The organism is Leifsonia lichenia (assembly GCF_054780215.1).
Window position 1 is genome coordinate 1 of sequence record NZ_BAAGWT010000007.1, and the last position, 54861, is coordinate 54861.

53 protein-coding genes and 1 tRNA gene are annotated in these 54861 nt (G+C 68.6%); 22 read left to right on the forward strand and 32 right to left on the reverse strand.

Annotated elements, in window-relative coordinates:
• Positions 1 to 489 precede the first annotated feature (489 nt).
• The 5 genes from ccsB to ACYVGI_RS12835 are packed head-to-tail and all read right to left on the reverse strand — an operon-like array spanning position 490 to position 5278.
• Positions 490 to 1560 (reverse strand): c-type cytochrome biogenesis protein CcsB, encoded by a 1071-nt coding sequence (gene ccsB, locus ACYVGI_RS12815; protein ID WP_460633002.1) that lies wholly within the window; start codon positions 1558 to 1560, stop codon positions 490 to 492.
• A 9-nt stretch (positions 1561 to 1569) separates the two neighbouring features.
• Positions 1570 to 3195, reverse strand: coding sequence for a cytochrome c biogenesis protein ResB (gene resB / locus ACYVGI_RS12820; protein ID WP_460633003.1), 1626 nt, complete (start codon positions 3193 to 3195; stop codon positions 1570 to 1572).
• Positions 3179 to 3919 carry a cytochrome c biogenesis CcdA family protein gene (locus tag ACYVGI_RS12825; protein ID WP_055896637.1) on the reverse strand — a complete coding sequence of 247 codons (741 nt, stop codon included), beginning with the start codon at positions 3917 to 3919 and terminating at the stop codon, positions 3179 to 3181. Before ACYVGI_RS12825 ends, resB begins: the two co-directional genes overlap by 17 nt.
• 1 nt (position 3920) lies before the next feature.
• On the reverse strand, positions 3921 to 4529 hold the full coding sequence (locus tag ACYVGI_RS12830) for a TlpA family protein disulfide reductase (RefSeq protein WP_460633004.1): 609 nt from the start codon (positions 4527 to 4529) through the stop codon (positions 3921 to 3923).
• Positions 4526 to 5278 (reverse strand): histidine phosphatase family protein, encoded by a 753-nt coding sequence (locus tag ACYVGI_RS12835; protein WP_460633005.1) that lies wholly within the window; start codon positions 5276 to 5278, stop codon positions 4526 to 4528. The genes ACYVGI_RS12830 and ACYVGI_RS12835 overlap by 4 nt, the downstream gene beginning before the upstream one ends.
• A 121-nt stretch (positions 5279 to 5399) precedes the next feature.
• Between ACYVGI_RS12835 and aspS the strand changes: the two genes are divergently transcribed.
• A complete protein-coding gene (gene aspS, locus ACYVGI_RS12840; RefSeq protein WP_460633051.1) occupies positions 5400 to 6713 on the forward strand; it encodes an aspartate--tRNA(Asn) ligase in 1314 nt (437 codons plus the stop codon).
• Here aspS and ACYVGI_RS12845 read toward each other — a convergent pair.
• Positions 6643 to 7395 carry a JAB domain-containing protein gene (locus ACYVGI_RS12845; protein ID WP_460633006.1) on the reverse strand — a complete coding sequence of 251 codons (753 nt, stop codon included), beginning with the start codon at positions 7393 to 7395 and terminating at the stop codon, positions 6643 to 6645. The genes aspS and ACYVGI_RS12845 overlap by 71 nt on opposite strands.
• 176 nt (positions 7396 to 7571) lie before the next feature.
• On the opposite strand from ACYVGI_RS12845, the gene ACYVGI_RS12850 reads away from it, so the two are divergent.
• On the forward strand, positions 7572 to 8759 hold the full coding sequence (locus tag ACYVGI_RS12850) for an acetyl-CoA C-acetyltransferase (protein WP_460633007.1): 1188 nt from the start codon (positions 7572 to 7574) through the stop codon (positions 8757 to 8759).
• Between the two features lie 145 nt (positions 8760 to 8904).
• Here ACYVGI_RS12850 and ACYVGI_RS12855 read toward each other — a convergent pair whose 3' ends face one another.
• The 3 genes from ACYVGI_RS12855 to ACYVGI_RS12865 are packed head-to-tail and all read right to left on the reverse strand — an operon-like array spanning position 8905 to position 12533.
• Entirely contained in the window at positions 8905 to 10035 is a 1131-nt protein-coding gene (locus ACYVGI_RS12855) for a bifunctional 2-methylcitrate synthase/citrate synthase (protein ID WP_460633008.1), read from the reverse strand.
• A gap of 33 nt (positions 10036 to 10068) precedes the next feature.
• Positions 10069 to 10968, reverse strand: a complete 900-nt coding sequence (prpB, locus tag ACYVGI_RS12860; RefSeq protein ID WP_460633009.1) for a methylisocitrate lyase — start codon at positions 10966 to 10968, stop codon at positions 10069 to 10071.
• Positions 10968 to 12533, reverse strand: a complete 1566-nt coding sequence (locus tag ACYVGI_RS12865) for an MmgE/PrpD family protein (protein WP_460633010.1) — start codon at positions 12531 to 12533, stop codon at positions 10968 to 10970. The genes prpB and ACYVGI_RS12865 overlap by 1 nt, the downstream gene beginning before the upstream one ends.
• Before the next feature lie 50 nt (positions 12534 to 12583).
• On the opposite strand from ACYVGI_RS12865, the gene ACYVGI_RS12870 reads away from it, so the two are divergent.
• Positions 12584 to 13222 (forward strand): LysE family translocator, encoded by a 639-nt coding sequence (locus ACYVGI_RS12870; RefSeq protein WP_460633011.1) that lies wholly within the window; start codon positions 12584 to 12586, stop codon positions 13220 to 13222.
• Positions 13223 to 13315: 93 nt separating this feature from the next.
• Here the strand turns inward: ACYVGI_RS12870 and ACYVGI_RS12875 are convergent, their stop codons facing one another.
• Together ACYVGI_RS12875 and ACYVGI_RS12880 are read right to left on the reverse strand one after the other, a co-directional pair.
• Positions 13316 to 13849, reverse strand: coding sequence for a YbhB/YbcL family Raf kinase inhibitor-like protein (locus tag ACYVGI_RS12875; RefSeq protein ID WP_460633012.1), 534 nt, complete (start codon positions 13847 to 13849; stop codon positions 13316 to 13318).
• A 19-nt stretch (positions 13850 to 13868) separates the two neighbouring features.
• A complete protein-coding gene (locus ACYVGI_RS12880; RefSeq protein WP_460633013.1) occupies positions 13869 to 14702 on the reverse strand; it encodes a polyprenol monophosphomannose synthase in 834 nt (277 codons plus the stop codon).
• A gap of 93 nt (positions 14703 to 14795) precedes the next feature.
• Between ACYVGI_RS12880 and trhO the strand changes: the two genes are divergently transcribed.
• On the forward strand, positions 14796 to 15704 hold the full coding sequence (gene trhO, locus ACYVGI_RS12885) for an oxygen-dependent tRNA uridine(34) hydroxylase TrhO (protein WP_460633014.1): 909 nt from the start codon (positions 14796 to 14798) through the stop codon (positions 15702 to 15704).
• Between the two features lie 69 nt (positions 15705 to 15773).
• Positions 15774 to 17354 (forward strand): Na+/H+ antiporter, encoded by a 1581-nt coding sequence (locus ACYVGI_RS12890; protein WP_460633015.1) that lies wholly within the window; start codon positions 15774 to 15776, stop codon positions 17352 to 17354.
• On the opposite strand, the gene ACYVGI_RS12895 is transcribed toward ACYVGI_RS12890, so the two are convergent.
• Positions 17347 to 18786 carry an LssY C-terminal domain-containing protein gene (locus tag ACYVGI_RS12895; RefSeq protein WP_460633016.1) on the reverse strand — a complete coding sequence of 480 codons (1440 nt, stop codon included), beginning with the start codon at positions 18784 to 18786 and terminating at the stop codon, positions 17347 to 17349. The genes ACYVGI_RS12890 and ACYVGI_RS12895 overlap by 8 nt on opposite strands.
• 74 nt (positions 18787 to 18860) lie before the next feature.
• Here ACYVGI_RS12895 and ACYVGI_RS12900 point away from each other — a divergent pair, with 74 nt between their 5' ends.
• The 3 genes from ACYVGI_RS12900 to ACYVGI_RS12910 all read left to right on the forward strand — a co-directional run bounded on the left by ACYVGI_RS12900 (position 18861) and on the right by ACYVGI_RS12910 (position 21204).
• On the forward strand, positions 18861 to 19637 hold the full coding sequence (locus tag ACYVGI_RS12900) for an isocitrate lyase/PEP mutase family protein (RefSeq protein ID WP_460633017.1): 777 nt from the start codon (positions 18861 to 18863) through the stop codon (positions 19635 to 19637).
• A 128-nt stretch (positions 19638 to 19765) separates the two neighbouring features.
• Positions 19766 to 20788 (forward strand): acrylyl-CoA reductase (NADPH), encoded by a 1023-nt coding sequence (gene acuI / locus ACYVGI_RS12905; protein ID WP_460633018.1) that lies wholly within the window; start codon positions 19766 to 19768, stop codon positions 20786 to 20788.
• A 35-nt stretch (positions 20789 to 20823) separates the two neighbouring features.
• Positions 20824 to 21204, forward strand: a complete 381-nt coding sequence (locus ACYVGI_RS12910) for a DUF1304 domain-containing protein (protein ID WP_460633019.1) — start codon at positions 20824 to 20826, stop codon at positions 21202 to 21204.
• Positions 21205 to 21246: 42 nt separating this feature from the next.
• Here ACYVGI_RS12910 and ACYVGI_RS12915 read toward each other — a convergent pair whose 3' ends face one another.
• Positions 21247 to 22467 carry an FAD-dependent oxidoreductase gene (locus tag ACYVGI_RS12915; protein ID WP_460633020.1) on the reverse strand — a complete coding sequence of 407 codons (1221 nt, stop codon included), beginning with the start codon at positions 22465 to 22467 and terminating at the stop codon, positions 21247 to 21249.
• Between the two features lie 24 nt (positions 22468 to 22491).
• Between ACYVGI_RS12915 and ACYVGI_RS12920 the strand changes: the two genes are divergently transcribed.
• Entirely contained in the window at positions 22492 to 22872 is a 381-nt protein-coding gene (locus ACYVGI_RS12920) for a DUF1304 domain-containing protein (protein ID WP_460633021.1), read from the forward strand.
• 265 nt (positions 22873 to 23137) lie between these two features.
• On the opposite strand, the gene ACYVGI_RS12925 is transcribed toward ACYVGI_RS12920, so the two are convergent.
• Complete coding sequence (locus tag ACYVGI_RS12925; RefSeq protein WP_460633022.1) at positions 23138 to 23524, reverse strand: hypothetical protein; 387 nt, start codon at positions 23522 to 23524, stop codon at positions 23138 to 23140.
• Positions 23525 to 23646: 122 nt separating this feature from the next.
• Here ACYVGI_RS12925 and ACYVGI_RS12930 point away from each other — a divergent pair, with 122 nt between their 5' ends.
• The 6 genes from ACYVGI_RS12930 to ACYVGI_RS12955 all read left to right on the forward strand — a co-directional run bounded on the left by ACYVGI_RS12930 (position 23647) and on the right by ACYVGI_RS12955 (position 29514).
• Positions 23647 to 24828, forward strand: coding sequence for an ROK family transcriptional regulator (locus ACYVGI_RS12930; RefSeq protein ID WP_055896680.1), 1182 nt, complete (start codon positions 23647 to 23649; stop codon positions 24826 to 24828).
• A gap of 148 nt (positions 24829 to 24976) precedes the next feature.
• Complete coding sequence (locus ACYVGI_RS12935) at positions 24977 to 26089, forward strand: sugar ABC transporter substrate-binding protein (protein ID WP_460633023.1); 1113 nt, start codon at positions 24977 to 24979, stop codon at positions 26087 to 26089.
• 129 nt (positions 26090 to 26218) lie between these two features.
• The gene (locus ACYVGI_RS12940; RefSeq protein WP_460633052.1) at positions 26219 to 27052 is read left to right on the forward strand and encodes an ATP-binding cassette domain-containing protein; all 834 of its coding nucleotides are present in this window, start codon (positions 26219 to 26221) and stop codon (positions 27050 to 27052) included.
• Entirely contained in the window at positions 27049 to 28299 is a 1251-nt protein-coding gene (locus ACYVGI_RS12945; protein ID WP_460633024.1) for a sugar ABC transporter permease, read from the forward strand. Before ACYVGI_RS12940 ends, ACYVGI_RS12945 begins: the two co-directional genes overlap by 4 nt.
• 101 nt (positions 28300 to 28400) lie before the next feature.
• Entirely contained in the window at positions 28401 to 28637 is a 237-nt protein-coding gene (locus ACYVGI_RS12950; RefSeq protein ID WP_460633025.1) for a hypothetical protein, read from the forward strand.
• Between the two features lie 82 nt (positions 28638 to 28719).
• Positions 28720 to 29514, forward strand: coding sequence for an alpha/beta fold hydrolase (locus ACYVGI_RS12955; protein ID WP_460633026.1), 795 nt, complete (start codon positions 28720 to 28722; stop codon positions 29512 to 29514).
• A 75-nt stretch (positions 29515 to 29589) separates the two neighbouring features.
• Here ACYVGI_RS12955 and hemL read toward each other — a convergent pair whose 3' ends face one another.
• The 11 genes from hemL to hemE form a co-directional block, all read right to left on the reverse strand.
• Positions 29590 to 30930 carry a glutamate-1-semialdehyde 2,1-aminomutase gene (gene hemL, locus ACYVGI_RS12960; RefSeq protein ID WP_460633027.1) on the reverse strand — a complete coding sequence of 447 codons (1341 nt, stop codon included), beginning with the start codon at positions 30928 to 30930 and terminating at the stop codon, positions 29590 to 29592.
• Positions 30927 to 31853 carry a porphobilinogen synthase gene (gene hemB / locus ACYVGI_RS12965; RefSeq protein ID WP_460633028.1) on the reverse strand — a complete coding sequence of 309 codons (927 nt, stop codon included), beginning with the start codon at positions 31851 to 31853 and terminating at the stop codon, positions 30927 to 30929. The genes hemL and hemB overlap by 4 nt, the downstream gene beginning before the upstream one ends.
• 167 nt (positions 31854 to 32020) lie before the next feature.
• Entirely contained in the window at positions 32021 to 32818 is a 798-nt protein-coding gene (locus ACYVGI_RS12970; RefSeq protein ID WP_460633029.1) for a uroporphyrinogen-III synthase, read from the reverse strand.
• Positions 32815 to 33816: a hydroxymethylbilane synthase gene (gene hemC / locus ACYVGI_RS12975; RefSeq protein ID WP_460633030.1), complete on the reverse strand. Its 1002-nt coding sequence runs from the start codon at positions 33814 to 33816 to the stop codon at positions 32815 to 32817. Before hemC ends, ACYVGI_RS12970 begins: the two co-directional genes overlap by 4 nt.
• A complete protein-coding gene (locus ACYVGI_RS12980; RefSeq protein ID WP_460633031.1) occupies positions 33813 to 34994 on the reverse strand; it encodes a ferrochelatase in 1182 nt (393 codons plus the stop codon). The genes hemC and ACYVGI_RS12980 overlap by 4 nt, the downstream gene beginning before the upstream one ends.
• Entirely contained in the window at positions 34991 to 35737 is a 747-nt protein-coding gene (gene hemQ, locus ACYVGI_RS12985; RefSeq protein ID WP_460633032.1) for a hydrogen peroxide-dependent heme synthase, read from the reverse strand. The genes ACYVGI_RS12980 and hemQ overlap by 4 nt, the downstream gene beginning before the upstream one ends.
• A 50-nt stretch (positions 35738 to 35787) precedes the next feature.
• A complete protein-coding gene (locus ACYVGI_RS12990; protein WP_460633033.1) occupies positions 35788 to 36003 on the reverse strand; it encodes a DUF3618 domain-containing protein in 216 nt (71 codons plus the stop codon).
• Positions 35993 to 36403, reverse strand: coding sequence for a phage holin family protein (locus ACYVGI_RS12995; protein WP_460633034.1), 411 nt, complete (start codon positions 36401 to 36403; stop codon positions 35993 to 35995). Before ACYVGI_RS12995 ends, ACYVGI_RS12990 begins: the two co-directional genes overlap by 11 nt.
• Positions 36404 to 36428: 25 nt before the next feature.
• Complete coding sequence (locus tag ACYVGI_RS13000; RefSeq protein ID WP_460633035.1) at positions 36429 to 36755, reverse strand: hypothetical protein; 327 nt, start codon at positions 36753 to 36755, stop codon at positions 36429 to 36431.
• Between the two features lie 15 nt (positions 36756 to 36770).
• A complete protein-coding gene (gene hemG, locus ACYVGI_RS13005; protein ID WP_460633036.1) occupies positions 36771 to 38336 on the reverse strand; it encodes a protoporphyrinogen oxidase in 1566 nt (521 codons plus the stop codon).
• Entirely contained in the window at positions 38333 to 39457 is a 1125-nt protein-coding gene (hemE, locus tag ACYVGI_RS13010) for a uroporphyrinogen decarboxylase (RefSeq protein WP_460633037.1), read from the reverse strand. Before hemE ends, hemG begins: the two co-directional genes overlap by 4 nt.
• A 98-nt stretch (positions 39458 to 39555) precedes the next feature.
• Between hemE and ACYVGI_RS13015 the strand changes: the two genes are divergently transcribed.
• The 4 genes from ACYVGI_RS13015 (at position 39556) to ACYVGI_RS13030 (ending at position 43206) form a co-directional block, all read left to right on the forward strand.
• Entirely contained in the window at positions 39556 to 40857 is a 1302-nt protein-coding gene (locus ACYVGI_RS13015; RefSeq protein WP_460633038.1) for a glutamyl-tRNA reductase, read from the forward strand.
• Between the two features lie 23 nt (positions 40858 to 40880).
• Entirely contained in the window at positions 40881 to 41489 is a 609-nt protein-coding gene (locus tag ACYVGI_RS13020; protein ID WP_460633039.1) for a GNAT family N-acetyltransferase, read from the forward strand.
• A 186-nt stretch (positions 41490 to 41675) separates the two neighbouring features.
• On the forward strand, positions 41676 to 43064 hold the full coding sequence (locus ACYVGI_RS13025) for a glycine--tRNA ligase (RefSeq protein WP_460633040.1): 1389 nt from the start codon (positions 41676 to 41678) through the stop codon (positions 43062 to 43064).
• A 67-nt stretch (positions 43065 to 43131) separates the two neighbouring features.
• Positions 43132 to 43206, forward strand: a tRNA-Gly gene (locus tag ACYVGI_RS13030).
• A gap of 44 nt (positions 43207 to 43250) precedes the next feature.
• Here ACYVGI_RS13030 and ACYVGI_RS13035 read toward each other — a convergent pair.
• The gene (locus tag ACYVGI_RS13035; RefSeq protein ID WP_460633041.1) at positions 43251 to 43895 is read right to left on the reverse strand and encodes a trimeric intracellular cation channel family protein; all 645 of its coding nucleotides are present in this window, start codon (positions 43893 to 43895) and stop codon (positions 43251 to 43253) included.
• 124 nt (positions 43896 to 44019) lie between these two features.
• Here ACYVGI_RS13035 and ACYVGI_RS13040 point away from each other — a divergent pair, with 124 nt between their 5' ends.
• Genes ACYVGI_RS13040 through ACYVGI_RS13050 form a run of 3 tightly spaced genes read left to right on the forward strand, consistent with a single transcriptional unit; the run spans position 44020 to position 48961 of the window.
• Positions 44020 to 45306 carry an alpha/beta hydrolase gene (locus ACYVGI_RS13040; RefSeq protein ID WP_460633042.1) on the forward strand — a complete coding sequence of 429 codons (1287 nt, stop codon included), beginning with the start codon at positions 44020 to 44022 and terminating at the stop codon, positions 45304 to 45306.
• Positions 45307 to 45317: 11 nt separating this feature from the next.
• Positions 45318 to 47879 (forward strand): bifunctional lysylphosphatidylglycerol flippase/synthetase MprF, encoded by a 2562-nt coding sequence (locus ACYVGI_RS13045; protein WP_460633043.1) that lies wholly within the window; start codon positions 45318 to 45320, stop codon positions 47877 to 47879.
• A gap of 20 nt (positions 47880 to 47899) precedes the next feature.
• Entirely contained in the window at positions 47900 to 48961 is a 1062-nt protein-coding gene (locus tag ACYVGI_RS13050; protein WP_460633044.1) for an NAD-dependent epimerase/dehydratase family protein, read from the forward strand.
• A 72-nt stretch (positions 48962 to 49033) separates the two neighbouring features.
• Here the strand turns inward: ACYVGI_RS13050 and ACYVGI_RS13055 are convergent, their stop codons facing one another.
• The 6 genes from ACYVGI_RS13055 to ACYVGI_RS13080 form a co-directional block, all read right to left on the reverse strand.
• Positions 49034 to 49942 (reverse strand): serine hydrolase, encoded by a 909-nt coding sequence (locus ACYVGI_RS13055; RefSeq protein WP_460633045.1) that lies wholly within the window; start codon positions 49940 to 49942, stop codon positions 49034 to 49036.
• Positions 49943 to 50098: 156 nt separating this feature from the next.
• Entirely contained in the window at positions 50099 to 52069 is a 1971-nt protein-coding gene (locus ACYVGI_RS13060) for a M13 family metallopeptidase (protein WP_460633046.1), read from the reverse strand.
• A 9-nt stretch (positions 52070 to 52078) separates the two neighbouring features.
• Positions 52079 to 52486: a hypothetical protein gene (locus ACYVGI_RS13065; protein ID WP_460633047.1), complete on the reverse strand. Its 408-nt coding sequence runs from the start codon at positions 52484 to 52486 to the stop codon at positions 52079 to 52081.
• Positions 52487 to 52674: 188 nt separating this feature from the next.
• Positions 52675 to 53295, reverse strand: a complete 621-nt coding sequence (locus tag ACYVGI_RS13070) for a hypothetical protein (protein ID WP_460633048.1) — start codon at positions 53293 to 53295, stop codon at positions 52675 to 52677.
• Positions 53296 to 53437: 142 nt separating this feature from the next.
• Positions 53438 to 53629 carry an RHS repeat-associated core domain-containing protein gene (locus ACYVGI_RS13075; protein WP_460633049.1) on the reverse strand — a complete coding sequence of 64 codons (192 nt, stop codon included), beginning with the start codon at positions 53627 to 53629 and terminating at the stop codon, positions 53438 to 53440.
• Between the two features lie 418 nt (positions 53630 to 54047).
• Positions 54048 to 54861: RHS repeat-associated core domain-containing protein (locus ACYVGI_RS13080; protein WP_460633050.1), on the reverse strand; the 814-nt coding region annotated here is incomplete at its 5' end.

Sequence of the window (54861 nt, forward strand, 5' to 3'; positions counted from 1 at the left end):
GTTCTCAAGGATCGGACGCTCCCACCATCCCGCATCACACGGTCAAAATGGGGCAACCTGTCAACCTTACCACTTTCAATCTGAATGTCAACTCGGCCGTTTCGCGATCCTCAGCGCATCATGACGATGCAACCGAAACACGCGAACCGAGCAACAAAACCAGCTCGAAGAGTGAGGGTTACCATCCTAAGTCGAATGGGCACACTTGAACAAGTTCAAGCTACCGATAAGTTTAGGAGTTGGTCCCGCTTGAGGCCGGGGAGCAGTTCCGCTCTCCCGCACCTTTGGGGTGACAAGTAAGTACTTTACGGACGTCTCAGCGACGTCGCAAATCGCGCCTGCATCTCGGGCGTGTCGCCTCCTCATCGCCAGGAGAGGGATGTGCGACAGACGAAGAACACCCCGCCGAGCCGCACCGTCACGCGGGAGTGGACGATGCGATCAGCGGGGTGTTCGCGGATGGTGCTTGGGATGCGGCGAGGCCCGGGCCTACAGACCCGAGTAGGCGTGGAGGCCTTTGAAGAACACGTTGACGATGCCGAAGTTGAAGAGGACGGCGGCGAAGCCGATGATGGCGAGCCAGGCAGAACGGGAGCCGCGCCATCCACGGGTCGCGCGGGCGTGGATGTAGCCGGCGTAGATCACCCAGATGATGAACGTCCAGACTTCCTTGGTGTCCCAACCCCAGTACCGCCCCCACGCCTTCTCTGCCCAGATGGCTCCCGCGATCAGGGTGAAGGTCCACGCGATGAAGCCGACGATGTTCACCCGGTACGCGAGGTTCTCGAGGGCGGTCGACGTGGGTAGCGTCGCCAGGAACTTGAACTGCTGGGGCTGGGACTCCGCCACCTGCCGTTCGCGCCTGACCTGCAGCAACTGCAGGCCTGACAGAGCGAAGCCGAGGGCGAAGAACGCCGTGCCCAGCACGGCGACGATGATGTGGATGACCAGCCAGTACGACTGAAGCGCGGGCTGCAGAGGGACGACGGGCACGTAGTACCGCAGGAGCGCGATGCCCTGCAGGACGAGCACAAGGCCCATCACGAAGGTGCCGAGGTACTTGATGTCCCACTTGAGGTTGACCGCCAGGAAGACACCGACGATGACGAGAGTGCCCGTCATCGAGAACTCCCACATGTTCGCCCAGGGCACCCGATCGGCCGCGATGCCGCGGAGGACCGTCGCCACCAGGTGGAAGGCGAAACCGATGATGGTGAGCACGAACGCCCAGCGGATAGACGCCGACGACTCAGAGCCGTAGAGCAGGTCGTCCTCGACCCTGTCGCTGATCCTGGCGGAGAGCCTGCCGAGGGTGGACGTCCCGGCTCGTCCGCCCGACCCGTTCGAACCCTCAGCGGTGATCGTCGCCGTCGTCGACCTGGCTGGAGCTGCGGCCTCGGTTCGACGAGCGACAGCACTCGGCACTGTGGAGGCTTCGACGGCCGTCGCACGTGCTCCTCGCCGCGACAGATCGAGGGCGAACGCGATGAACGCCGCCGCATACATTCCCATGGCCGCGTAGATGAACACGGTCGATAGCTGAGCCAGGGTTTCGGTCACAATGCAAGCCTAAGTGTTTCGGGGGCGGGTGAGGGCGTCGGCGTGATCGTCGGCGATGGATTGCACGGCGGCGGCGAGGTTCGGGTCCTCGCCTCGTGCGAGGCCGGCGTACTCAAGGGTGAGCGAGCCGTCCTCGTTCTCGATGGCTTTCACCCAGAGCCTACGCCGCGGCACGAAGAGCGCCACGAGCAGGCCGGCGAAGATCAGCACGGCGAACGTGAGGACCCAGCCCTGCGCAGGGTCGTGGTGCACATCCAGGGATGCGTAGCGCTTCACGCCGTCGAGGCTGACGGTGCCGAGTCCGTTGGGGAGCTCGACCGTCTCGCCGGGGCGGAGCTGCAATGCCTTGGTCTTGGTCGGCGGACCGGCGAGCTGCTTGAGCGTGTCGGTGTTGAGACTGTAAACGGACTGCGGGACGCCGCTGTCGACTCCGAGGTCGCCGACATAGACGTTGAGGCTGAGCAGCGGGTCGTTCAAGCCGGGGAAGGTGGAGGTGAGGGCGCCCTTGGCCGTGGCGCTGTCTCCGACGGTCGGGTAGAAGAAGCCGATCATCCCGAGTTGCTGCTTGAGGCCGTCCGGGACCTTCACGAAGCCGAGCGAAGTGAGCCGCGCATCCTGAGGGAGGAACGGGATGGTGTCGGTGAAGGCGACCTTGCCGTCCGGGTCGCGCACGGTGATGGTCGGGGCGTAGCCGTTGCCGAGGAGATAGACGTTCGTTCCGCCGATGGCGAGAGGTTCGTTGACCTTGATCGTGGTCGAGCTGGACGTGTCGCCAGGTCCCGTGGTCGTGACGTGCGCCGTGTAATCGAGCGGCTGACCGATGGCATTGTCGTTCTTGGTCTCGTACGCGACGTCCAGTTTGTCGACCCTGATCGAGAACGGCTGCAGCGTGGAGTCGCTGAAGAACCGGCCGGGGTTGAACGAGTTGTACGACGGCAGGCTGTTCACGAAGCTCTGCCCCTCGACCACGACCTTCTGGCCCGTGAAGCCGAAGCCGCCACCGAGACCGATAGCGAGGAGGACGCCGACGAGCGCCGTGTGGAAAACGAGATTGCCCGTCTCGCGGAGGTAGCCGCGCTCGGCCGAGACCGACGTGGACCGCGCATCCTGATAGACGGCGACGCGGTAGCCGGACTTCTTGAGGAGGTCGCGCGCAGCGGCGATCGGCTCAGGGCCGTTCTCGCGCAGGTCGGCCGGGAGCGTGCGCGCCTGGAACCCGGCCATGCGGGTGAGCCGAACGGGCGTCTTCGGCGGCTTGGCCCGCAGCGCGTCGAAATGATGCTTGGTGCGCGGGATGATGCAGCCGATGAGGGAAGCGAAGAGCAGCAGGTAGATCGCGGAGAACCACACCGAGGTGTAGACGTCGAACGCCTGGAGCTTGTCGAGGAACGGCGCGATGTCCGCGTGATCGGTGAAGTACTTGGTGACGCCGTTGGGGTCGGAGCTCCGCTGCGGGACGAGCGATCCTGGAACGGCGGCGATGGCGAGCAGCAGCAGGAGGAACAGCGCTGTGCGCATACTCGTGAGCTGTCGCCAGAACCACCGCAGCCAGCCGACGAAACCGAGCTTGGGCTGCTCGATCTCGGGCTGATGCCGCGGGGGCGCAGAATCGATGTGGTCAGAGGGCCGGCTCAAAACCTTGAATCACCGCCAGGAATTGGGACATGAGCTGGCTCCAGATGCCGGACGCCATGAGGATGCCGATGATGACGAGCAGAACGCCGCCGATGATGTTGATGACACGGATGTGCCGCTTGAGGAATGCGACGGACCCCGCGACCCAGTCGAAGCCAAGGGCGACGAGAAGAAACGGGATGCCGAGGCCGATGCAGTAGAAGAGGCCGAGCAGGGCGCCGCGCCACGGCGAACCGCTGCCGACGCTGAGGGCGCTGATCGCGGCGAGCGTTGGGCCGATGCAGGGCGTCCAGCCAAGACCGAAGACGATGCCGAGCAGCGGCGCTCCGATGAGGCCGGTCGCCGGGCGCCAGGTGGGTTTGATGGTGCGCTGCAAGAACGAGAACTGGCCGATGAAGACGAGGCCCATCGCGATGACGAGGACCCCGAGGATGCGGATGACGACTTCCTGCCACCGGACGAGCCACAGGCCGAGAGCGCCGAACGCGGCACCGTACGCGATGAACACGATCGCGAAGCCGAGGATGAAGAGCGAGACGCCGGTGAGCAGGCGTGAGCGGTCGCGCTTGGCTCCCAGGTCGGTGAATCCTCCGACGTATGCCAGATAGCCGGGCACGAGCGGCAGTACGCACGGCGAGGCGAACGAGACGAGACCGGCGAGGACAGCGACCGGCAGTGCGAAAAGCAACTGCCCGCTGAAGACGATCTCTCCGACTCCGCCCACGTCAGTCGGTCTCGGCGACGGCGTCGGAGATGAGCGAGTTCAGCGTGCTGGCGTCGGGAAGAGCACCGAGGATGCGAGCGGCGACTCTGCCCTTCCTGTCGATGACCAGCGTGGTCGGCGTCGCCTTCGGCGGAACGGTCTTGCTGAACGCGAGCAGCACGGAGCCGGTGTCGCGATCAAGGACGGACGGGTATGTGACGCCCTTGTCCTTCTCGAAGCTCGCCGCGGTGCTCTCGGTGTCGTAGAGGTTCACACCAAGGAAGTCCACGCCCTTGCCCTTGTACTTCTGGTAGAGCGACTCGAGGAACGGTGCCTCGACCCGGCACGGCGGGCATCCCGCGTACCAGAAGTTGACGACGAGCACGTCGCCCGCGTAGTCCTTCGAGGAGACCGCGGTGCCGTCTGCGAGGGTGCCGCTGAAGGCGACGGCTGCTCCGCGGTTGTCCGCGGCGAACTCACTCACCGTGCCGTCGCCCGCGATGTAGTTCTGGCCTGTGCCGGCGCGGTACTGCGCGGCGAGGCCGTCGGAGGACGTGCATCCACTGAGGACCAGTGCGGCGGACGCCGCGACGGCCGCGAGCGGGAGGAGGAAGCGGGACCGGCGGTTCACACGGCCCCCACATCGGTTGCGGTGGAGTTCAGCTCGGCCGCCGGTTCGACGTAGCCGACCTCGATGATGCGCACGACGGGCGCTCCGTTCTCTGGGTGAGCAGATTCGGGATGCGCCTGCTCGGGATGCGCCTGCTCGGACTGCGCCTGCTCGAGGTGGGCGGACGCGGCGGGCTGTTCCTCCGGCTCCACGGTCGCGCGCTCGAACGTGGTGATGCTCGACAGCGCGCAGCGCCGCTTGCGTGGGTCGTGCCAGAAGCGCTCGCCGGCGACGGACAGGTGAGTGACCCAGATCGGGAGCTGATGGCTGACCAGGACCACGTCGCCGGACTCGACGGAGTCGAACGCGTCGTCGATCGCTGCGAGCATCCGCGTCTCGATGCGCGCATACGCTTCGCCCCAGCTCGGCCGGGCAGGGTTGATGAGGAACGGCCAGTTGACGGGCTTCTTCAGCGCCCGCGACATGACAGTGCCCTCGAAGTGGTTGGTCGGCTCGGTGATGCGGTCTTCGATCTGCACGTCCAGCGCGAACGCCGACGCGATCGGCGCTGCGGATTCGCGCGTGCGCTGAAGAGGGGACGCCAGAAGGGCGGAGATCGGGCGTTCGCGCCCGATCAGTTCGTCCGCTGCCGCAGCGGCCATCCTGTGACCGAGTTTGGAGAGGCCGAAGCCCGGCAGCCTGCCGTACAGGATGCCGTCGGGGTTGAACACCTCTCCGTGACGGACGAGGTGAACCTGGCTTGCTACCACCCGACCAGTCTACGGAGGCGTTTCCCTTGAATTCACTGTGCGCTGGCACGGGAGCCCCCTGGACGGGCCGCCCGGCCTGTAGTGGCGGACGGTAGGCTTGTGGCTCGTGACCGCACGAGTATTGATCAAGGACCTTGCCGCATCCCCTGACGGCCCCGTGAGCGTAGCCGGCTGGGTGGAGACGGTGCGCGACCAGAAGAAGGTGCAGTTCGTCGTGCTCCGCGACGAGAGCGGCGCCGTTCAGCTCGTGAATCCGCGCAACGTCGACGCCGACGGCGCGGTGATCGCGGACGAGCCGGCCACCACGATCTCCGGGCTCTCCCAGGGCACGTTCGTGCGCGCCACCGGCGAGCTCAAGCACGACGAGCGCGTGAAGCTCGGCGGCATCGAGATTAAGCTGTCCACCCTCGAGGTGGAGACGCAGGCGATCCCCGAGACGCCGATCGCCGCGGACAGCGGCATCGACAAGCGCATGGACTGGCGCTTCCTCGACCTGCGCGAACCGAAGAACAACCTGATCTTCCGCATCCAGACCACCTTCGAGCACGCGCTGCGTCAGTACTGGATCGACAACGACTTCGTCGAGATCCACACCCCGAAGCTGATGGCCAGCCCGAGCGAATCGCGCGCCGAGCTCTTCGAGGTCGAGTACTTCGACACCACGGCGTACCTCTCGCAGAGCCCGCAGTTCTTCAAGCAGATGGCCCAGTCGGCCGGATTCGGGAAGGTCTTCGAGATCGGCCCGGCGTTCCGCGCCGACCCCAGCTTCACCAGCCGTCACGCCACCGAGTTCACCAGCGTGGACGCCGAGGTGAGCTGGATCGACAGCCACGAAGACGTGATGCAGCTCCACGAGAACCTCATCGTCGCCGGCTTCACCGCGGTGAAGGAGAAGCACGGCGAGCAGATCAAGGAGCTGTTCGACGTGGAGGTGACGGTTCCCAGTACGCCGTTCCCGCGCATCCCGTTGGCGGAGGCGAAGCGGATCGTGGCGGAGCGCGGCTACGAGGTCCCTCGTCACGACGACGACATGGACCCGGAGGGCGAGCGCCAGATCTCGGCGTACGTCAAAGAGACCTACGGACACGAGTTCGTGTTCTTGACGGACTACGCGTCGAGCATCCGGCCGTTCTACCACATGCGACACGAGGGCGACGCCTCGCTCACCAACAGCTACGACCTCATCTTCAACGGCGTCGAGATCTCGACGGGCGCACAGCGCGAGCACCGCATCGAGGTGCTCGAGGAGCAGGCGCGCGACAAGGGCCTCGACCCGGAGGAGCTCGGCTTCTACCTCGACTTCTTCCGCTACGGCGTTCCGCCGCACGGTGGCTTCGGGATGGGCCTCGCCCGTGTGCTCATGCTCATGCTGCACCTGTCGAACCTGCGCGAGACGACCTACCTCTTCCGCGGCCCGACGCGCCTCCTGCCGTAGCGCCGGCCGCGGGCATGGCGGTCCACTGGTCGCCCGCGACCAGGATGTGCCCGAGGAAACGCAGGCCGATGGTGGCCGCCGCCTGGTCAAGACGGCGAGTGAGCATGAGATCGGCGACGCTCGGCTCGAGGGTGCCGCCCGGATGGTTGTGGGCGACGGCGAACGACCGGCCCCCTCTGGTGAGGACGGCCTGCAGGATGTCTGCCGGTTGAACGGAGACGTCGTCGACGCCTCCATCGCGGACGAGAACGAGTTCGAGCGGCCGCGAGGCGCGATCGGCGACCACGACGACGAACCGCTCTCCGTCTCTGTGCAGCAGTTCCGGCCGCACGATGCGTGCGACGGCCTCGTGGTCGACCAGCCTGGTCCAGGACGATGATGCTCCAGCGCGCCGCCAGATCTCGGTGATCGCGACGAGTCGGCCCGCCGTGGCCGGCCCGACTCCCGGCAGGTTCTCGAGCCGAGCGAAGTCCATCGTCGCGAGGCCGGGAAAGCCTGCCGTGCGGCGGAGGATCGAGCGGGACAGGGCGAGCACGCTGCGTCCGGACTGGCCGGAGCCGAGAACCAGGGCGAGCACTTCGTCGTCGGTGAGGGACCCGACGCCGATGCGCCGCATCCGTTCGCGCGGTCTGTCGTGGTGGGGAACATTCGCTAATGACTCCTCGTCATGCTCGTCGGACATGAGCCCAAGCTAGAAGCGCACGATCACCCCGAGGCGCCCCGCACCAAATCTGTGCATAACCGAAGGATGTGGATGACGGCGAGACGTCGGCCCGGCGCGGCGGTGTGACAATGGGAGGGAATCCGGCCACAAGCCGGCCCGCACAGAAGCCACACCACGGCAACGAAGGAGTCGCCATGACCAGTCCGCAGGACGTCGTGATCCTGTCCGCCGCCCGCACACCGCAGGGCAAGATCCTGGGGGCGCTCGCCTCCCAGACAGCGGTGCAATTGGGCGCCGTAGCGCTGCGGAAGGCGCTGGACGAGTCCGGCGTGGGAGCCGACGCCGTGGACGCGGTGATCTTCGGGCAGGTGCTGCAGGCGGGGGCGGGCCAGAACCCCGCGCGACAGACGGCCATCGCAGCCGGTATCGGCTGGAACGTGCCAGCGGTCACGATCAACAAGGTGTGCCTCTCCGGGCTGGCAGCGGTGATAGACGCCGCACGGTTGATCAGGGCCGGGGAGGCGACGGTTGTCGTCGCGGGCGGTCAGGAGTCGATGACGAACGCCCCGCACGTGCTCCCCGGCTCGCGAAAAGGCTGGACGTACGGGTCGATCGAGGCACTCGACTCCGCGGCGCACGACGGGCTGACGGATGCGTTCGACGGAATCTCGATGGGCGCATCCACAGAGGGCTACACCTCGAAGCTCGGACTCACCCGCGAGGCGCAGGACGCGTTCGCCGCGTCGTCGCACCAGCGCGCGGGGGCTGCGGCCGCATCCGGTGTGTTCGACGACGAGATCGCGCCGGTGAGCATCCCGCAGCGGAAGGGCGACCCCGTGGTCGTGAGTGCCGACGAAGGCGTACGGCCGAACTCGACGGCGGAGACGCTGGCCGGGTTGAGGCCGAGCTTCGCGGAGGGCGGCACGCTCACCGCAGGCAACTCCTCGCCGCTGAGCGACGGCGCAGCGGCACTGGTGCTCACCAGCCGTGAGAACGCGGAACGGCTCGGACTGGAGTGGCTGGCGGTTGTCGGTGCGTCCGGTCAGGTGGCCGGCCCGGACAACTCGCTCCACTCGCAGCCGTCGAACGCCATCGCGGCTGCGCTCCGCCGCGCGGAGTGGTCGGTCGACGAGCTGGACTTCGTGGAGATCAACGAGGCGTTCGCCGCGGTCGCGCTGCAGTCGATGGACGACCTGGGCCTGGATGCCGTGCGGGTGAACATCCACGGGGGTGCGATCGCTCTCGGACACCCGATCGGCGCGTCCGGAGCCCGGTTGGCAGGGACGGTCGCGCACGAGCTGGCGCGGCGTGGGAGCGGCAAGGCGGCGGTCGCGCTGTGCGGAGGTGGCGGGCAGGGCGAAGCGCTGCTGCTGTGGCGGTAGTGCGGGTCGGTTAACGCAGGAGAACTTGGCCGACACGCCGCTCGTGACTCCGTTCGGACGGAGAATCCGGCCGGATGGGACCGGATCTCCGTTCGGACGGAGTGCGCGGGTGGCGGAGTGCGCGGGTGACGTGCGGAAGCCGCCGTCAGTCGTTCGGGAGGTGGCGCTCCTCTGCCCCGTTGTAGAGGGAGAGCGGGCGGATGAGCGAGTTGGACGCGTACTGCTCGAAGACATGCGCGGTCCAGCCGGTGACGCGGGCCGCCGCGAAGAGCGGGGTGAACGTCGCCGTGTCGAAGCCCATCAGGTTGTACGCGGGGCCGGACGGGTAGTCGAGGTTCGGCTTGATGTTCTTGCGCTCGTTCATCGCCGACTCGAGGGCGTTGTAGAGGTCGAGCATGTCGTTGCGGTCGTAGTGCTCCGCCAGCTTCTCCAGCGCCGCCTTCATCGTGGGCACGCGGGAGTCGCCGTTCTTGTACACGCGGTGCCCGAAGCCCATGATCTTGCGCTTCTCGGCCAGGGCGTCGTCCAACCACGCCTCGGCGCGGTCGGCGACCTCGATCTCGTCGAACGCGTGCATCACAGCCTCGTTCGCACCGCCGTGCAGCGGGCCCTTGAGCGCGCCGATCGCACCGGTGACGGCCGAGTACACGTCCGAAAGGGTGGATGCGATCACCCGCGCCGTGAAGGTCGAGGCGTTGAACGAGTGCTCGGCGTACAACACCAGGGAGACGCGGAACGCATCCACCACCACGTCGTCCGGAACCTCGCCGAACGTCATCCAGAGGAAGTTGCTGGAGTAGTCGAGGTCGTCGCGCGGCTCGACGGGCTCCAGACCGCGACGGCGGCGCTGGTCGTAGGCGACGATGGTCGGGAGCTGGGCGAGCAGATACACCGCGCGGCCGAGGTTGAGGTCGGGGTCGAGGATGCCGTCGGCCTGCCCGAGAGTGTCGTCGAGGCTGCCGAGGTGGCTGACCGCCGTGCGCACCACATCCATCGGGTGCGCGGACACGGGGATGTCGTCGATCGCCCGCTTGGTGCGCTCGTCGAGCGCCCGCATCGAGCGCTCGAGGGTCGCGAAGGTCGCGAGCTCGTCGTCGGCGGGGAGCTCGCCGTGCCAGAGCAGGAAGGCGACCTCCTCGAACGAGCAGTTCGCGGCCAGCTCCTGCACCGGATATCCCCGGTAGAGCAGCGAATTCGTCTCGGGATTGACGCTCGAAATGGCGGTGGTGTCGACCACCACACCGGCGAGGCCCTTGTGGATCTCGGGGTCGGTCATTGCTGCTCCTTCGCTGCTGCCGGTCGCGCGCTTTTAGCGCTTGACCTCGAAATTGAACACGGACGTGTCGAACGCGTTGTAGCCCTCGTAGTCAATCAGTTCGTAGAGGTCGGCGCGATGCTGCATTTCGCCGAGCTTGGGCTCGAGGCTGCCCGTGTCGAGCAACTGGTCGAGGCCGCGCTCTGCAGCACCCATCGCCAGCCGGAGCAGCGAGACGGGCCAGATGACGATGTTCACGCCGACGTCGCGAAGCTGGTCGACCGTGAACAGGTCGCTCTTGCCGAACTCGGTCATGTTCGCGAGCATCGGAACGTCGATGGCGTTGCGAACGGCCTCGAACTCGCCGAGGTCGCGCATCGCTTCGGGGAAGATCGCGTCGGCACCCGCATCCACCAGTGCTTTCGCGCGGTCGATCGCCGCATCCAAGCCGTCGACAGCGCGGATGTCGGTGCGCGCCATGATGAGCAGATTCGGGTCTCGGCGCGCGTCCGCTGCGGCCCGGATGCGCTTGAGGGCGGTGTTCTCGTCGACGACCTGCTTGCCGTCGAGGTGACCGCAGCGTTTGGGGTTGACCTGGTCCTCGATGTGGAGCCCGGCGACGCCGGCGTCCTCCAGCGTCTGCACGGTGCGCGCGACGTTCATCGGTTCGCCGAAGCCGGTGTCGGCGTCGACCAGGGCCGGCAGGTCGGTCATGCGCGCGATCTGGGCCGAGCGGCCCGCCACCTCGGTCAGCGTGGTGAGGCCGATGTCGGGGAGACCGAGCTCGGCGCTGAGCACGGCGCCCGAGATGTAGACGCCCTCGAACCCTTTGCGCTCGATCAGCCTGGCGCTCAGCGGGTTGAACGCGCCGGGCATCCTGACCAGCTCACCGGATGCGAGGCGTGCACGGAAGGCGGCGCGCTTCTCGTGCGCCGGGACGGAGGAGTACAGCATCAGAAGAGTCCCTTCGGGGTCGGAACGCTCGCGAGCAGGCCCGGCTTGGCTGTGATCGTGAGGCCGCCGAGCTCGGCGGCGGTCAGCGACGGAAGGCGCTCGGCGACATCGAGGAAGCGGTCGATCTCGGCCGGTTCGAGCACATCGGCGGCGAGCATCCGGAACTTGGCGACGTAATCGGAGCGCACGAACGGCCGGGCGCCGAGTGGATGCGCGTCGGCGACGGCGATCTCGTCGGTGATGACGCTGCCATCCGCCATGCGGATCTCCACGCGACCGCCGAACGCCTTCTCGGCGGGATCGAGCGAGTGGTAGCGGCGGGTCCACTCCGGGTCTTCCGTCGTGGTCACCTTGCCCCAGAGCTCGACGGTCTCCGGCCGCTGAGCGCGCGACGGCAGGTAGGAGTCGACGTGGTGCCAGCCGCCGTCCTGCAGCGCGACGGTGAAAATGTACGGGATGGAGTGGTCGAGTGTCTCGCGCGAAGCCGTCGGGTCGTACTTCTGCGGGTCGTTCGCGCCGGAACCGATGACGAAGTGCGTGTGGTGCGACGTGTGGATGACGATGCTCTCCACCCGCGACGGGTCGGCCGCCTCCGGATGCTCGCGGTGCAGCTTGCGAGCGAGGTCGATCCACGCCTGCGCCTGATACTCGGCCGAGTGCTCCTTGGTGTACGAGTCGAGGATGGCGCGCTTGGCCTCCCCCAGCTCCGGCAGCGGAACGTCGTATCGGGCGTCCTTGCCGTCGAGCAGCCAGGCGATCACGCCGTCTTCGCCCTCGTAGATCGGGGTGGGGCTCGTCTCCCCGCGCATCGCCCTGTCGATGGCCTCGACGGCCATCTTGCCCGCGAACGCCGGAGCGTGCGCCTTCCAACTGGAGATCTCGCCCTTGCGCGATTGGCGGGTGGCTGTGGTGGTGTGGAGGGCCTGGCCGATGGCCTGGAAGATCACCTCCGGCGAGAGCCCGAGAAGAGTGCCGATACCCGCTGCGGCGGACGGGCCGAGGTGCGCAACGTGATCGATCTTGTGCGCGTGCAGGCTGATCGCCTTGGCGAGGTCGATCTGGATCTCGTAACCGGTCGCGATGCCGCGGACCAGCTCGCGTCCCGACAGCCCGAACGCACGGGCAGCGTGCTGGGCGACCGCGGTGATCGGCGGGATGTTGTCGCCGGGGTGCGAGTACTCGGCGGCGAGGAAGGTGTCGTGGTAGTCCAGCTCGCGCACGGCGACGCCGTTCGCCCACGCGGCCCACTCGGGGCTGACGCGGAGCGTGGCCGGTTCGCCGAACACGGTGGAGCCGTCCTGCGTGCGCTCGCCAGTCAGCTCCTCCAACTCCCGGACGGGCAGTGGATGCGACAGCGCCTGCGACCGCGCGGACACCACCGGACGGCGGGTGAGCGACGCGGCAGCGACGGCCGCATTGTCGATCACGCGGTTGATCACCATCTCGGTGACCTCCGGCGTGACATCGACGGGGTCTGCTGCGACCTCCGCGATCTTCCACGCGAGCTGATCCTGACGGGCGAGGTTCTCTTCGCTTCTGTGCACACGAACGTTGTGGAGCTTCACGTATCGAACCTACCTCCCCGGAGCGGGGGACGCGGCGCTACGCTGTGCGCATGGTTCCTGGACCCTCGCTGCTGGCGTTCGCGATCGCATCCATCGCACTGATCGTCATTCCGGGGCCGAGCGTGCTGTTCGTCATCGGTCGGTCGCTGTCCCTGGGGCGCGTCGGCGGGCTGCTGAGCGTGCTCGGCAACGCGCTCGGGATGCTGCCGCTGGTGATCGCCGTCGCGCTCGGTGTCGGGGCCGTGGTCGCGCAATCGGAGGTGGTGTTCACGATCATCAAGTTCGCGGGCGCGGCATACCTCGTGTACCTCGGAGTTCAGGCGATCAGGCACAGGAGGCACACGGCCGTGACGCACGAGGCGACGCCGCCTGCGCGGTCACGGCTGCGCATCCTGTCGGAAGGGTTCGTCGTGGGACTGACCAACCCGAAGACGCTGGTGTTCTTCGTGGCGGTGCTTCCGCAGTTCGTCGACTACGGCGCGGGGAGCATCCCGGTGCAGATGTTCGAGCTGGGCGCGGTGTTCCTGGTGCTGGCGCTCGCGTGCGACAGCGTGTGGGCGTTGGTCGCAGGGACCGCGCGCGCCTGGTTCGGGCGGTCGCCGAAGCGCGTCGAGCGGCTGGGCGCTGCCGGGGGCGTGATGATGATCGGGCTCGGCGGGGTGCTGGCGCTGACGGGGAGCAAGCACTGAGGCTGCTGCGGATGCGCTGAGGCGCTCGCGGGAGTCGTGCGAAACGCGCGGTCGCGACGTGGCCGACCGCACGGTTCGCACGACTCGTGCGCGCTAGATGTCGCCTGCGGTCGCAGTGGGCGTGATGACGGCGCGAGCGAGCGAGTGGAAGTGCGCGTTGAAGCCGAGCACCGCGGGGGTGGACTCCTGGTCGAGGTCGAGGTGATCGACGTCGAGGGCGTGCACGATCACGTTGTAGTGGTGGGTGCCTGTTCCGGGAGGCGGGCCGGCGCCGGTGAAGCTCTTCGAGCGCAGCTCGTTGGAGAGCATGGCAGCGCCCTGCGGCAGGTTCGCGCCGCCCTCCGCTCCCGCGTTCGCGTCGAGGGAGGTGACGTCGGCCGGGATGTTGAACACGGCCCAGTGCCAGAAGCCGGAGCCGGTCGGCGCATCCGGGTCGTGGATGGTCACGGCGAAACTCTTGGTCTCCGAGGGGAAGCCGGACCAGGAGAGCTGAGGCGAGATGTCCCCTCCCCCGCCGCCGGCGCCCCACTGAGCAGCGGCCAGCGGGGTGTCCTGGGCGACGTCGTCGCTGGTGACGGTGAACTGAGGAACAGCGCCGAAGCGCTCCAACGGATCTACAGCGGTCATGCGGACAACGCTACGCCCGTCAGCCTGCGTGCGACTTGACCGGCACAGGAACCGGGGTGCGACGGAAACGCTGCGGGAGGCCGGTGACGCCCCAGACGGTCACCCGCCACATGGCTTCGCGGACGATGCCGCCGCTCATCTTGGATGCGCCGTGCTCGCGTTCCACGAACGTGATCGGCACCTCGGCGATGCTGAGGCCCGCGCGAAATGCCCGGCGCAGCATGTCGATCTGGAAGCAGTAGCCCTGGCTCTCCACGTCGGCGAAATGGATGCTGCGCAGAGCATCAGCGGTGAACGCGCGGTAGCCGCCCGTGACGTCCTTGGCGGGAACGCCGAGCGCGATGCGGGAGTACGCGCTGCCGCCGCGGGACAGGAAACGACGGCGGGCAGGCCAGTTCACGACGCCGCCGCCCGGGACCCAGCGGGAGCCGAGGACCACGTCCGCGCCTGGCGCTGGGGCGGTGGTCGTGCCTGTGGCGCTGCCGCTCGTGCTGGTGCCACTCGTGTCGCTCGTGCCGCTCGTGTCGCGCAGGGCGTCCAGCAGGCGGTGCAGTTGCTCCGGCTGGTGGGAGCCGTCCGCATCCATCTCGACGATGCGGTCGTACCCGGCGTCGAGCGCCCAGCGCATCCCGTCGCGGTACGCGGCTCCGAGCCCGTCCTTGCCAGCCCTGTGCATCACGTGGATGCGCGGATCGGATGCGGCGAGCGCGTCGGCGAGCGCCCCCGTGCCGTCCGGGGAGTTGTCGTCGACGACGAGCACATCCACCTCGGGGGTGGCCGCGCGGACGCGTCCGACGATGGACTCGACGTTCTCGCGCTCGTCGTAGGTCGGGATGATGACCAGGGTGCTCACCCCACAAGCATCGCCGATGTTGGTGAATGAAAGGAAACCGATCGGCCGGGAGAACTGAGAGAGCGCACAGGCGGCGCGGCCTAGCATGGTGCGGTGCCCGTGCCGAAAGTCCTCCTCTACTACGTCTTCACGCCCCTCGCCGACCCGGACGCCGTGCGGCTGTGGCAGCGCGACCTCTGCGAGTCACTCGGGCTGCGCGGGCGCATCCTGCTGTCGGGCGACGGGATGAACGGCACGCTCGGCGGGGAGCTCGGCGCGCTGAAGAAGTATCTGCGGAAGACGAAGGACTACCCGGCGTTCAAGAACCTCGACGTGAAGTGGAGCGAGGGCACCGGGCTCGACGAGGACGGGCTGAGCCTCGACTTCCCGCGGCTCACTGTGAAGGTGCGCGAGGAGATCGTCAGCTTCGGGTCGCCTTCCGAGTTGGTGGTCGACGCGTCCGGGGTGGTCGGCGGCGGCGAACGGCTCGACCCGGCAGCGCTGCACTCCCTGATCGAGACGAGGGACGATGTGGTGTTCTTCGACGGCCGCAATCGGTTCGAGGCGGAGATCGGGCGCTTCAAGGACGCCGTTGTGCCGGATGTGTCGACCACGCGCGACTTCGTGGCGGAACTCGACAGCGGGAAGTACGACCATCTCAAGGACAAGCCGGTCGTGACCTATTGCACGGGCGGGGTGCGCTGCGAGGTGCTGTCCGGGCTGATGCGGTCGCGCGGGTTCGGCGAGGTCTACCAGCTCGATGGCGGCGTCGTGCGGTACGGAGAGACCTACGGAGACGACGGGCTGTGGGAGGGGTCGCTGTACGTGTTCGATCAGCGGCAGTCGGTGCAGTTCAGCGACCACACGGCGGTGATCGGACACTGCGTGGTGTGCGGCGGCGCGACGGAGCGGATGCGGAACTGCGCGGATGCGTCGTGCCGGGAACAGCTCGTGGTGTGCGAGGCGGAGGATGCGGTGTTCTGTGCGGTGCACGGCGAGCCGATTCCTCCACTTCGCTGCTAGCGGACGAGTTCTCCACAGCCTCACGGGAACCATTGCCGCCCTGCGCGCGTTGCGGCCATCATGAACAGCATGGATCCGGTGGCAACAATCGTCTGGATCGTGTCGTTCGTTCTCGTCACGGTCACTGTCACTGGTCTGTCGCGCCGTGTCGGCTGGTCGGCGCCGGTGGTGCTGGTGGTCGTCGGGGCGGCGGTGTCATTCATCCCCGGCGTTCCCCACATCGAGCTGGAACCGGAGCTCGTGCTGTACGGGCTGCTGCCTCCTCTGCTGTTCGCCGCATCCATTCAGACGTCCTTCGTGGATGTGCGTGCCAGGCGAGACGGCATCCTGCTGCTCTCGGTGGGGCTGGTGGTGTTCACGGTCGTCGTGGTGGGGTTCGCCACCTGGTGGGTGGTGCCGTCGCTCACGCTCGCGGCGGCGTTCGCGTTCGGGGCGGTGGTGGCGCCGACGGACACGGTGGCGGTGACGGCGATCGCCGGGCGGCTGCACTTACCCAGACGACTCGTCACCGTGCTCGAGGGCGAGAGCCTGCTCAACGACGCCACCGCGCTCGTGGCGCTGAACGCGACCATCGCGGCGATCGTGAGCGTGGTAAACCCCTGGGCCATCGCGGGCGACTTCGTGCTGGCGGTGGTGGTGGGCGTCGCGGTCGGGCTCGGCGTGGGCTGGGTGCTCGCCATCATCCGCAAACAGCTCCGGGCGCCGGTGCTGGACACGTCGCTCGGCCTCATCACCCCGTACCTGGCGTTCATCCCTGCGCAGTTCCTGCACGGGTCCGGGATCCTCGCGGTCGTGGTGTCCGGGCTGTACCTCGGCTACCGGTCGCCGACCATCCAGACCGCGGAGGCGAGGATCGCGGAGTCGATCAACTGGCGCACGATCCAGTTCCTGCTGGAGAACGCGGTGTTCCTGTTCATCGGGCTGGAGCTGTCCGGCATCCTCGCCGGGGCGTTCAAGTCCGGGATCACGGTGGGGCAGACGGTGGTCATCAGCGTGGTCGTGCTGCTCGCGATCTCGCTCGCCCGGTTCGCGTGGATGGTGCTCACGACCGCGCTGTACCGCTATGGCCCCCGGCGTCTGCGGGAGCGCGGCTGGAACTGGCCCACCGGGATCGCGGTGTCGTTCGCGGGCATCCGCGGGGTGGTGACGCTCGCCGCCGTGTTCCTGCTGCCGAACGCGACGCCGCACAAGGAGTTCCTGCAGTTCCTTGCGTTCGTGGTGGTGGTGGGCACGCTGCTGGAAGGGCTCGCGCTTCCGTGGGTGATCCGACGGCTGAAGCTGCCGCCTCCCGACTTCGCGCAGGAGGCGAGCGAGATGCAGCGACTCCTCGCCGAAGCCCAGACGGCGGGGCTCGAGCACCTCGACTCTCAAGTAACGGGAGACGAGGACGAGCGGGTGCTGCAGCGCCTCAGAGTCAATGCGGTCTTCCTTGCGGACGCGCTCGAGAACCCGTCGCCGAACGAGAACGAGAACGTGCCTGTCGAGTACCAGAAACTGCGGCGATCGATGATCAGGGCCGAGCGGCAGGCGGTGCTGGAGGCACGGGCGGAGGGACGGTATCAAGAGCTGGCGGTGCGCTCGGTGCTGGCGTTCCTGGATGCGGAGGAATCGGCTCTGAAGTCGTCGGGGCCGAAGAAGGGGCTCATGTAGGAGGGTGCGAGAGTGTGTCGTCTCCCGCCACGCTTTCGTCGGTGGCGGGGGCGGGCGCGGTGGCGGTGGCGGTGGCGGCGAGCGCCGCGCGGGCACGGCGGGGGCGCGGGCGACGGGCCCAGAGGCGGGAGCGTTGGGAGGACAGCGCCAGGACGACCAGGATGTCGAGAGGGAGGCCGAGCAGGTTGTTGTGGAGGGTGACCTGAGGGCCGCCGTTGAAGAAGTCGATGGCGGCCACGACGACGAGGAGGGAGCTGTAGGACATCGACGCGATGCGGGCCCAGTTGCTGCCGCGGAAGACGAGGACCGCGAGCAGCAGGTAGAACAGCAGGCCGAGAGCGAAGACGATCATCACGACAGCGAGAGCCACCTGCACGATCGACTTCTCGTCCGGGGAGAGCGCGACGCCGGGGTCGTCCACCTGAGCCTGGACGAAGGCGCGCCAGTCGATCACGGTCAGAGCCACGAAGATGCCGCCCGCCACGGTGCGCAGCAGCATGAGCAGGAAGCCGAGCGACGTCGGCACGGGACGCAGTTGCGCTCTGGCCGCGCGGCGCGCATCCGCCTGGTCGGCGACGGCGATCGCAGCCGCATCCACCGGTACGGGGCGCACGTCGATCACCGGCAGGTTCCCGTCGGTCTCGATGCTGTCTCCTCCGCCATTGCGGGAGTGGTAGCCGGTGGAGAAATCCTCGATGACGTCCACGTCCACGCCGATCCGCGCATCCACCAGGGTCGAGACGATGTGGTCGCGTTCGATGTCGGTGTTCGCGTCGATCTTGTGCGTGATCTGAAGGGTGAACAGGGAGAAGCCCACGGAGCGGTCGAACGTGCCGGCCGCCATCCAGTCGGCGTCGTGACCTCCGGGGAGCAGCCAGCCCTCCGGGCAACGCCAGAACCGCACATGGTGACGCTTGGACGGATTGCCGCGGACCTCCTGCTGGTAGGCGACATCCTGCTGGTGGCCGAACAGGAACAACGGGCTCACGGGAGCTTCGTCGTAGCTGCGACGCAAGAGAGTGGATGCGATGATCCCCCAGCTCGTGCGCAGAGTCACCTCGTCGGCCCTGGTCCAGCCCGCCTCGGTCATCGCCTTGTCGAGCTGCGCCTCTGTGCCGAGCACCGCCAGGTTGATCGGGTCGCCGAGGAGGCCGTCGCTGGTGCGCGCCCTCCCGATGAAATAGTCGGGCACGTAGATCGACGTCAGGATGCGGTGCAGACGCGGAAGCACCAGATACGCGACCACGACCCAGAACAACACGAAGAACGCTATGAGGAACCAGCCCCAGGAGAAGCTCTCGGTCAGGACGATCCAGGCCAGCCAGACGGCCGCGGCGCCACCGAAGACAAAGAACAGGTTGTCCACGACCACGTTGACCGACCGGCGACGGGCGGTCGTCGACCGCGTCTTGGTCACCGTCGTCTCGGCCATGCGCTCATCCTAGAACCGCCCGCTCGGGCGTCAGAGGTAGACGCGGCCAGAGCCGTCGGACGTATGGTGACAGGGTGACTGGAATCGACAAGCGCGGCGCCGAACTGCGGCGGCTGCACGAAGCACCCGAGCTGTTGCAGGTCGTCAACGTGTGGGATGCGGTGAGCGCGCGCACGATCGCGGCGCTCCCCGAGACGCGCGCCATCGCCACGGCGAGCCATTCGATCGCGGCGTCGCACGGATACGATGATGGCGAGCGGATCCCGCTCGACCTGATGCTCGCGGCCATCGGTCGCATCGTCGAAGCGACCGACCTGCCCGTCAGCGCCGACCTTGAGGCGGGATACGGCGACCCGGGGAGCACGATTCGGCGGGCGATCGGAGTCGGCGCCGTCGGGGCGAACCTCGAAGACGCCCACCGGCCCTTCGACGAGGCCGTCGCAGCGGTGCGCGCGGCCGTCGCGGGGGCGGAGGCCGAAGGGGTGCGGTTCGCCCTGAACGCGCGCACCGACGTGTTCCTCGGAGACGACCCGCGGCCGGCCGCAGAGAAGACGCGGGAGGCGATCGAACGGGGACGGGCATTCCTCGACGAAGGGGCGACCTGCGTGTTCGTGCCCGGGTTGCTCGACGAGACGGTCATCGAGCAGCTCGTCGGCGGGCTGGGGCCGCGGAAGCTGAGCGTGATCGGGGTGCCGGGGTCGGTGGCGCCCGCACGGCTGCAGGAGCTGGAGGTGGCGCGCGTGTCATACGGTCCCTGGACGCAGCGCCTCGCGCTGACGGCGCTGCAGGATGCGGCGAGCGCGCTCTACGCGGGCGGGGCGCTGCCCGACGGGGTGCGGGTGCTGAACTAGCGGGCGTGGGCGCCGCCGCCGGGTGCCGCCGGGTGGCGCCGGGTGGCACCCGGGTGCCGCCGGGTAGCGCCGGGTGCCGCCGGGTGGCGCCGGGTGGCGCATCCACGGGGCGGCGTATGGTGAAGCGCATGACTGATTTCCGGGCCATCGTGATCGAGCAGGAGACCGAGTCGGGACGGATCGTCGCGCACACCGCGGAGGTTCGGCGGGTGACGGATGCCTTCCTCATGGCGGGGGATGTGACCGTCGCCGTCGAGTACTCCGACCTCAACTTCAAGGATGCGCTCGCCATCGGCGGGCGTCCGGGCGTTGCCAGGACCACGCCGCTCATTCCGGGGATCGACCTGGTCGGGGTCGTCGAGGAGTCGGCGGACGAACGGTGGCGGCCCGGCGACCGTGTGGTGCTGAACGGCGACGGAATCGGCGAGTCGCACCACGGCGGGCTGTCCGAGCGTGCTCGGGTGCGCGGGGATGCACTGGTGCGCGTGCCGGACGTTCTGAGCAGTGAGCAGGCCGCCGCCATCGGGACGGCGGGGTTCACGGCGATGCTGTCGGTGCTCGCGCTGGAACGCAACGGGCTCGATCCGCATACTGTCGCGGACGCCGGCTCCAGTGTGCTCGTGACAGGAGCGGCGGGCGGGGTGGGGTCTGTCGCCGTCGCGCTGCTGGCGAAACTGGGTTACCCGGTTACCGCATCCACCGGACGGCCGGAGGAACAGGCGGACTACCTGACCGATCTCGGAGCGAGCGCGATCATCGACCGGGCAGAGCTCAGCGATCCCGGCAAGCCGCTGCAACGGCAGCGCTGGGCCGGGGTGGTGGATGCGGTCGGCAGCCACACGCTCGCCAACGCGCTCGCGCAGACCGGCTACGGCGGCACCGTCACGGCCTGTGGGCTCTCCCAGGGGTCCGACCTGCCCGCGACGGTGATGCCGTTCATCCTGCGCGGCGTGACACTGGTCGGCATCAACTCGGTCGAAGCGCCGATCGCGCTGCGGGAGACGGCGTGGCGGCGACTGGCGACCGACCTGGACACGGAGTCGCTGGCGGCGATGACGGCGTTCATCCCGCTCGCCGAGACCATCGGCGCGGCAGAGGAGCTGCTGGCGGGGAAGCTGCACGGGCGGACCGTGGTGGATGTGCGCGCCTGACCCTGCCGGAACAGAGGCGCCGTTATGCTGACCGCATGATCGTCCTCGCGACCGTGGTCGTCACCCTTGCCGCAGCGCTGCACATCGCCATCTTCGTGATGGAGAGCGTCGGGTGGACGCGGCCGGCGGTGTGGAAGCGGTTCGGCGTCGCGTCGCAGGAGGCGGCGGACACCACGCGGCCGATGGCGTACAACCAGGGGTTCTACAACCTGTTCCTCGCCATCGGTGCCATCGTCGGGCTGATCCTGTACGGGGTGGGGATGCACGACGCCGGGCTGGCGCTCATCCTGTTCAGCACCGCGAGCATGTTCGCGGCGTCGGTCGTGCTCGTCACGACCGGGCGCGGCTACCTTCGGCCGGCGCTCATCCAGGGCATCCTTCCGCTGCTCGGGTTCATCCTGATGCTGCTGTCCTGAGCGCAGCCGCAGCAGCAGCAGCACCACCCCCAGCTGCGCACGTCACCGCAGCTCCGGCGCCACGTGCTCCGGCAGGAACCCGCGGCCGATCACCCGCGCGCTGACCCTGCGGGCGACGGGCATCGCCGCCGCGAGCAGCCCGCGCAACGGGGCGGGCAGCGGGTCGGGCAGCCGCGCCGCGCCGCCCGGGCGTCCGATGAACTCGTGCGCCGTCAACTGCAGCCGCTGCATCCGCGCGACGGGCGGGAGGCGCCGCGCCTGCACGGCGGCGAGCACGCGCAGGTCGACAGGGCCGGAGCGGAGGGGCGCCGCGACCGCGTTGGCGGCGGCGACCGCATCCTGCACCGCGTAGTTCACGCCGACCCCGAACGCGGGCGACATCGCGTGGGCGGCGTCTCCGATCGCCAGGAACCCCGAACGGAACCAGCGGTCGAGGCGGTTGATCTGCACCGAGAGCAGCTTCACGTCGTCCCAGGAGGCGATCGCGTCCGCCACGGGAGCGAGCACAGGAGCCACCTCGCCGAGCACCCTGTGGAAGTGCGGAAGGCCGGCCTGCTTCAGCGCGTCGAAGCCGCCCTTCTCGATGATCATGCCGGTCTGGAAGTATTCGCCCCGATCGATGGTGATCACCATGGAGCGCTGGTCGATGTACGCGAGCGTGCTCGGCGGCACCACCGCGGGCTTGGGAACGCGGAACCAGAGCACGTCGATCGGCACGCCGAACCGGCGAGGGCGCAGGCCGGCCGCATCCCGGAGGGTCGAGTCGCGGCCGTCAGCCGCCACGGTCAGTGAGGCACGGAGCTCGACGTCGCCGTCCGGACCGCGGGCCGTCACACCGCGCACCACGCCGTCCTCCTGGATGAGACCGACCGCCTCCGTCTGCATCCGCAACTGGAAGCCGGGGAGCGCCGCCGCCTCGGCCGCGAGGAAGTCGAGGAAGTCCCACTGCGGCGCCATCACCAGGAAGTCGTCGGGTGGCGGGAGCATCCCGAAGTCGATGGGATGCAGCCTGGTGCCGTTGATCACCGCATCCAGAGTCCGGATGGTCGTGTGCGGCAGGCCGAGGAAGCGGTCGCGGAGCCCGAGCTCGCCGAGGACGGTGATCGTGGACGGGTGGACGGTGTCGCCGCGGAAGTCGCGGAAGAAGTCGGCGTGCTTCTCCAGCACCACCACGTCGAGCCCGGCCCTCGCGAGGATGAGGCCGAGCATCATGCCGGCTGGACCGCCTCCGGCGATCACACAGGAACTCTGGACGGCTTGCATAGTGCCCAGCGTATGCTCACTCGCATGGCCATCATCGGTTCCATACTGATCGCCGCGGCTGCCATCGTGCACCTGGTGTTCTTCACCATGGAGAGCGTGCTGTGGTCGTCGCCAGGGGTGTGGCGCCGGTTCGGCGTCGCCAACCAGCGGGATGCGGACACGGTGCGGGCGATGGCGTACAACCAGGGGTTCTACAACCTGTTCCTGGCGGGCGGAGCAGCGGTCGGGCTGGTGCTCTACTGGACGACGCTGCGCGAGGTCGGGTTCGGGATCGTGTTCTTCTCGGCGGTGTGCATGGTGCTCGCCGCGGTGGTGCTCGTCACCACCGGACGCGCGTATGTGCGGGCCGCCCTCATCCAGGGCGTGCTGCCGCTGGCCGGGCTGATCCTGCTCGTGATCGCGTAGCGGCGCCGCGGCGCCGCGGCGGCTCGTGCGAAAGGTGCGGTGCGGGCGCGTTCGAGCGCACGTTTCGCACGACTCGTGCGGGGGCGGCTCGTGCGGGTTGGCTCGTGCGAAAGGTGCGGTGCACGCGCGTCCGAGCGCACGTTTCGCACGACTCGTGCGGGGGCGGCTCGTGCGAAAGGTGCGGTGCGGGCGCGTTCGAGCGCACGTTTCGCACGACTCGTGCGGGGGCGGCGGCGCGCGCGGGGGGCGGGGGCGGCGGGTGCGGCTAGAGGGTGGTCTCGCCGGGGGCGGGCGTGCCGGTGGCGTCGACCCTGAGCGCCTCGACGAGTTTCGTGGCGTGCGGGGTGGAGACGATGATGCGCGAGTACTCCTCGCCCTCCAGGTCGATCACCACGGCCGCGCGCTGTTTGCCCTTGATGAGCAGGAAGTCCTTGCCTCCGTGGAACTTCCAGGTCCCGACGGAGAGCGTCAGCGGCACGGCCGCACCTGGCGCACGGATGCCGCGAATCCAGATCCACGGGTCTTCCGTGATCGCCACCGACCGGATGCTCTCCCTCGGGACGACGAGATCGTCGCGCTTCAGCGCGAGCACCTTCTCCGCCGGCGTGAGGTGGATCTCAAGTCGGTCGGGGTGAACGTGCATATCGGCCATGCTTCTATCCTGCCAGCGGGCACCGGATCGTGCGGGCGGAATCCTCACAAAGAGATAACCCTTCGGTCGGTGGTTTCCACACACCATCACCCCTCGTCCACGGGGCATGTATTCTGCTCATCGTGGCAACGCAGCGGCGGACACCGGGTTCGCAGACTTCACTTCGTGAAGCCAACCGGGCGCGGATTGTCGACGCCATCAAGAAGCACGGCGGGCTGACACAGGTCGAGCTGGCCGGCGCGACCGGTCTCTCCCCCGCGACCGTGTCCAACATCGTGAAGGAACTGTCGACCTCCGGCGTCCTGCATACCGCTCAGAGCATCCGGAGCGGCCGCCGCGCTCAGCACGTCACGCTGGCGCACGCGCTCGGCCTTGTGGTGGGCGTGCACTTCTCCACCAGGCACATGCGGATCGCCCTCGCCGACGTCGCGCACACGGTCGTCGCCGAGAACCACATGCCGCTCGCCAAGGATCACCGCGCCGACAACGAGCTCGACAAGGTCTCCCTGCTGCTCACCGACATGCTCGAATCCGTGGATGCGGGCCGCGACGAAGTGCTCGCCGTCGGCATCGCGCTCCCCGCGCCCCTCGACAGGGCGAGCGGGACGATCGCACGCAGCGGCATCATGCGCGGCTGGGACGGCGTGCAAGTCGCCGAGGTGATGGAGCGCAGGCTCAAGCGCCCCGTGTTCATCGACAACGCCGCCAACCTCACGGCGCTGGCGGAGTCGAGGCTCGGCGCAGGCCGCGGCAAGCGCAACACGATCACCCTCGATCTCGGCGACGGGATCGGCGCCGGCCTCATCCTGAACGGGCAGGTGTACCGCGGGTTCAACGGCGTCGCCGGCGAGTTCGGCCACACCACGATCCGCGAGAACGGGCCGCTCTGCCGGTGCGGCAACCGCGGCTGCCTGGAGGCCATCGCCGGCGGACCCGCCATCCTCGACGAACTGCGCGATCACCTCGGCAGCCTCAAACTGGGCGATGTGGTCATCCAGGCGATGGCAGGGGATGCACGATGCATCCGGGCCATCGCCGACGCCGGCAAGCACATCGGCATCGCGACGGCCAACCTGTGCAATCTGGTCGATCCGGAGCGCGTGATCGTCGGCGGAGAGCTGGCCAGGGCCGGAGAGCTGCTGCTCGGCCCGATGCGGCACGCGGTGGAGCGATCGATCATCGTCAACGAGGACCTGATGCCCGACATCGTGCAGGGTCAGCTCGGGACAAGGGCCGCCACGCTCGGCGCCGTGGCGTATGCCGTCGACTGCGTGAACATCACCCCGACGGACGCCGCTGTCTGAGCAGGCTCTCAGCCACGCTCTACCCCTCCCCCGAATGCGTGTCTATTCGTTATCGAATCCATTGGCTTCAACTCTTGACGACAAGTCACCCACCTGCAACACTCAACCCAGCCGCCAACGATGGCGGTCTCGAATCGGAGGTTTTTCAATGAAGATCGCCACCACGAGAGCGGTCATCGCGACGGCCGCGATCCTGCTCACAGCCGGAACACTCACGGCGTGTTCCAACGGGTCTGGCAGCTCCTCCAGCTCAACCGCGGGAGCAAGCTCCGCCCAGATCGGCCTCCTCCTCCCCGACTCCGTCACCGCGAGGTACGAAGCGGCGGACAAGCCCTTCTTCGAAGCCAAGATCAAGGACCTCTGCTCCGGCTGCAAGGTGCTCTACGCGAACGCCGACGGCGACGCGAGCAAGCAGCAGCAGCAGGCAGAGTCCATGCTGACCCAGGGCGTCAAGGTGCTCGTCCTCGACCCGTTCGACGGTGAGGCCGCAGCATCCATCGTCGGAGAGGCCAAGGCGAAGAACGTGCCGGTCATCTCCTACGACCGCCTGATCAACAGCCCGGACAGCAGCTACTACATCTCGTTCGACAACGAGAAGGTCGGACAGCTCCAGGCAACCGCGCTGGTCGACAAGCTCAAGAAGGACGGCGTCGCAACGGGCGCAGGCATCCTGATGGTCAACGGCTCGCCGACCGACAACAACGCGACCCTCTTCAAGAAGGGTGCGCACAGCGTCATCGACTCCAGCGGCTACAAGGTGCTCGCCGAGTACGACACACCAGGATGGGACCCTGCACAGGCCCAGAACTGGGTGTCGGGTCAGATCACGCAGTTCGGCAGCCAGATCAAGGCCGTGTACGCCGCCAATGACGGAACCGGTGGAGGCGCCATCGCCGCCCTCAAGGCCGCCAACGTGAGCCCGATCCCGCCGGTCACCGGTCAGGACGCAGAGCTCGCAGGCATCCAGCGCATCCTCGCAGGCGACCAGTACATGACGGTCTACAAGGCGATCCAGCCCGAGGCGGAGAAGGCGGCCCAGTTGGCCATCGACCTCGTCAACGGCAAGAAGCCGGCTGGTGACACGAAGGTCAACACGGCGGGTGGCGCAGCCATCCAGTCGTTCCTGCTGACCCCGGTCGCCGTCACGACGGACAACATCGAGAGCACGGTCGTCAAAGACGAGTTCTACGGTTCCGACTCCGCCGCGAAGATCTGCACCGCCGACTACAAGGCAGCGTGCGACAAGTACGGCATCAAGTAACCTCCTGGGCCTGGCCGGGGGATGCGCACCTCGCATCCCCCGGCCAGGCCGATTCCGCTCTACCCTTTTCACAGACGAATACACGCAATACAAGCACCGCCTTCCAGCTCAAAGGAGAACGCCGTGACGATGGAATCCGCCGTCGCTGAACCCGAACGGTCGACGCGCCAACCCGTCCTCTCCCTCCGTGGGATCTCGAAAGGCTTCGGCGCCGTCCAAGCTCTCACCGACATCGACCTCGATGTCTACCCAGGTGAGGTCGTCGCGATCGTCGGCGACAACGGCGCAGGCAAGTCGACCCTCGTCAAGATCCTCGCCGGCGTGCATCCCCAGGATGCGGGAACCGTGACGTTCGACGGCGACAGGGTGAGCATCCCGTCACCGTCGGCGTCGCGGGAACTCGGCATCGCGACCGTGTTCCAGGACCTCGCGCTCTGTGACAACCTGGATGTGGTCTCCAACCTCTTCCTCGGCCGCGAGATCACCCACGGCACGCTCGACGAGGAGGAGATGGAGAAGCGCTCGTGGAGCCTGCTCAGGCAGCTCTCCGCGCGCATCCCGTCGGTGCGGATCGCCGTCGCCTCGCTCTCCGGCGGTCAGCGGCAGACCGTCGCCATCGCGCGCTCCCTGATCGGCGAGCCGCGCGTGGTCATCCTCGACGAGCCGACGGCCGCCCTCGGCGTCGCCCAGACCGCCGAGGTGCTCAACCTGATCGAGCGGCTGCGCGAGCGCGGGCTCGGCGTGGTGCTGATCAGCCACAACATGGCGGACGTGCAGGCGGTTGCCGACCGCGTGGCCGTGCTGCGCCTCGGCCGCAACAACGGCACGTTCCGTGTGCCGGACGTCAGCTACGAGGAGATCATCTCGGCCATCACGGGCGCCACGGACAACGTCGTCGCGCGCCGCGCCGAGCGCCTCAGCGAAGAAGTAGAGCAGCTCACCGAACGGAGTGCGGACGCATGACCAAGACAGAGACGCCCGCGGAGGTCGCTGCCGACCTGCAGGACGAACGCCTCATCCGCAACGAGGGGCTGGGCGGCGCGGTCAAGTCGTTCGGGACGCGCGTGCGCGGCGGCGACCTCGGCTCGCTCCCTGTGGTGGTCGGCCTCATCGTGATCTGGGCGGTGTTCCAGATCCTGAACCCGAACTTCCTCTCCGCGAACAACCTGGTGAACCTCACCCTGCAGTGCGCGGCGGTCGGCACCATCTCGATCGGCATCGTGCTGGTGCTGCTGCTCGGCCAGATCGACCTGTCCGTCGGGTCGGTCAGCGGTCTCGCCGCGGCGATCATGGGCGTCGGGCTGACGCAGTTGCACTGGCCGCTCATCGTGGCCGTGATCGGCGCGATCCTCGCGGGCGTCCTGGTCGGATTGCTGTACGGCATCCTGTTCACCCGATTCGGAGTGCCGTCGTTCGTCATCACGCTCGCCGGTCTGCTCGGCTTCCTGGGCCTGCAGCTCTGGGTGCTCGGGCCGAACAGTTCCATCAACATCCCGTTCGACTCCTGGATCGTGCAGTTCGCGCAGCAGACCTTCCTCCCGCCGTGGGCCGCGTACGCGCTGGTCGTGATCGCGGCGGTCGGGATGTTCCTCTCCGACTGGCGCCGTTCGGAGCGCCGCCGCAAGGCCGGGCTCTCGCAGGGGTCGATGACGGTCATGCTCGTGAAGGCCGTGCTCCTGCTGCTGGCGCTCGGGATCAGCGTCTGGTACCTGTCGACGGACCGCGGAACGGGTGCGATGTTCCTGTTCTTCGTGATCCTGGTCGTCGTGATGAACTTCTTCCTCACCCGCACCCGCTGGGGACGGTCGGTCTTCGCGGTCGGCGGCTCGGTGGAGGCGGCGCGTCGCGCCGGTATCAAGGTCAACCGGGTCTACATCTCGGTGTTCATCCTGTGTTCGACGTTCGCGGCGGTCGGCGGCCTGCTCGCGGCTGCCAGGCTGGCGTCGGTGAGCGCGGGCAGCGGCGGGACGGACACCAACCTGAACGCGATCGCGGCGGCGGTCATCGGCGGCACCAGCCTCTTCGGCGGACGTGGAAGCGCGTGGTCCGCCCTGCTCGGCATCCTGGTCATCCAGTCGATCTCCAGCGGCCTCACGCTGCTCAACCTCGACTCGTCGATCCGCTTCATGATCACCGGCGCCGTGCTGCTGCTCGCGGTCATCATCGACTCGCTCTCGCGGCGGTCGCGCGCCTCGCACGGCCAGGCGTAGCCGGGCACGAGTCGTGCGAAAGGTGCGGTCGCGAGGGCTGCGACCGCACCTTTCGCACGAGGGCTGACCGCGCGGCGACGGTCTGTGAGATGGTGGACGTTGTGACCCGCACGACCACCTTCCACGCCCGGCTGCTGCGACGGGATGCCCCGCCGCAGACGGTCACGGTGCGTGCGGCCTCCGACGCCCCGCCGCGCACGCTGCGGCGCCCGGCCGGGGGCGGAGGGCAGCTCACGTTCGACGTGTTCGCCCTGGTGGATGCGGACGGCTGGCCGAACGAGGCGACGTACTCGTTCGTCGAGTCGGTGCAGAGGGCGGCGGCGGACGCCGACGTGTGACGAGGTCGCATCCGTCGTCGCGCACGTTCGGCGCCGGTTCGTCACACGTTCGTCACACCGGGATGATGCGAAGGAGAAGCGGATGAGCACCACGAGTTCTGCGGACGGGACCACCATCGGGTACGACGCGGTCGGCAGCGGGCCGACGCTTCTCCTCGTGGACGGCGCGACCGCATCCCGTGCAGGAGGATCGGCGAGCAGGCTGGCGGACGAGCTCTCCGGCGCGTTCACCGCGGTCGCCTACGACAGACGCGGACGCGGCGAGAGCACGGACACACTGCCCTTCGCCGTCGAGCGCGAGATCGAGGACATCGACGCCCTTGTCACGGCCGTCGGCGCCCCGGCGTACGCGTTCGGGATGTCGTCCGGTGCGATGCTGCTGCTGCGTGCCGCGGCGGCACTCGGGCCGGAGCGGATCGCGGGCATCGTGCTCTACGAGCCGCCGCTCATGCCGGAGGGCGCACGGGACGGCGCACGGCAGTACACGGCCGACCTGACGTCGGCGCTGGCGGACGGGCGGCGCGGCGACGCGGTTGCGCTGTTCCTGGGGCGGGTCGGGATGCCGCCCGCGGCCATCGACGGGATGCGCGGCTCGCCCGCCTGGCCAGGGCTGGAGGCGATCGCGCCGACGCTCGCCTACGACGACGCGGCGATGGGAGACAGCGCCGTGCCCGCCGACGTGGTGGCCGAGCTGAGCATCCCGGTGCTGACGCTGGCGGGCGGCGCGAGCCCCGGCTTCCTGCAGTACGGCGCCCGCGAGCTGGCGGCGGCCATCCCCGGCGCGGTCTTCGAGGAGGCGGAGGGCCAGACGCACGACGTCTCCCCCGAGGTGGTCGCCGCCCACCTCACCCGGTTCCTCACCCTCACGGGCCGGTGAGTCGCGAGATGCCAGTAACTGTCGCGCATCCCGCGCGTTTCGCGACAGTTACTGGTATCTCGTAGGCGGGCAGGGCTAGGCCGGGCGCGCGGCCGCGGCGGCCGCAGCGGCGGCGGGCAGCGCCGACAGGATGCGGTCGACGGCCGCGTCGTCGTGGGCCGCCGTCACGAACCACGCCTCGAAGACGCTCGGCGGCAGCGAGACGCCCGCATCGAGCATCGCGTGGAAGAAGTCGCGGTAGCGGTACGCCTCCTGGCGCTGCACCTCGGCGTACGTGCGCGGGGCCTCCGCGAAGTCGCCGAACACGAAGCTGAACAGGTTGCCTGCACGTTGCACGCGGTGCGCGACACCGGCAGCGCCGAGCGCATCGGACACCGCGGACGACACCGTCTCCGCGACGCGGTCGAGCCGGTCGTAGACGGCGTCGTCGGCCAGCGAGAGCGTGGCCAGTCCGGCAGCGACGGCCACCGGGTTCCCGGACAGCGTTCCCGCCTGGTACACGGGGCCGGTCGGCGCGAGGAAGTCCATCAGCTCGGCTCGGCCACCCAGGGCAGCGAGAGGCATCCCGCCCCCGATGACCTTGCCGAACGTCACGAGGTCGGGGGTGTACCCGCGGTCGAGGCCCCAGAAACCCGCCTCGCTCACGCGGAAGCCGGTCAGCACCTCGTCGAGGATGAGCAGAGCGCCGAACTCGTGCGCGAGGTCGGTCAGAGCGGCGTTGAAACCGGGGTCCGGCGCGACGACGCCCATGTTCGCGGCGGCGGCCTCGGTGATGACGGCGGCGATGTCAGGACCGTGCGTCTCGAACACGGCGCGCACCGCATCCAGGTCGTTGTACGGGAGCACGAGCGTCTGGGCGGCAGTCGCCTCGGTGACGCCGGCCGAGCCGGGCAGGGCGAGCGTCGCGAGGCCGGAGCCCGCCTCGGCGAGCAGGCTGTCCGAGTGGCCGTGGTAGTGCCCGGCGAACTTGATCAGCAGCGGGCGGCCGGTGAAACCACGGGCGAGCCGGATGGCGGTCATGGTCGCCTCCGTGCCGGTCGAGACGAGCCGCAGCTTCTCGATGAACGGCACGCGGGCCAGCACGGCCTCGGCCAGCTCGGTCTCCGCGGGCGTCGACGCGCCGAACGAGAGCCCGCGGGCGGCGGCGGCCTGCACGGCGGCGACGACCTGTGGATGCGCGTGGCCGAGGATCGCGGGACCCCACGACGCCACGAGGTCCACATACTCCCTGCCCTGCGCATCCGTTATGTACGGACCGCTGGCGGACACCATGAAGCGCGGAGTGCCGCCCACGGAACGGAAGGCGCGGACAGGCGAGTTGACGCCACCGGGGATCACGCGCTGGGCGCGCTCGAACTGCGCGAGGTTCACGTCTCCGATCGCGGCGCCATCGGCCAGGGCCTGTGCGTCGCTCATCGCAGCCACCTCGCGACCTCGGTCGCCCAGTAGGTCATGACGGCGTCCGCTCCCGCCCTGCGCGCGCCGATCAGCGTCTCCTCGACGATGCGGCGGCGGTCGATCCAGCCGTTCGCCGCTGCCGCCTCGACCATCGCGTACTCGCCGGACACCTGATAGGCCCAGACCGGCACGTCGCTGATCGCGGCGACGTCGCTCAGCACATCGAGGTAGCTGAGGGCGGGCTTGACCATGAGGATGTCAGCGCCCTCCTCCAGGTCGAGGCGCGCCTCGCGCAGGCCCTCGCGGCGGTTGGCCGGGTCCTGCTGGTAGGCGCGGCGGTCGCCGGAGAGCTGCGAGTCCACGGCCTCGCGGAACGGGCCGTAGAACGCGGAGGCGTACTTGGCCGCGTACGCGAGGATGACGGTGTCGGTGTGCCCCGCGGTGTCGAGCGCGTCGCGCACGGCCGCGACCTGGCCGTCCATCATGCCGCTCAGGCCGAGGAGCTGCGAGCCAGCGTCGGCCTGTGCGACAGCCATGTCGCGGTAGCGGAGGAGGGTGGCGTCGTTGTCGACGTGGCCCTGCGCATCCAGGACGCCGCAGTGGCCGTGGTCGGTGAACTCGTCGAGGCACAGGTCGGTCTGCACGACGAGCGCGTCGCCGACCTCGGCGGCCAGTGCCGCGGTGGCCACGTTGAGGATGCCGTCCGGGTCGGTCGCGGCGGTTCCCGTCGCATCCCTGGTCTCCGGCACGCCGAAGAGCATGACGCCGCCGACTCCGGCCTCTGCGGCCTCGGTCGCGGCCCGCTTCAGCGAGTCGATGCTGTGCTGAACGACGCCCGGCATCGACTGGATGGGCAGCGCCTCGCTGACACCCTCCCGCACGAACATCGGGAGGATGAGCTCACTGGCGTGCAGCCGTGTCTCAGAGGTCAGACGGCGCATGGCAGGAGACTGCCGGAGGCGTCGTGGTCGGACAACAGGATGCGTCACGTCACTCACCCCACAAGCCTACGCGCCCCCGACTGAGCCCCCTCCCAGCTTCCCAAGCCATCGAGCCCAGGGTTTTTCACCGTAAGCGGGCCGAATAGCGTGAAAAAGGCTGGGCTCGATTATGAGGGGTCGGAGGTGGGGGTCGAGGTGGAGGCGGCGACGAGGGAGTCGATGAGGGAGGAGGCGGTGCGCTCGGCGGCGATCACGTCGACGCGGAGACCGAACTCGCGGGCATCGCGGGCGGTCTGCGGGCCGATGGCGGCCACGAGCGTCGACTCCGGGATGGGGCCGAGCTGCTTCTGGACCTGCTCCGCCACAGAGCCGGACGTGACGAGGATGGCCTGCACGAGCCCGTCTGCCACATCCCGCACAACGTTCTCCGGCACGGCGACGCCGATGGTCCGGTATGCGACGACGGACTCGACGTCGTGGCCGATGCGCTTCAACCCCTCGGTGAGGAGAGGCTTCGCGATCTCGGAGCGCAGCGTCAGCACGCGCAGCGGGACGACGCCGGCGGTCGCGGCCTCCCACTCGGCGAGCAGGCCGCGGGCCGAGTTGTCCTCGGACGGAACCAGGTCGACCTTGTAGCCTGCGGCGACCAGAGCGGCCGCGGTCGTCTCACCGACGGCGGCGACCCTGGTGGTCGGCGGCACGACGACGCGCTGCGCGCTCAGCACATCCACGGTGGTCGCGCTCGTCACGGTCATCCAGTCGAACTCGCCGGCGGCCAAACGGGTGAGCGCGGCTTCGAGGGCGGGCGCGTCCGCCGTCGGCGCGAAGTTGATCATCGCGGCGACGATCGGCGATGCGCCCTTCGACCGCAGATCGGCGGCGACGGAGTCGCCCCACGGGCCGCCGCGCGGCACGAGGACGCGCCAGCCGGCGAGCGGTTTCGCAGAAGCGGAAGGGGTGGTCATCGCGTGCTCCCGAGCGGTGCAAGGTCGGCGGCCCCCGCGCCGAGCAGTTCGTCCACCACCCGTTGGCCGACGTCGCGTGCCGCCTCGTCGAGGTGTCGCGCGCTCATCGATTCCGGGGTGGCGGCATGGGATGCGGTCAGCCGCTCCGATCCGTCAGGGCGGTAGACCGTGGCGGTGAGGAAGAGCAGTCCGTCGTCCACGATAGCGGTCGCGCCGATCGGAGCGGCGCATCCGGCTTCGAGTCCAGCGAGCACGTACCGCTCGGCGGTGACGCACGCGTGGGTGGTGACGTGGTCGACGGCGGACAGCGCGGCGGCGATCGGACCCCGGCCCTTCTCGTCTCCCGCGCGCACCTCGATCGCGAGCGCGCCCTGACCGGGCGCCGTCGGAACGTTCGACAGCGGGAAGAAGTCGGTGGCGGCATCGGAGCGGCCGAGCCTGGCGAGGCCGGCGGCGGCGAGCACCACGGCGTCGAGGTCACCGTCGGCGACGCGGCCGAGCCTGGTGTCGACGTTGCCGCGGATGTCGACCACGTCGAGGTCGGGACGTTGCGACTTGAGCTGGGCGACGCGGCGCGGAGAGCCGGTGCCGACGCGCGCACCGTCCGGCAGAGTGTCGAGCGTGAGCCCGTCGCGGGCGCAGAGCGTGTCGCGCGCATCCGCCCGCTTCGGCACGGCGCCGATGACGAGGCCGTTCACAGGAGCGGTGGGCAGGTCTTTGAGCGAGTGGACGATGAGGTCGCACTCGTCGGCGAGCAGCGCATCCCGGAGCGCGCTGGCGAAGACACCGGTGCCGCCGAGTTCGGAGAGCGAGTCCCTCGAGACGTCGCCGTGGGTCGTCACGGTGATCAGCTCGACGTCGCGGCCGGTCGCCTTCGCAATGGCGTTGGCGACGACGGTGGTCTGCGCGACAGCCAGAGCGCTGCCGCGGGTGCCGACGCGCAGCACCCCGTCGCGGCGCTCGACGGCTCCGGATGCGCGGCTCACTGTGCCGGTCACGGCGCGAGCCCCGCAGCGGCCGGTTTGAAGCCGAGCCTGGCGTTCTCGCAACATCCCGGTCGGCACACGTCGTACCAGGGGCCGAGTGACGTCATCGCCGGACGCTGGTCGACGGGGACCCCGTCGCGGCGTTCGAGCACGAGGTCGACGAGGCCCTTCACGTATGCGTGATGCGTGCCGGGGGTCGGGACGCGAACGGCGATGAGGCCGTTCTCCTCACTGGACTCCATGGCCTCGTTGTCGAGGTCCCAGAGCACTTCCATGTGGTCGCTGACGAAGCCGAGCGGCACGATGATGACCGCGCGGACGCCCGTGGCGGGCAACTCGGCGATGGCGTCGTTGATGTCGGGTTCCAGCCACGGCATCGACGGAGGGCCGGAACGCGACTGGTAGACGAGCTGCCACTTCACCACGCCGTCGGTCGCGGCCTGCGCCACGACCTCTGCGACTGCGAGGTGCTGCGCTGCGTACGCGCCGCCCTCGCCGAAGCCGCGCGCTGCCGGACCGGACTTGGCTGCGTCCACCGACGGGATGGAGTGGGTCGAGAACAGGATCTCGACCTCGGTGGCCGGGTCGATTCCAGGAACCTTCTGCACGATCTCGGCCAGGCCGTTGCGCACGCCCTCGATGAACGGCTCGACGAAGCCGGGGTGATCGAAGAACTGGCGCACCTTGTCGATCTGGATGACGCCATCGAGCCCGGTTTCCTCCAGCGCCATCGCGAAGTCCTCGCGGTACTGGCGGCAGCTCGAATATGACGAGTACGCGCTCGTGGCGATGGCGATGATCTTCGTGAGCCCGCGCTCGTTCGCCTCGTTCAGGGCGTCCTTGAGGTACGGGTCCCAGTTGCGGTTTCCCCACAGCACGGGCAGGTCGATGCCACGGGATGCGAGCTCGGCCTCCAGCGCCGCCTTGAGTTCGCGATTCTGGTCGTTGATCGGGCTCACGCCGCCGAAGTGGCGGTAGTGGTGGGCGACCTCTTCGAGGCGCTCCTCCGGGATGCCGCGTCCGCGGGTCACGTTGCGAAGGAACGGGATGACGTCGTCCTGACCCTCCGGGCCGCCGAACCCTGCGAGCAGGATCGCGTCATACGCGACAGGCTCCGTGACGTGCTCCGGGCCGGCAGCGGCGGCCGGGGTGGCGCCGAGCACGTGCGCCGTGGTGTCGACGTCGGTCACTGCAGGACCTCCACGAGCTCGGCGGGCTGCACCCGGCGACCGGTGAAGAACGGGACTTCCTCGCGGACGTGCCTGCGCGCATCCGTCTGGCGGAGGTCGCGCATCAGGTCGACGAGGTCGGTCAGCTCGTCCGACTCGAGCGGGAGGATCCACTCGTAGTCGCCGAGCGCGAACGACGCGACGGTGTTGGCGAGGACCGAACGGAACGCGGCGCCCTTGCGACCGTGCTCTGCGAGCATCTTGCCGCGCTCCTCATCCGGGAGCAGATACCACTCGTAGCTGCGGACGAACGGGTAGACCGTGAGCCACTCCTTCGCCTCCTTGCCACGCAGGAAGCCGGGGACGTGCGACTTGTTGAACTCGGCGTCGCGGTGGACGCCCATGGCGTTCCAGGTGGGGAGCAGCGCCTTGAGCAGTCGGGTGCGGCGGAGCTGGCGCAGCGCCCACTGCAGGGTGTGCGCCTCCGGGCCGTGAATCCAGATCATGAGGTCGGCGTCGGCGCGGAGGCCGGAGACGTCGTAGAGACCGCGGGTGGTCACGTTCTGCAGCTCGAGGTCGGCGATGACGCCCTCGAGTTCCTTGACGGCACGCGGCACGTCGGTGCCGTCGAGGTCGTCGGGGCGGGCAGGGTCGCGACGCAGGACAGCCCAGAGTGTGAAGCCGCTGGGCGAGTCGGCGTCGGATGGTGCCGGTGTTTCGTGGGGGGCGCTCGAATCTGCCGGTGCGGCAGCCGGGTTAGTCATACCTCACAGTCTCCCTCTCAAACCTGTGAGAGCCAAAACCGCGTCGGCGCTCACTTCGAGACGGAGCGGACGATCAGCCAGACCACTCCGGCGACCGCGACGGCGGCGGCCACGGCGATGCCGATCAGCGCCAGTGGGTTGTCCGTGCGGAGGCGTTCGACGCGTTCCGCTGTGCGCTTGGGGACGTTGAGCTTGTACTCGATGGCGGCGAGGGTGGCGGCGAGCTCGTTGCGGGCCCGCTGCACGTCGCTGGTGTCAGTTGTCATACTTGCCCATCCCCTTGAACGCCTCGGTGTCCTCCTTGATGCTGTCGATCGTCTGGCTCGGAGCGACACCGTTCATCTTCTTGAACGATGCGACGCCGAACAGCGCGAGCACAACGGCGATGAGGAGCAGTGCCACGAACACGATCAGCGCGGACAGCCAGCCCGGCAGCACGACGGCCAGCCCGAGGATCGCCGCGGCGACCAGCGTGCCGAGCGCGAAGAAGACGAACCCGGCAGCCACGGCGAAGAGGCCTATGCCGACACCGGCATATTTCGCCTTCTCGGCGAACTCTGCCTTGAGGTGGGCGAGTTCGGCCTTCAGCAGCTCGATGAGCAGCCGCGGCAGGTCGGCGATCAGCGCGAACAGCGATCGCGAGCCTGCGCGTTCGTCGTCAGTCATACCCGTCACCGTACTCCTGCTTCGCTCAAACCCGGCCTGCGTCGGGCGCGGAGCCGTCTGCCGCCTTCACGGCAGCCTCCGCGGCAGGAGCCGGCACGGGCGCCTTGGACTCCTGGCGACGCTTATTGGCCTGCGCGATGAGCTTCTTGGTTCCGTCGATCACGGCGCCCGGCACCTCGCCTGCCTTCGCGACGACGAAGTCCTCGACCGCGTTCACCTGCTTCTGGATGCCTTCGGACTCCCAGACTTTGGCTGCGGCGGCCTTGATCTGCTCGTAGCGCTTCCGGCCCGCCCGCGTGCCGAGGACATACCCCACAACGGCTCCGGCGATGAAGAGAAGCTTTCCGCGCATTGCGCACCCCGTTCGTCAAAGGTTCTCGGTCAGTGCCTTCCAGCGTAGACCCCTGGCCCGCTCGGCCGATGTGCGCGCATCCGGGATGACGGCTGCGAGACCGGTGCCGGTCAGCCAGGAGCCGGTGACCTCCAGACCCTCGACCTCCGCTGCTTCGGCGCGAACCCGGGCGATTCGCTCACCCTCGCCGAGAGCGGCGTACGGGAGGGCGTTCGTCCAGCGGGTGCGGGCGAAGGCGGCGACGTGGGATTCCGTCAGCGGAATGTCCAGGAGTGCTGCTGCGTCGGCCACGGCTATCGCGCGCAGCGCGTCGTCGTCGAGGTCGGCGGTCTCCGACGCCTTGCCCGCCCTGCCGTACGAGAGGCGGACGACGTGCATCCCCTGTCCTGCGGCTTCCGCGAGCCAGGCCCACTTCGCCGTCGAGTGCGTCATGGCCTTCGCGCGGACGTCCGAGCTCTCCGCGTCCGAGACGAGAACGCCCGTGCCGCGGGGCGCGGCGGCCAGACGCTCGTCGGTGAGGACGAGCGTGACCAGCTCGACGCTCGACGCGGGCGGCCAGTCGAGGGCGGCGAGGGGCGCGAGATCCGGTGAGGCGGTGGCCATCAGAGCGAGGGATGCGGGAGCCGGGGCGGCGAGGATGACCACGTCGGCCGGGAGCTCTTCGCCGCCGGCGAGACGCACGGTCCAGCGGGCGGGGAGGGTGTCAGCTTCGCCACCCTCGTCGACAGGCTCCTGAGCCGCCCACGGCTCGACCGCGACGACCTGCGCCCCGGTGCGCAGCACGCCGCCGTGCTCCGCGATGGCGTCCGCGAGCGCAGCGGGGAGACGCCACATCCCGCCTGCGACGCCACCGACCGCGCTGCCGGCTTTCGCGTTGGCCCGCAGCTCCCCGACCGCTCCGGAGAGCGAGCCGTGCCTGGTGAGCGCGGTGTTGAGGCCGGGAGCGACCACATCCACGTCGAGGTCGTCCGGCTGGGCGGAGTACACACCGGTCGCGACGGGCGCGACGAGTCGGTCGAGCACCTTCTGGCCCATGCGCTTGCGCACCAGGACGCCGAGGCGCTTCTCCTTGCCGATGGTCAGCACGGGCATGAGCCTGTCCAGGTAGGCGCGGAGGGCGCCTCCCCAGCCGATCGCAGCGACCACGTCGGTGGCCAGCGGCGAACTCGGGATGCCCAGCAGCCCCGCCTTCGGCAGCGGAACCGTGCGCGAGCCGTAGCGCACCCACGCACCGGCCGGGTTCGGCTGGACGACGTCGCCCGCGAGCCCGAGCTCGTCGATCAGCGCGGCGACGTGCCCGCCGCGGGTGGCGAAGCTCTCCGCGCCCGCGTCGACCGTGATGCCGCCGACGTCGAGCGACGCGACCGAGCCGCCGAAGGCGTCCGAGGCTTCGAGCAGCGTCACAGCGAAGCCCGGCCTGGCGCAGTCGCGTGCGGCGACGAGCCCCGCCATGCCGCCGCCGATCACCACGACGCGCGTCGGTGGCGCCTCGACGGCGCGGCGGATCTCGTCGGTGCTGCCGGGACCGTCGGCGCTGCCGGGGTCGTCGGCGCTGCTGTCCGTGCCAGGCAGGTCGCTCATCGGCTGTGGACGAACTCGACCAGGCGGGTGAGCACGGTGGGGTCGGTCTCCGGCGGAACGCCGTGGCCGAGGTTGAGGACGTGCGCCGGCGCATCCACGCCGCGCTCCAGCACGTCGACGACGTGCGCCTCCAGAACCTCCCACGGTGCGTCGAGCATCGCGGGGTCGATGTTGCCCTGGATCGGCACGACATGACCCAGCCTGCGGCTCGCCTCGTCCAGCGGGATGCGGTAGTCGATGCCGACGACGTCGGCCCCGACCTCGTGCATCGCCTTCAGCAGCTCGCCCGTGCCGACGCCGAAGTGCACGATCGGGACGTTGCGCGTCTGCGTCTCGCCGCCCGCAGCATCCACGGCCGCCGCCTCGTAGGTGAGGTCGCGCACGTGCGACAGCGCCCTGGTGGATGCGGGCGCGACGTGCTCCGTGTAGTCCTGCAGCGAGAGCGAACCCGCCCACGAGTCGAAGAGCTGGGCTGCGCTCGCGCCCGCGAGCACCTGGGCGCGGAGGAACGCGCCGGTGACGTCCGCCGTCCACGCCATGAGCTTCGCCCACGCAGCAGGGTCTGCGTGCATCAGGGTGCGGGCGCGGATGTGGTCCTTGGACGGGCCGCCCTCGACCAGGTACGCCGCGAGGGTGAACGGGGCGCCCGCGAAGCCGATCAGCGGGGTGTCGCCCAGCTCGGCGATGGTGAGGCGCACAGCCTCGACGATGGGCGCGAACACCTCGGCGTCGAGCGATGCAGGGTCGATCGCGGTGAGCCTGTCGACGTCGGCGGAGGTGCGCACCGGGCTGCCGAGCACAGGGCCCTTGCCCGGCACGATGTCCACATCCACGCCGGCGAGGCGCAGCGGGATGACGATGTCGCTGAAGAAGATGCCGGCGTCGACGCCGTGACGGCGCACGGGCTGCAGCGTGATCTCGCTGGCGAGCGCAGGGTCGAGGCAGGCGTCGAGCATCCGGGTGCCGACCCGCAGCTCGCGGTATTCGGGGAGCGAGCGTCCGGCCTGGCGCATGAACCAGACGGGTGTCACCTCCTGCCGCTCCCCCTGATATGCGCGGACGAGACGACTGGATGCGGTGCGCCCTGCGGCGAGCGGATGGGACGGGTCGAGGGTGTTCACCCCTTGATTCTGCCAAAGTGCAGGGAATCCAACCTGAGCGCCCGTCCTGAGGGATCGCCGATTCGAGGTTCGGCCGCGGCGAGCGTAGGCTCTCTGGCGTGCTTCTGTGCTTCTCGTCGAGTCATCGCACCGCGGACTTCGACCTTCTGGAACGGCTCGAGCGAAACGCTCCGGCCGTCACCGCCGCACTCGCGGAGCACAGCGAAGTCATCAGCGGGTCCGTCGTCCTGGCCACCTGCAACAGGTTCGAGGCGTACCTCGACATCGACGAGCCGCTTCCCGCCGCCCGCGCCGTGTCTGCGGAGACCGTCATCGAGGCCGTGAGCGCCGCATCCGGCATCGACGCGGACGAGTTGCGCGCGTCCAGCACAGTTATCTGCGACCACGGCGTGGCCGAGCACCTGTTCGCGGTGTCGAGCGGACTCGAATCCGTCGTCGTCGGCGAGGGCGAGATCGCCGGTCAGGTGCGCCGCTCGCTCGAAGCCGCGCGCGCATCCGGCACGGTCACCAGCGAGCTGGAACGTCTGTTCCAGGGCGCATCCCGCACGTCGCGCGGTGTCAAGAACCGCACCGGCATCACCACGGCAGGGCGCTCGATGGTGCGCCTGGCGCTCGACCTCGCCGAGAGCCGCGTCACCAACTGGGCCGCGACCCGCGTGCTGCTGGTCGGCACGGGCGCGTACGCGGGAGCCAGCCTCGCCGCCCTGCGCGACCGCGGTGTGACGGACGTGCGCGTGTTCTCCCCGTCCGGGCGCGCTGCCAAGTTCGCCGTCTCGCACGCCATCGAGCCCGTCGAGCCCGGCTACCTGATGGATGCCCTGGCCTCCAGCGACCTCGTCGTCACCTGCAGCATCGCCACCGACCCCATCCTCACCAAGCCGCAGCTCGCCCAGGCGCTGCTGCGGCCGGAGGCCGTCGAGCGCCGCCTCATCATCGACCTCGGCCTCCCCCGCAACGTCGACCCTGCCGTCGCCGAGCTGCACGGAGCCGAGCTGCTCGACCTGGAGACCATCAGCAGGCACGCACCGCTCGAAGAGCTGAACGCCGCAGAGGATGCGCGGAGCATCGTCGGCGAGGCGGCGGCCGAGTTCGCGGCGCAGTCGGCCGAGCAGGCCGTCACCCCGGCGCTCGTCGCGCTGCGCGGCCACATCTTCGACATCCTGGACGCGGAGATCGAGCGCGCCCGCGGACGCGGCGACTCCAGTGAGCAGACGGAGGCGGCGCTGCGGCACCTCGCCGGCGTGCTGCTGCACACCCCGTCCGTGCGCGCCCGCGAGCTGGCCCGCACCGGGGAGGCCCAGTCGTTCGTCGACGCGGCCAACGCCCTCTACGGACTCGACATCGGGCCCGTCGCCGAGCGGCGCCTGCGCGCGGTCGGCGACGAGAGCGCCGCATCCTGACCCACCACCGAACAGGAGGACACGTGAGCGACGAGGCTGACGACCCCCACGGCGCGACAGGGCTGCCGTACGCCGCAGAGGAACTTCGCACGGAGCGACTGCTGCTGCGGCCGCTGAACACCGGCGACCTCGACGATGTGCACGAGTACCAGAAGCGCAAAGACGTGGTGCGCTACCTCTACTGGGAGGTGCACGACCACGAAGAGTCGGCCAAGCACCTCAAGAAGCGCCTCGCGATGAACCATCTGGCTGAGGACGGCGACGGGCTCGTCTACGCCGTCGAGCTGCCGGACCCGGAGGGCGGCCACGGGCGTGTGGTGGGCGACATGAGCATCTTCCTCAAGAGCAGAGAGCACGGGCAGGTCGAGATCGGCTGGGTGTTCCACCCCGCCGTGCACGGACGCGGCTACGCGACGGAGGCCGCGGAGCGCGTGCTGGAGATCTGCTTCGGCACCCTGGGCGCGCACCGCGTGTTCGCGCAGCTCGACCCGCGCAACGAGGCGTCGGCGCGGCTCTGCGAACGACTCGGGATGCGGCAGGAGGCCCTGCTGCGACAGAACGAGATCTTCAAGGGCGAGTGGGGCGACACGGCCATCTACGCCCTCCTCGACTCCGAGTACCGCGCCCGCTAACCGCGTCGCGCCTGCGCGCGCGTCGCGCCCCGCGCCCCGCGCCCCCGCCCCGCGCATCCACTTGAGTGGTCCCGAATTGCCGTATGCGCCCCCCGGCGCACGGCAATTCGGGACCACTCGGTGCATCCAGCGGCGCGTCGGTAGGATTGTGGGACACCCACGACTCGCAGGACACAGGGAGCACCATTGGCTGAACAGTCACGACTCGATTCGGTAATCACGCTGGCGCAGCACCGCGGCTTCGTGTTCCCCTCCGGCGACATCTACGGCGGGACCCGCTCTGCGTGGGACTACGGCCCCCTCGGCGTCGAACTCAAGGAGAACATCAAGCGCGAGTGGTGGAACACCTTCGTGCGCGGACGCGGCGACATGGTCGGCCTCGACTCCGCTGTCATCCTGCCGACCGCCGTGTGGGAGGCCTCCGGGCACGTCAAGGTGTTCAGCGACCCGCTCACCGAGTCGCTCATCACCCACAAGCGCTACCGCGCCGACCACCTGTTCGAGGCGTACGAGGCCGCGCACGGCCACCCGCCCGTCAACGGGCTGGCCGACATCGCCGACCCCGACCACCCGGACAAGATCGGTCAGTGGACCGAGATCCGCCAGTTCTCCGGCCTGATGAAGACCTACCTCGGAGTCGTCGACGACGAGTCCGGCGTGCACTACCTGCGCCCGGAGACGGCGCAGGGCATCTTCACCGACTTCGCCGCCGTGCTGCAGACCGCCCGCAAGAAGCCGCCGTTCGGCATCGGCCAGATCGGCAAGGCGTTCCGCAACGAGATCACACCGGGCAACTTCATCTTCCGCACCCGCGAGTTCGAGCAGATGGAGATCGAGTTCTTCGTCGAGCCCGGCACGGACGAGGAGTGGCAGCAGACCTGGATGGACCTCTGCTGGAACTGGTTCATCGACCTCGGCATGACGCCCGAGAACATCCGCTGGTTCGAGCACCCCAAGGACAAGCTGGCGCACTACTCGAAGCGCACGGTCGACATCGAGTACAAGTTCAACTTCACCGGCAGCGAGTGGGGCGAGCTGATGGGTGTCGCCAACCGCACCGACTACGACCTCAAGACGCACATCGAGAACTCGGGCAAAGACCTGAGCTACTTCGACCAGAACAAGAACGAGCGCTACGTCCCGTATGTGATCGAGCCGTCGTTCGGTCTCACACGCGCGCTGATGGCCTTCCTGGTCGACGCGTACGACGAGGAGGACGTGCCGAACGCCAAGGGCAAGACCGACAAGCGCACGGTGCTGCGCCTCGACCCGCGCCTCGCGCCCGTCAAGGTCGCCGTGCTCCCGCTCTCCCGCAACGAGGCCCTGTCGCCGCTGGCCCGCTCGCTCGCCGACCACCTGCGCAAGCGCCGCAACGTGGACTTCGACGACTCGGGCGCGATCGGCCGCCGCTACCGCCGCCAGGACGAGATCGGCACGCCGCTCTGCGTCACGGTCGACTTCGACTCGCTCGAGGACAACGCCGTGACCGTCCGCGACCGCGACACGATGCAGCAGGAGCGCATCCCGATCGACCAGCTCGACGAGTACCTGGCCAAGCGCCTCAAGGAGATCTGAAGCGCGCAGAATTAACGCTTGCGCTGTGGGGACGGCCGTTGCTATGGTCGTCCCCACAACAGCACATGCGAGCGTCTTCCAACGTTAGGATGCCGGCCTTCCCGGTCGGCGATGCAGTGTTCAACTCCTGCCACTCGCTCCACCTCCTTCCCGCCGCGGCTCACGCCACGGCGGGTTTTTCGTGCGTCAGCCGAGGTGCGGGAGCTGCCAGCCGAACACCACGGCCAGGATGCGCAGCACGAAGCACACCGTGAACCCCGCGGTCATCGCGGCGAGCGCCGGCACCCTCGCCCGCCCGAGCAGCCCGAACACGAGGGCGCCTGCCGCCGCCGCTGTCGCGTAGACGCTCGAGGTCAGCACGAACGGCACCCGGTTGAGCAGCACATCCCTGACCACGCCGCCGCCGACACCGGTGATCGTGCCGAGCATCACCACCACCCACAGGTTGGAGCCGAGCCTGAGCGCTTTGTCCGCTCCGGTCACGGCGAAGAGCGCGAGCGCCGCCGCATCCAGCGTCGTGAGGATCGCAGCCGGGATGTCGACGGACGCCGCAGCGAGCACGAACGCCAGCACCGATCCGGCGAGCGCCACGATGATGCGCACGGGCGAGCGGAGGGCGGCCGGTGGCGCATCCCCCAGCAGCAGGTCGCGGATGACGCCGCCGACGAGCGCTGTGGAGAAGCCGACCACGAGCACGCCGAGGAGGTCGAGCCCGGCCGCTGCCCCCGCCGTGGCCCCTTCGATCGCGAACAGGCCGGTCGCGGCGATGTCCACGGCGTCGAACAGGACGGAGCCCGTCGAGCGGCGGGATGCGGTGGCTTCGGCCTGCATGGCTCTGGTCTAGCAGATGCCCGAATCAATACCTGCATTTCCGGGCCGGCCGCTAGTGTGGTGCCACGCGCCTGAGGAGACGCACAGGGACGCGAGGCGACCTAGGGAAGCACGGGGAGACGCGATGGACCTCCTGTGGGGGATACGCATCATCGACGGGCCGGTCTACTGGACCCTCCTGGTGGCCAGTGCTGCCTTCTTCCTCTACCTGCTCCTCCGGAAGCCGACGACGCGGTGGATCCTGACGGCACTGATCGGGATGCTCGGGGGCGCGGTGGTGGCGGTCGGCCTGTTCCTCGTCGTCAACGCCCTCGACGTGTTCGGCACACCGCTCCCCCGGCAGGTGGCGTTCTGGCTGATGGGGACGTTCGCCGCCCTCGGCCTCGCCCTCGTGAACCTGTGGGCGTCGCACTGGTGGCGCAAGGTGCTCGCCCTGATCGGCATCGTGATCTTCGCCATCACCGGCACGCTCGGCGTCAACGCGTACTACGGTCTCGACCCGACGCTCGGATCGCTGTTCGGCATCAGCACGGCCAAGAAGATCGACATCGACCGTCCGGTGAACACGGCGTCCCCCGACCCGAAGCGTCCGCTGTACGAAACCTGGAAACCGCCGGCCGACATGCCGAAGACGGGCAAGCAAGGCAGTCAGGTGATCCCGTCCAGCGGATTCGACGCCCGCCCGGCCGGCATCTACCTCCCCCCGGCGGCGCTCGTCGACAACCCGCCGCGGCTGCCCGTGGTGATCTTCATGATGGGCTACCCTGGCAACCCGGACCCGGAGTACATCGGCGGTGTGCTCGACCAGTTCGCGGCGCAGCACCAGGGGCTGGCGCCCATCGTGGTCGTCGCCGACCAGATCGGCACCAAGGGCGACCCTGCCTGCGCCGACTCCAGCACGTTCGGCGCAGCAGAGACGTACATCACCAAAGACGTCCCCGCGTGGATCAGGACGCACCTCAACGTGCTGCAGTCCCCCGCATCCTGGACCATCGGCGGCTACTCGAACGGCGGGGCGTGCGCGTTCAAGTACGCGGCGGAGCATCCAGACCAGTACGGGAACCTGCTGGTCGTCTCGGGCGACGAGTATCCGGGCGTCGAGATCCAGAAGCAGACCATCGCGCAGGTGTTCGGCGGGAGCACCGCGGCGTTCGACGCGGCCAAGCCCACCGCGATCCTCGCGGCGAACCCCGGCCGGTACTCGTCGATGACGGCGGTGTTCACGGTCGGCGGCAACGACCCGACCTTCGTACCGGGCGTCGAGCGCAACGCCAAGGCGGCCGAAGCGGCGGGCATGAAGACCACGTACTACGTCGTCCCAGGGGCAGGGCACGTCGTGGATGCGCTCGACGGCGGCCTCACGAAAGACTTCCAGATCCTCTACCCGGTCCTCGGGTTGAGCAGACCGTGACGGAGGAGACGATGAGCATCACCGACACACAGCGGCAGACGGCACCGGATGCGCAGCCGCCTTCCGAGCGGAAGCCTCCAGCGCCGTTCTGGCAGGCGGTCGGCCGGTACGCGCGCGTCGCGCCGGCGAGCATCGCCCTCGTGGTCATCGTGCTCGTCACGTCGATCCTCACCAGCACGATGTGGGTGCCCGCGACCGTCGGCGGCGACTCGCTGGTGTGGGCGGCCGGTGTCACCTCCACGATCCAGTCGGGGTTCTGGTGGACGCCGTTCACGGCCCTGTTCGTGCCGGAGGATCCGGCGCAGCTCATCATCGTGGTGATCCTCGCGCTCACGCTGTTCGCGGCCTCCGAACGCCTGATCGGCACGCTGCGCGCGGTGATCGCGTTCCTGGTGACCGGGGTGGTCGGGATCACGGTCGGGGTCGTGCTGCAGTGGGCGGCCGCATCCATCGGGGAGATCTGGGCCACGAGCACCGAGTTCGACTTCACGCTCGACCCCACCATCGGGATCATCGGAGCGCTGATCACTGCGAGCGCGTTCGCCTCAGCGCTGTGGCGGAGGCGCATCCGTCTGCTGACCTTCGCCGTCGTGCTGATGTTCGTGCTGTACAACGGCGACCAGAACAACGTGTACCGCCTGATCGCGGCGCTGCTCGGGCTGGCGCTCGGCACGATCCTCCGGCCAGGCTCGATGAAGCGCATCCGGCGCAGCTCACACGCGGAGACCAGGAACCTGGTCGCCGCGCTGATCGCGATCACGGCGTTCGGCCCGCTCGTCGCCCTGCTCCCGCCAGGCGGGCTCGGCCCGTTCTCGTTCATCAGCGCACTGTTCGAGCACCAGCAGGTGTCCGCGCAGACCGTGCTCGATCAGTGCGACAAGAACTTCACCGCGAACTGCCGCCTCGACCTCGCCCTCGTCTCCGTCGACGGCGTCGGTCCCCTGCTGCTCAGCTTCCTGCCGCTGGTGCTGCTGATCGTGACCGCCATCGGGTTGCGGCGCGGACGCCGGTTCGCCCTCATCCTGGGCATCGTGGTCAACGTCGCGATGATCGTCCTGCCGTTCACGGCGCTTCCCGGGGGCAACCTGACGATCGACGCCAACGACATCACAGACCTCGCGCCCGCGATCGAACTGCTGTTCTGGGTGCTCGCCGCGTTCGTCGTGCCCGTGGCATCGATCGTCCTGCTGCTGATCACCAGGCGGCAGTTCCAGATCAGGGCGCCGCGAGCGGCCATCGTCCGCTTCGCCATCATCATCGTGAGCTCGTTCGTGATCCTGGCCGTCGCCTACCTGATCGCCGGTCTGGCGTCGCTCACCGAGTTCGTGCCAGACGCCACCATCGGGGACGTGTTCGCGTCGACCCTGCGCCGGTTCGTGCCGTCCGGTTTCGAATCGATCACCGGCACAGTGATCGTGCCGACCGTGCCGTTCGTCGGCATCCTCTACCAGTGGGTCGGGCCCGTGTTCTGGGCCGTGTTCGTGCTCGCGACGCTGCAGTTGTACCGGGCGACGGCCACGGGACGCACGGTCGGCGACGAGCTGCGCTTCCGCGAGCTGCTGAAGCGCGGCGGAGGCGGGACGCTCGGCTTCATGGGCACCTGGCCGGGCAACGTCTACTGGTTCAGCGAAGACCGGGATGCCGCGGTCGCGTACCGGGTCATCAACGGCATCGCGATCACCCTCTCCGACCCGGTCTGCGCGCCGGAGCGCGCTGAGCGGACGATCGCAGAATTCGTCTCGTTCTGCGACGCGAACAGTTGGGTGCCGGTGTTCTACAGCGTGCACGGCGAATACCTGCCGGTGTTCGACGCCCTCGGCTGGCAGTACATGTCTGTCGGAGAGGAGACGCTGATGCATCCGCAGACCTTCGACATGGCAGGCAAGCCGTGGCAGAAGGTGCGGCAGGCGCACAACCGCGGGATCAAGGAGAACATCTCGACGCTCTGGACCACCTGGGACGACCTTCCGCCGATCCTCGCCACCCAGATCACGGCGATGAGCGAGCAGTGGGTGTCGGAGAAGGAGCTGCCGGAGATGGGCTTCACCCTCGGCGCACTCGCCGAGCTGAAGGACCCGGATGTGGCGCTCTACCTTGCACTCGACCCGGACGGCGGGCTGCAGGCGATCACGAGCTGGCTGCCCAGCTACCGAGACGGGAAGGTGGTCGGCTACACGATCGACTTCATGCGCAGAGGCGACGCATCCATCCCGGGGATCATGGAGTTCATCATCGCGTCCGCTGCCCTCCGGATGCAGGGCGAAGGGGTGGAGGTGCTCAGCCTCTCCGGGGCTCCGCTCGCCACGAAGCCGGTCTCCGACGGGGAAGCGCCGGCCGACCCGACCACGATGGACCGCCTGCTCGGCTTCCTCGGCCGCGCGCTGGAGCCCGCATACGGCTTCGCCTCGCTGTTCAAGTTCAAGAGCAAGTTCAACCCGACCTACGAGACGATCTACATGGCGTACCCCGACCCTGTCGCGCTGCCGGGGATCGGGAGCGCGATCGGCAAGGCGTACCTGCCGGATGCGCACGCCCGCGAATACCTCGCGCTCGCCAGGACGCTGATGAAGTGAGGCGGGCGTAGGTTGGTGCCATGCAGGCCGACACCACCCGCACCGCCATGATCATCGGAGGCACAGGGCAGATCGGCGCCGCCGCAGCCCGCCGCCTCGCCGCCGACGGCTGGTCGGTGCTCGTCGCCCACCGAGGCGCACACCCGGGGGATGCGGCACTCGCCGACCTCGACGTCACCACCATCCGGCTGGACCGCGACGACACGGATGCGCTCCTCGCCAAGGCGCGCGGCCACGACCTGGTGCTCGACACCGTCGCGTACGAGCCGAAGCACGCCGACCAGCTCGCGCGTCTCGCGGGCGATGTCGGCTCACTCGTCGTCATCTCGACCGGCTCGGTGTACACGGGACGCAACGGCGGCTACCTCGACATCGTCACAGGCCCGGACGACTTCCCCGACTATCCGATCCCGCTGCGCGAAGACGACGCCACCGTCGACAACCGCAAACGCACGTACTCCCCGCTCAAGGCGGCGATGGAGCGGCGACTGCTCGCCACGGACGACCTGCCGGTGAGCATCCTGCGGCCTGGCGCGATCCACGGGCCGTTCAGCCCGGCGCTGCGCGAGTGGTTCTTCGTCAAGCGGGCGCTCGACCGCCGCGAGGTCGTCGTTCTTTCCGACGACGGGAGCAACCGGTTCAGCACGTCGTCCACGGTGAACATCGCCGAGCTCGTCGCCCTATGCGCAGAGCAGCCGGGCGCGCGCGTCCTGAACGCGGTCGACGACGACAACCTGAGCGTGGCGGAGATCGCCGCCACCGTGTTCGACGCGCTCGACAGGGAGGTGGAGATCGTCAGGTTCCCCGGCCCGCCCGTCGACGGGCTGGGCTCGACGCCGTGGACGGTCGCGCATCCACTGGTCCTCAGCATGGCGCGCGCCACGGTGGACCTCGGGTACCGGGCGCCGGTGACGTACGCGGACTCGGTGCGCGCCGCGATCGACTGGGCGGTGCGCGAGGCGCACGCCGCCGAACGGCGCGACGAAGGCTGGGAGTCGGTGTTCCCGACGCTCGCCGAGCGCGCGGCGGCGGACGGGTGGTTCGACTACGCGGCGGAGGACGCGTACCTGGGGTCGCGCTAGCGAACGAGTGGTCCCGAATTGCCGTGCGCGTGCGTGCCGGCGCGGCGAGTCGGGACCACTCGATGCGGGCGGCTAGAAGACGTACTCGAGCAGGTCGGCGCCGACGGTGCGCATCCCGTCGATGACCGAGAGGCGGGATGCGAGGCTCGCGTCGTCGAAGTACATCGATACCGCGTACGTCACACCGGCACGCGGGCCGCGGAGCACGCCGACCTCGCTGCGGACGCCGCGGTCGACCCCGGTCTTGTTGACCAGCAGGATGCCGTGCTCGGCGTTCCGGTGCGCGTGCGGGTCGAGGCCGAACGCGCTGGAGACCAGCGAGAAGTCGCTGTTCAGCGAGAGCCAGGAGATGACGCGCTGGCTGGTCTGCGCGTCGACGATCTCACCGCGGGCGAGCGCGGAGAACAGCCAGGTGAGCTCGTTGGCGCTGCCGACGGAGAGCTGCGGGGCGTCGTCGGGGCCGCGGTGATCGCGCACCAGGTCGAGCAGCGCGGTGCGAGTGAGGCCGAGCGCTTCGGTGCGCGCGCTGACGGCCTCCAGGCCGACGCGGCGGAGCAGGACGTTGGTGGCCAGGTTGTCGCTGGTCGCGCCGACCAGCGCCGCCAGGTCGGCCACAGGAAGAGAGGGGACGGCGAGGTGCTGCCAGATGCCGGAGCTGCCGACCGCATCCTGCGGAGAACGGTCCAGGAGGGCGAGCGGGCTCAGCTCACCGGACTGCAGGCGGGCCGCGACCTCCACCAGGAGGAGGACTTTGCCGATGCTCGCCGTCGGCATCACGACGTGGTCGTCGACCGAGAACAGCACGGCGCCCGTCGTCAGGTCGGTCGCCCGCGCAGACACCTGCACGCCGCCGAGCGCGAGCTGGCCGAGAACGGCGAACCCGCGACTGAAATCCTCTGGGGCAGTGGCTCCCCGATGCCGTCCACGACGAGACGAAGCGTGCCTGCTGCGGCGTTCGGAATCCTGGGTCTGGATCGTCACGGGGATGGGTGGTCCTTCGTCCGAGTCGGGTGTTTCGGGTGCGGTCCTCCCGGGCCGCGCGAGTGCCGGCGGGTGGGTCGCCCCTGGCACAACACGCTCGATGTTACCCCGCGGAGAGAGCCGTCGCTCACCCTCTCCGCGGGGATCGTGCCTGGACTACCAGATGGTGACGCGCTGCTCGGGCGCGAGCCACAGGGCGTCGCCCTCCGACACGCCGAACGTGTCGTAGAAACCGTCGATGTTGCGGACGATCTGGTTGCAGCGGAACTCGTTCGGCGAGTGCGGGTCGATCGCCAGCAGGCGGATGACCTCCTCGTCGCGGCCCTTCTGCTGCCAGGCCTGCGCCCAGGACAGGAAGAACCGCTCTGCGCCGGTGAGGCCGTCGATCACGGGAGGCTCCTCGCCGTTCAGCGACAGCAGGTACGCCTTCCACGCGATGCCGAGCCCGCCGAGGTCGCCGATGTTCTCGCCGATGGTGAGGGCGCCGTTGACGTGGTGGTCGGGCACCTGAGCGGGGGCGAGAGCGTTGTACTGCTCGATCAGGCTGCCGGTGCGCTCCTCGAACGCCGCCCTGTCTGCCGCGGTCCACCAGTCCTGCAGGCGGCCGTCGCCGTCGAACTTGGAACCCTGGTCATCGAAGCCGTGGCCGATCTCGTGCCCGATGACCGCGCCGATCGCGCCGTAGTTGGCCGCCGCATCCCGCGTCTCGTCGAAGAACGGGAACTGCAGGATGGCCGCGGGGAACACGATCTCGTTGAAGCCGGGGTTGTAGTAGGCGTTGATGGTCTGCGGCGTCATGAACCACTCGTCGCGGTCCAGCGGCTTGCCGATCTTGCCCAGCTCGCGATTGAACTCGAACAGGCTCGTGGCACGCACATTGGCGATCAGGTCGGTCGGGTCGACCGTGAGCGCAGAGTAGTCGCGCCACTTCACCGGGTAGCCGATCTTCGGTGTGAACTTCTCCAGCTTGTCGAGGGCGCGGTTGCGCGTGTCCTCGCCCATCCACTCGAGGGTCTGGATGCTCTGGCGGTACGCCTCGATGAGGTTGGCTACCAGCGCATCCATCGCCTGCTTGGCCGTGGGCGGGAAGTGCTTCTCGACGTAGCTGCGGCCGACGGCCTCGCCCATCGCACCCTCCACCAGGGAGACGCCACGCTTCCACCTGGCGCGCATCTGCGGCGTGCCGGTGAGGGTGCGGCCGTAGAAGTCGAAGTTGGCCTCGACGAAGTCGCCGGAGAGGTACGGGGCTGCGCCGTGGATAATCTGCCAGGCCAGCCAGTCCTTCCAGGCCTCGAGCCGATCCTCGGTGAGGAGACCGGCGAGACCCGCGGTGAACGACGGCTGCCGCAGCACGACCTCGGCGAGCGCGCCGTCCGGTGCGCCGAGCGCCTTCTGCCAGATGCCGAGGTCTGCGCCGTCTTTCGCGTCGCCGGAGAACAGGGCCGCCGCATCCGCCCAGTCGAACAGGTTGTACGTCTTCTCCGAGTCGCGAGACGTCACGTTGTCCCAGTGCTGCGCGGCGATCTGCTTCTCCAGGTCGAAGACGCGCTGGGCACGCTCCGGTGCGTCCTGGAACCCGGCCAGCTCGAACATCCGCTGGATGTGGGCGACGAACGCCTCGCGGATCGGCGCGAAGGTGTCCTCGCGGAAGTAGGACTCGTCCGGCAGCGAGATGCCGGACTGTTCCACGAAGACGAGGTAGCGCTCCGGGTTGCCAGGGTCGTTGTCGACGAAGAGCTGGTAGAACCCGGCCAGGCCGTGGCGCTCCAGCTTGCCGATGGTCTCCAGCAGGCTCGGGATGCTGTCTGCCGCACTCGCGAACGCGAGCTGGCTCTCGATCGGCTCGGCGCCGAGGGCTTCGATGCGGTCCTCGTCCATGAAGCTGGTGAACAGGTCGCCGAACTTCCGCTCCTCGGTGCCCTCCGGCGCATCCTGGGCTGCCTCGACGATCTCGCGGACGGCCTTTTCGGCCTCCTCCGCCAGAATCATGAAGGAGCCCCAGCGCGCCTTGTCGCCAGGGATCTCGGTGCGGTCGATCCACTTGCCGTTCACGTGCCGGAACAGGTCGTCCTGCGGCCGGACGGCGGGATCGAGTTCGGACGTTTCGATGCCGGAAGTCAGGGTCATTCCGCCAGCCTACGGGGTTCGCGGCGCGGTGCCGAGAGCCCTGAGCCTGACGAACGTGGTGAGGAACAGCGCCGCGAGCACGAGCTCGACCAGCACGGAGACGGTGCCCGACGCGCTGCCGTAGCCGACCATCGACAGCACGGTGTTGACGAGCGCCATGATCAGGTAGCCGGCACCCAGCACGCCGCTGAGCAGCGGGCGCGACGTCATGCGCCACCACGGCCGCGCAGCAGCGACCGGCTCACCCGGCCCGCGGAACACGCGACTGGCGAGATACCACCCGGCGAGCTGCAGGATGGACAGCGCGATGGAGCCAGGCTCCCAGCGCAGAGCGTTGAGCAGCAGCACCAGCCCGGCGTTGACGGCGAGCAGCACGACGACGACGAGCGTCTTCTGTGCAGGTGTGGTGAAACGCATGGTGCTTTCAGCATCCCACCCGGCCGCGCCCCGTCGCCCAGCGACGCGCGAGGCGCCCGACGAGATGCCAGTATCTGTCGCCGACACGCCGGGCGGCGGCGCAGCTACTGGTGTCTCGCAGCTCAGTAGCGGCTGCTGCGACCGTCGCGGCGAAACTCTGAACCCAATCTTGACGCGGATACACTTTCCTATCGTTTGCGCGCGCGTCGTCTCGTCTTTGCGCGCATCATCTCATCTAAGGAGGAGACGTAAACGTCATTCGGCCCGCGATCTGCGGAAAGTCCGAAGCAAAGCGCCGAGACTACAAGTGCAATCGCCATCGCCATTCCGCTGGGCGTTGCAATCTCGTTCGCGAAGTGGAATCGAGCGTATTCCGCTATCGAGACGATCGTGGTGTCCCCATCGATGCGCGCAAGATAGCGCTCTCCTTCTCGAACGACGCTGAGACCCTGCGGGGCCGACGCCGCACCGAAGGCGAAGACTCCGAGTGAAGCGGCACCCAACGCGCCATACAGTAGCGAAACCCACAGCCGGGAGCGACCGAAGAAGCTCCCGACTGCCGTGCCGACGTTTGCGATTCGAGATTGGACTTGATCAGCATGTGCGGCGATGGCACAAATGACGAAGATCGCGCCAAGCGCTCCCGATGCGAGCAACACAGCAATCGCCCACGTCGGCCTTAGCTGCTGGGAGATTAGGGCAAATACGACGCCCAACGCTGCTGTGACATAGAGCGCAAGAGCGAGCGCCCCAAGGCACCGCCACGCGAACCGCCTGACCGCGGTCGAATCTATCGATGCCATCGACACGACACCTTCCCGTCAACAAGAGCAACCGCCAGATCCTGCGAATGGTTCGCATCCCCCGACACGAACGTCACCACCGAACCGCACACCCCTGCCAAGTTCGTCCGTGTCAACCACGGGTGGCTCAAGCTCTGCTGCGGAATATTCAAGAAGTCCGGCGTGTAGCCCGGCGTGCAGGGGATGTACCCCTTGGGTCACTTTTAGCAACCGGACTATTGTGCGCGTACGAGTACCCGTTGTTCTGCTGCGGATTGTCCGGCGCGAGCACCGGATCCACCGACACGAACCGGCCCAACACCGGGTCGTACGCCCGCACCCCCAACTGCGTCACACTCATAGTTCCGCCGGTTAACGGCGCAGTACATGCTTCGAGCCCGGCACGTCAGGGTCACCCGAGTACGTATAGAGGACCAACTGGAATACCTCTCTCCCAGTGAAGAAATGAACCGAACCGGACGGGAGACTGACGAGAATGGCATCCCCCGAAGCACGCTTGGAGATCATCCAGCTGCCGCTGCCGCTGTGTTTGCGTTCCGAAGGGTCCGACACATTCAGCATTCGAACCGAACCGTCTGCCGCGAACCACACCCGCGCTCCTTCGGACTCTCCATCCGACCAGTAGCCGACAATGTCGTGCGACTCCACGCGTACGGGTTTGCCGTTTTCGATTGAAAGGACGACCACCAACGCTGCTGCCAGTAGGGCAAGGAACGCTACGAGCAACCAACTCCATCTCGGCAACTTTCGGATGCTCCTCATCGCAGGATCACTTCCTGTCGCCACCAGATGTCCTGTCGGATGTCGCTGTAGAACCCACCAAACGACTGAGCGCTTCTACCTGCCTTGACCTCCAGCACCTCGTACTCCCTCGCAAAAGAACTTACAAAGGCCTCTGGCAAGTTCCCGGATGTGCCCCCGCTAGCGATAGTTGCGGCGTCCCTAAAGATGTTCTCGGCAGGCACGGAGTAGCTCAATCCGCCGGCGACGCCAGCCGTTGCCCCCTGACCCACGATATCGAGCCGCATAAGTTCCATGGCCGCTTTCACGCGGTCACTGTTTCTCCAGACCTTCGTGAACGCATCGTCCTCCTCGAATGTGAACTTCTTGGGACCCTTGCCGGTAACCCACGCACCCGTCATCATCCACACCGACCGATTTGCCCGGTCGACCTGAGAGCGAATCCCCTTGAAATCGTTCGCGTTTGGCCCTGCGTGCGTTCGCGGTGGCGCGGACTTAGTACCGCCCCCACTGCTCTTCCCCGATGACGGCGCACTCGGCTTATCCGGCGACGGCTGCATGATGTGCTTCCCGCCCGCAGCCGACTTCCCGTCGCACTTCTGCAACGAGAACACACTGTTCGAACAACGACCATCCGGATCGCGCAACTTCACCGGACTGTTCGCCGCATACGAGTACCCGTTGTTCTGCTGCGGATTGTCCGGCGCGAGCACCGGATCCACCGACACGAACCGGCCCAACACCGGGTCGTACGCGCGAGCCCCCAACTGCGTCAAACCCGTCAGCCCCGACACCGGCGCATTCAAGTACCCGTGCGCACTCGACCACACC

Excerpts from the sequence above, each read along its gene's own strand:
- ACYVGI_RS12910 (WP_460633019.1), top strand. The coding sequence starts at position 20,824 with ATGATCGTCCTCGCGACCGTGGTCGTCACCCTTGCCGCAGCGCTGCAC.
- ACYVGI_RS12955 (WP_460633026.1), top strand. The coding sequence starts at position 28,720 with ATGAGCACCACGAGTTCTGCGGACGGGACCACCATCGGGTACGACGCG.
- ACYVGI_RS12870 (WP_460633011.1), top strand. The coding sequence starts at position 12,584 with ATGGTTCCTGGACCCTCGCTGCTGGCGTTCGCGATCGCATCCATCGCA.
- ACYVGI_RS12920 (WP_460633021.1), top strand. The coding sequence starts at position 22,492 with ATGGCCATCATCGGTTCCATACTGATCGCCGCGGCTGCCATCGTGCAC.
- ACYVGI_RS12925 (WP_460633022.1), bottom strand. The coding sequence starts at position 23,524 with ATGGCCGATATGCACGTTCACCCCGACCGACTTGAGATCCACCTCACG.
- ACYVGI_RS12945 (WP_460633024.1), top strand. The coding sequence starts at position 27,049 with ATGACCAAGACAGAGACGCCCGCGGAGGTCGCTGCCGACCTGCAGGAC.
- ACYVGI_RS13075 (WP_460633049.1), bottom strand. The coding sequence starts at position 53,629 with ATGAGTGTGACGCAGTTGGGGGTGCGGGCGTACGACCCGGTGTTGGGC.
- ACYVGI_RS13035 (WP_460633041.1), bottom strand. The coding sequence starts at position 43,895 with ATGCAGGCCGAAGCCACCGCATCCCGCCGCTCGACGGGCTCCGTCCTG.
- prpB (WP_460633009.1), bottom strand. The coding sequence starts at position 10,968 with ATGCTGTACTCCTCCGTCCCGGCGCACGAGAAGCGCGCCGCCTTCCGT.
- ACYVGI_RS12970 (WP_460633029.1), bottom strand. The coding sequence starts at position 32,818 with ATGACCACCCCTTCCGCTTCTGCGAAACCGCTCGCCGGCTGGCGCGTC.
- ACYVGI_RS13065 (WP_460633047.1), bottom strand. The coding sequence starts at position 52,486 with ATGCGTTTCACCACACCTGCACAGAAGACGCTCGTCGTCGTCGTGCTG.
- ACYVGI_RS12875 (WP_460633012.1), bottom strand. The coding sequence starts at position 13,849 with ATGACCGCTGTAGATCCGTTGGAGCGCTTCGGCGCTGTTCCTCAGTTC.
- hemG (WP_460633036.1), bottom strand. The coding sequence starts at position 38,336 with ATGAGCGACCTGCCTGGCACGGACAGCAGCGCCGACGACCCCGGCAGC.
- hemQ (WP_460633032.1), bottom strand. The coding sequence starts at position 35,737 with ATGACTAACCCGGCTGCCGCACCGGCAGATTCGAGCGCCCCCCACGAA.
- ACYVGI_RS13060 (WP_460633046.1), bottom strand. The coding sequence starts at position 52,069 with ATGACCCTGACTTCCGGCATCGAAACGTCCGAACTCGATCCCGCCGTC.
- ACYVGI_RS12850 (WP_460633007.1), top strand. The coding sequence starts at position 7,572 with ATGACCAGTCCGCAGGACGTCGTGATCCTGTCCGCCGCCCGCACACCG.
- ACYVGI_RS12845 (WP_460633006.1), bottom strand. The coding sequence starts at position 7,395 with ATGTCCGACGAGCATGACGAGGAGTCATTAGCGAATGTTCCCCACCAC.
- ACYVGI_RS12940 (WP_460633052.1), top strand. The coding sequence starts at position 26,219 with ATGGAATCCGCCGTCGCTGAACCCGAACGGTCGACGCGCCAACCCGTC.
- ACYVGI_RS13045 (WP_460633043.1), top strand. The coding sequence starts at position 45,318 with ATGAGCATCACCGACACACAGCGGCAGACGGCACCGGATGCGCAGCCG.
- hemL (WP_460633027.1), bottom strand. The coding sequence starts at position 30,930 with ATGAGCGACGCACAGGCCCTGGCCGATGGCGCCGCGATCGGAGACGTG.
- ACYVGI_RS12915 (WP_460633020.1), bottom strand. The coding sequence starts at position 22,467 with ATGCAAGCCGTCCAGAGTTCCTGTGTGATCGCCGGAGGCGGTCCAGCC.
- hemB (WP_460633028.1), bottom strand. The coding sequence starts at position 31,853 with ATGCGCCGTCTGACCTCTGAGACACGGCTGCACGCCAGTGAGCTCATC.
- ACYVGI_RS12890 (WP_460633015.1), top strand. The coding sequence starts at position 15,774 with ATGGATCCGGTGGCAACAATCGTCTGGATCGTGTCGTTCGTTCTCGTC.
- ACYVGI_RS12895 (WP_460633016.1), bottom strand. The coding sequence starts at position 18,786 with ATGGCCGAGACGACGGTGACCAAGACGCGGTCGACGACCGCCCGTCGC.
- ACYVGI_RS13040 (WP_460633042.1), top strand. The coding sequence starts at position 44,020 with ATGGACCTCCTGTGGGGGATACGCATCATCGACGGGCCGGTCTACTGG.
- ACYVGI_RS12935 (WP_460633023.1), top strand. The coding sequence starts at position 24,977 with ATGAAGATCGCCACCACGAGAGCGGTCATCGCGACGGCCGCGATCCTG.
- ACYVGI_RS13000 (WP_460633035.1), bottom strand. The coding sequence starts at position 36,755 with ATGCGCGGAAAGCTTCTCTTCATCGCCGGAGCCGTTGTGGGGTATGTC.
- ACYVGI_RS12855 (WP_460633008.1), bottom strand. The coding sequence starts at position 10,035 with ATGACCGACCCCGAGATCCACAAGGGCCTCGCCGGTGTGGTGGTCGAC.
- ACYVGI_RS12995 (WP_460633034.1), bottom strand. The coding sequence starts at position 36,403 with ATGACTGACGACGAACGCGCAGGCTCGCGATCGCTGTTCGCGCTGATC.
- acuI (WP_460633018.1), top strand. The coding sequence starts at position 19,766 with ATGACTGATTTCCGGGCCATCGTGATCGAGCAGGAGACCGAGTCGGGA.
- ACYVGI_RS13050 (WP_460633044.1), top strand. The coding sequence starts at position 47,900 with ATGCAGGCCGACACCACCCGCACCGCCATGATCATCGGAGGCACAGGG.
- ACYVGI_RS12990 (WP_460633033.1), bottom strand. The coding sequence starts at position 36,003 with ATGACAACTGACACCAGCGACGTGCAGCGGGCCCGCAACGAGCTCGCC.